This window comes from Kitasatospora sp. NPDC032121 (assembly GCF_055580145.1).
Map to the genome: position 1 here is coordinate 1 of NZ_JBVILX010000011.1, position 40,577 is coordinate 40,577.

A 40,577-nucleotide genomic window follows, 5' to 3' on the forward strand; every position below is an offset into this window, starting at 1 on the left:
AGGGGTGGAGTTGACCGGTACTAATAGGCCGAGGGCTTGTCCTCAGTTGCTCGCGTCCACTGTGTTGTTCTGAAACAACGACCCCAACCGATATGTGGTTGGTCCGGTTGATAGTTTCATAGTGTTTCGGTGGTCATAGCGTGAGGGAAACGCCCGGTTACATTCCGAACCCGGAAGCTAAGCCTCACAGCGCCGATGGTACTGCAGGGGGGACCCTGTGGGAGAGTAGGACGCCGCCGAACAATTCTTCTGAAAAGCCCCTGATCCATTCGGATCAGGGGCTTTTCGCATTTCCGGGCCAAGCCGGCGACAGACGGTCGAAAAGATCTTGGCCGACCATGTCGAGAACCCGCGCCTGGCACCGTCCCCGGGGTACGAGCGGCCCACAGTGGGGCGCACGGCTCCGAGGACCGAGGAGAAGACGATGGCCAAGTACCTGCTGCTGAAGCACTACCGGGGCGCCCCGGACGCGGTGAACTGCGTGCCGATGGACCAGTGGACGCCGGAGGAGGTCACGGCGCACATCACGTACATGCAGGACTTCGCTGACCGGCTGGAGAAGACCGGCGAGTTCGTCGACGGTCAGGCGCTCGCGCCGGAGGGGACGTGGGTCCGGTACGACGGTGAGGGGCGGCCGCCGGTCACCGACGGTCCGTTCGCCGAGACCAAGGACCTCATCGCCGGCTGGATGGTGATCGACGTGGACAGCTACGAGCGCGCCGTCGAGCTGGCCGGGGAACTGTCGGCCGCCCCCGGGGCCGGCGGCAAGCCGATCCACGAATGGCTGGAACTGCGGCCGTTCCTGGCCATGCCGCCGACCATCACGGAGTGACCGCTCCGATGGACGAGGCCCTGCTGAGGAGCCTCACCCCGAGCGTCATCGGTGTCCTCGTCCGCCGCGGAGCAGACTTCGCGGCGGCCGAGGACGCCGTGCAGGAGGCGCTGGTCGAGGCGGTGCGGCTCTGGCCCGCCGAGCAGCCGCGCGATTCCAAGGGCTGGCTGGTCACCGTGGCCTGGCGCAAGTTCCTGGACGCGACCCGGTCGGACGCCGCCCGCCGGCGTCGGGAGGACCTGGTGGACCGGGAGCCGGAGCCCGGGCCCACGGCCGCCGTGGACGACACGCTGCAGCTCTACTTCCTGTGCGCCCACCCGTCGTTGACTCCCTCCTCGGCGGTGGCGCTGACCCTGCGGGCCGTGGGAGGGCTGACCACCCGCCAGATCGCCCGGGCCTACCTGGTGCCCGAGGCGACCATGGCGCAGCGGATCAGCCGCGCGAAGCGCACCGTCTCCGGGGTCCGGTTCGATCAGCCGGGGGACGTCGCCACCGTGCTCCGGGTCCTCTACCTGGTCTTCAACGAGGGCTACTCCGGGGACGTCGACCTCGCGGCCGAGGCCATCCGGCTCACCCGGCAGCTCGCGGCGGTGATCGACCACCCCGAGGTGGCCGGACTGCTGGCCCTGATGCTGCTGCACCACGCCCGACGGGCCGGCCGGACGGCGCCCGACGGTGCGCTGGTGCCGCTGGCCGCGCAGGACCGCGGCCGGTGGGACACCGGGCTGATCGCCGAGGGCGTCGGGATCCTCCAGGCGGCGCTGGCCCGGGACCGGCTGGGCGAGTTCCAGGCCCAGGCGGCCATCGCGGCGCTGCACGCCGACGCGCCGACCGCCGAGGAGACGGACTGGGTGCAGATCGTCGAGTGGTACGACGAGCTCGTCCGGCTGACCGGGAGTCCGGTGGTGCGGCTCAACCGTGTGGTGGCGGTCGGTGAGGCGGACGGGCCGCGCGCCGGGCTGAGGGAACTCGCGGAGCTGGACGCGGCGCTGCCGAGGTACGCGGCGGTGGCGGCGTACCTCCACGAGCGCGACGGGGACCTGGCGATGGCGGCCCGCTTGTACGCGGAGGCGGCGCACAAGGCCCCCACGCTCGCCGAGCGTGACCACCTGACCCGTCAGGCCGCCCGGCTCAACACGGGCCTGAAGGAACGTCGGACGGGCTGACGGGTCTTGTCGGGGCCATCAGAGCTGACTGGCGGCCCTCAGAGCTGACCGGCGGCCCTCAGAGCCGGCCGGCGGCCTTCAGCGCGAGGTAGGTGTCGGCCAGGGCCGGGGCGATCCGGGCCGGCGGGGCGTCCAGCACGGTGACGCCGTGGCGGGTGAGGCGCTCGGCGGTGGCCCGGCGGTCGGCGCGGGTCTGCTCGGCGGCCGCCGCGCCGTACACCGCCTCCAGGGTGCCCCGCCCGGCGGCGAGGACGTCGAGCTGGGGGTCGGCGACGGAGGCGAGGACGACCTCGTGGCGCTTGGTGAGCATCGGCAGCAGCGGGCGCAGGCCGTCCTCGACGGGGGCCGCGTCGAGGCCGGTGAGCAGTACGACGAGTGAGCGGTGCGGTGCCATCTTGAGTGCGGTGGCGACCAGGGAGCGCATGTCGGTCTCGTGGAGTGCGGGTTCCAGGCCGGCCATCGCGTTGGTGAAGGCGGGCAGCACCTCGTGGGCCGAACTGCCGGCCACTGCGACGCGCTTGCGGGAGTCGTGGGCGAGCAGGTCGACCCGGTCGCCGGCCCGGGTGGCGAGGGCGGTGAGCAGCAGGGCGGCGTCGAGGGCGGCGTCCAGGCGGGGTGCGTCGCCGACCCGGCCGGCGGAGGTGCGGCCGGTGTCGAGGACGACGAGGATGTGCCGGTCGCGTTCGGGGCGCCAGGTGCGGACGGCGACGCCCCCCGCGCCGGCGGCCGTGTTCGCTGCGCGGCGGGCGCTGGCCCTCCAGTCGATGGAGCGGATGTCGTCGCCTGGCAGGTACTCGCGCAGGGAGTCGAACTCGGTGCCCTGGCCGCGGGTCAGCACCGAGGTGCGGCCGTCGAGTTCGCGCAGCCGGGCGAGCCGGGAGGGCAGGTGCTTGCGGCTGGTGAACGGGGGCAGGGCGCGGACCGTCCAGGGGACGAGGTGCGAGCCCTGGCGGCCGGCCAGGCCGAGCGGGCCGAGCGAGCGGACCGTCACCCGGTGGGCGTGGTGGTCGCCGCGGCGGGTGGGGGCGAGCACGGTGGTGATCCGGCGCCGTTCGCCGCCGGGGAGGGCCAGGGTGTGCCGGGAGGCGGTCTCGGCGGTGCCGGGGCGCCAGGCGGACGGGGCCCAGGCGTCGCGCACCAGGCCCCGGAGTGCGCGGCTGGAGGGGTTGGTGACGGTCAGTTCGACGGTGGCGGGTTCGCCGAGCCGGACGGTGGTGTCGCCGCCCCGACCGAACCGCAGGCCGCGGACGGGGGCGGCGAGCACCAGGTCGACCGCGACGGCGATCAGCACCGCCCCGGTGACCAGGCCGATCCCGGTCCAGGACGGCAGCAGCAGGCCCACGACGAGCGCGCCGAGTGCGGCGAGCAGGGCGGTTCGCCCGGTGAGGGCCATGCGGTGCGCTCCTTCGGAAGCCCGTGGGTCTGAGCCGGTGAGTCGAAAGTCCGTCGGCCGGGGGGCCGGAACGGGGGCGGTGGTGCGGTGCGGCAGGGTGTGCCGGGGTCAGCGCGGCGCGGGCGTCTGGGCGAGGACGGCCTGGATGACGGAGTCGGCGGTGACGCCCTCCATCTCGGCCTCGGCGCGCAGCGCGACCCGGTGCCGCAGGGTCGGCAGGGCGAGCGCCTTGACGTCGTCCGGGGTGACGTAGTCGCGGCCGGCCAGCCAGGCCCAGGCGCGGGAGGCGGCGAGCAGGGCGGTGGCGCCGCGCGGGGAGACGCCGATGGACAGCGACGGGGACTGCCGGGTGGCCCGGCAGAGGTCGACGATGTAGGCGAGGACCTCGGGGGAGACGGTCAGCCGGGCGATCTGCTCGCGGGCCGCGGTGAGGTGCTCGGGCCCGGCGACCGGGCGGACGCCGGCCGCGCCGAGGTCGCGCGGGTCGAAGCCGGCGGCGTGCCGGGAGAGCACCTGGAACTCCTGGTCGCGGTCGGGCAGCGGCAGGATCAGCTTGAGCAGGAAGCGGTCCAGCTGGGCCTCGGGCAGCGGGTAGGTGCCCTCGTACTCGACCGGGTTCTGGGTCGCGGCGACCAGGAACGGGACGGGCAGCGCGCGCGGTACGCCGTCCACGGTGACCTGGTGTTCCTCCATGGCCTCCAGCAGGGCGGCCTGGGTCTTCGGCGGGGTGCGGTTGATCTCGTCCGCGAGCAGCAGGTTGGTGAAGACCGGGCCGGGCTGGAAGGAGAACTCGGCGGTGCGGGCGTCGTAGACGAGCGAGCCGGTGACGTCGCCGGGCATCAGGTCGGGGGTGAACTGGACGCGCTTGGTCTCCAGGCTGAGCGCGGTGGACAGGGTGCGCACCAGCAGCGTCTTGGCGACGCCGGGGACGCCCTCCAGCAGCACGTGGCCGCCGCAGAGCAGGGCGACGACCAGGCCGGTGACGGCGGCGTCCTGGCCGACCACGGCCTTGCCGATCTCGGCGCGCAGGGCGGTCAGCGCGGCGCGCGGGTCGGTGGCGGGGGTGGCGGGTGCCGTGCCGGGGACGGAGCGCAGCTGGGCGGTTGCCTGGTCGGTCACGGGTTCCGTACCTGCCTTTCGAGGGCGTCGAGGTCGTCGGCGAGCCGCAGCAGCGCGGCGTCGTCGGTCGGGGGCGGGCCGTACAGCAGGGCCCGGACGTCCCCGGCGGGCCGGTCGGGCAGCCGGTCGGCCACGGCGACGCAGAGCGCGTCGGGGTCGGGTGCGCCGGCCCGGAGCGGGACGCCCAGGGCGGGGGCGAGGCGGTGGGCGGTGGCGCGGCGCAGCGCCTCGGCGGCGCGGCCGCGGGCCTTGGCCCGGCGGTACAGGCGGGCGCGGCCCTCGGTGGTCTCGGCGGCGCGGACCACCACGGGCAGGTTCTCGCTGACCACCGGGCCGAGCCGGCGGCCGCGCCAGAGGGCGGCGAGCACGGCGGCGACGGCGAGCTGGCGGGTGGCCCAGCCCCAGCCGCTCGGCAGGTAGTCCTCGAAGGTCCTGGTGCGGGCGCCGTCGGGGACGGGGGCGGAGTAGTCGGGCAGGTGCCAGGTGAGGCGGGGCTGCGAGCCGAGCAGGCCGAGCGCGAGGGAGGCGTCGCCGTCCTTGGCCAGTTCGCTGTTGTGCAGGAAGCTGCCGCTGCCGAGCACGATGACGTCGCGGTCGCCGTCGGCGGCCGGGAGGCTGACCAGCGGGTAGCCGTGGCCGCGCGGGTAGCAGCCCTCGCCGCGGCTGCCGCTGGTGTAGAGCATGCCGCCCTGCTGGGCGCTGCCGGCCCGGACGGCCTCGGTGAGCGAGCACTCCGCGGGGGTGGAGCGGACGGCGGCGTACGGCGGTCCGCCCGCGTCGTCGGACAGCCGGATGCCGGGGGCGAGCGTGGTGAGCGCGGCCGGGCCGGGGGCGACCAGGACCAGCCGCCGGTGCCGGGCGGCGGCGACGGCGCGCAGCTGGGCGGGGCTGAGCAGGTCGGGTTCGGGCAGGACGAGGGTGTCCTGGCCGGCCGGGGCGGTGGTCGGGTCGGTGGTGAACTCGGCCTTGAGGCCCTGGCGTTCGAGCAGGGCGAGGGCGGCGTGGGTGCCGTCGCGGTCGTACGAGCGCGGGTCCAGCGGCGGGTAGCGGCGGTCCTCGCCGAGGCTGGACACGGCGGCGGCGCCGATCAGCAGGGCGGCGAGGACGGCCAGGTACCAGCGGGAGCGGCGCCACAGGCCGCGCGCGGTGGGGGAGAGGCTGGTCGGGGCGTCGGCGGGTGTTCCGGGAACCGTGGCTTCGGGGGCGGGGGCGGGGGCGGTGCCGGTCATGCCGCTCCTCCCGGGGTCGAGGCCGGAGCCGGGGCCGGGGTCGACGCGGGGGCGGCGGCTCCGGCGGCGTCGGGGGTGAGGACCGGGCGGGTGCGCTCCAGCGTCCGGTCGAGTTCGTGCAGCAGCCGGTACGCGTCCTGGTCGGCGGCGCGCTCGCCGTACGCGATGTCGTCGAAGGTCCGGGCGGCCGCGGCCAGCGCGGCGGCGTGCTCGGGCAGTGCCCGGCCGGCCTCGGCGGCGGCCTCGTCGGCGGTGCGGCCGGGGCGGGTGTCGAGCAGGGTGCGCTCCTCCAGGGCGCGCACCAGGGCGCGCATCTGCTCGCGGACGGCCTGGGTCCAGCGTCCGGCGGCGGCGTGTGCGGCGGCGTCGGCCCGGTACTGGTCGGCGCTGCGCGGGCCGTCGGCGCCGTACACGTCCTGGACGGTGCGGGCGGCGCGGCGGGGCGCGCCGAGGCGCCACCAGAGCGCGACGCCGATCAGCACCACGACGATCAGGAAGAGGATCAGTCCGGTGGTGCCGGTGGCGCCGCCGCCGGAGATGCTGTCGAGCGCCCTGGCGATGTGGTCGTAGAACCAGTCCGTGATCCGTTTCAGGACGGACGGGTCGTGCTTGTGGTACTCCGCGTCGAGCAGCTCGTCGCGGGCGGCCTCGCGCGCCGGGTCCCGTGGCACGGTGACCGGTGCGCCGCCCGCGGCGAGGAGCCCTTCCCCCCAGTCAGGCATCCGGCTCAGCGCCTCGCCGGGCTCGGGTCGCCCGGTCCGCCCCGGCCGGTGCCGTCGTACTCGGGCAGGCCGGCCGCGCGGGCGAGCTCGATGTCCAGGGCCTCGCGGCGGATCCGCTGGTCGATGTAGACCAGCACGCCGACGGCGGCGATGAACGGGGTGGTGAAGGTGCCGGCGATGATCCCGGCGACCGCGAGCAGCAGCACCATGGCGATGCTGCGGTCGGCGCTGTCGGGCAGGCCCTGGTCGTTGAGGCTCTCGAAGCCCAGCGCCAAGCCGAGGAACTGGAACGGGACCACGACGACCATCGCGACGACGAGCGCCAGCACGTGGCCCAGCAGGTTGATGCCGAGGACCCGCCACCAGGCGCCGCGGACCAGGCGCCACGAGCGTGACAGCGCCGTCAGCACGCCCTGCTTCTCCAGCATCAGGGCGGGGGCGGCGAGGCTGAAGCGCATGTAGAGCCAGACGGCGACCGGCACGGTCAGCAGGCCGACCAGGGTGAGCAGGCCGACGATCGCGGGGGTGTCCTGGCCGGCGGCGAGGTAGCCGAGCAGCGGGGTGAAGCCGAGCAGCGCCACGCCGGGGCCGACCAGCGCGGTCAGCAGGGTCAGCCCGAGCAGCTGCAGCAGCCGGGGACGGGCGTCGTGCCAGGCCTCCCCTGCGGTCACCGACCGGCCGAGGACGGCGCGGCTGACCACGATGGTGAGCAGCGCGGTGGCGATCACGTTGAGCAGCAGTTCCAGCGGCAGGCCGGCCAGCAGCCGCAGGCTCTGGGTGGCCTCGCCGGTCTTGCCCTTGACCAGCAGGTTGACCAGGACGTTGCCGGCCTGGGCGACCACGGCGAGGCCGAGCGAGAGCGCGAGCGCGGTGCGCCAGTGCCGGCGCACGGTGGTGACGGCACCGTCCAGCAGCTCGCCGAAGCTCAGCGGGCGCAGCGGGATGACGCCGGGCTTGGGGCCGGCCGGGGCGCCCCAGCCGTACGGGCGGTGGCCGCCGGGAGGCTGCTGCCCCCACTGCTGCCCCCACTGCGGTCCGGGGGCGCCGGCCGGGCCGGTCCAGCCGGGGGTGGCCTGCGGTGGTGCCGACGGCCCGGGCACGGCGGCGGGCGCGTCGGCCGGGGGCCGGGCGTCGTCGCGGGGCGGCTCGGACGAGCTGGGCGAGGCCCAGCCCGGGGTGTCGGTCATCACTGCTCCTCGGAGGGCGTCACGGGCGCGACTGCGAACGGATCTTCCGCCCGCGCGCAGCGCCCATCGTGCCATGGGGCCGGAATTCGGCCCCATGGCGATCCGGTTGCTGATCGGCAACGGTCCTCCGGGCCCTGCCGGGTGGGGGGCCGTGGCGGGGTCGGCGAGGGGCCGCGGGCGGTCCCGGCGGGCACATTCGCCCGGTATGGCCGGAATGCACCGGTGGGGGAGTTGGCCGTTCTGGAGCATTGGCACTGCTGTGCGGCAGGTCACAATCCGGTAATGAGAAGATGGACGCATGAAGGGACGCGTCCTCGTCGTTGATGACGACTCCGCACTGGCCGAGATGCTCGGCATCGTGCTGCGTGGTGAGGGTTTTGAGCCGTTTTTCGTCGCGGATGGGGACAGGGCGCTAGCAGCGTTCCGGGAGACCAAGCCCGACCTCGTCCTGCTCGACCTGATGCTGCCCGGCCGGGACGGCATCGACGTGTGCCGACAGATCCGGGCGGAGTCCGGCATCCCGATCGTGATGCTGACCGCGAAGACCGACACGGTCGACGTCGTGGTGGGCCTGGAGTCGGGCGCCGACGACTACGTCACCAAGCCGTTCAAGCCCAAGGAGCTGGTGGCCCGGGTGCGCGCCCGGCTGCGCCGCGCCGAGGAGCCCACGCCCGAGCAGCTGACCATCGGCGACCTGGTGATCGACGTGGCCGGCCACTCGGTGAAGCGGGACGGCCGCGGCATCCCGCTGACCCCGCTGGAGTTCGACCTGCTGGTTGCGCTGGCCCGGAAGCCCTGGCAGGTGTTCACCCGCGAGGTGCTGCTGGAGCAGGTCTGGGGCTACCGCCACGCGGCGGACACCCGCCTGGTCAACGTCCACGTGCAGCGACTGCGGTCCAAGATCGAGAAGGACCCGGAGCGCCCCGAGATCGTGGTGACCGTCCGTGGCGTCGGCTACAAGGCCGGACCCAGCTGACGTGACGGACCGGGCAGACGACACCCCGTCGGGTTCCGCGACCGACGGGGCCGGGGCCGTGCGCGGTGACGTGCTGAGTTCGACCACCCGCCGCCGACGGGGCCCTTCCGCGGTGGCCGCACTGGTGAAGCGTCAGCTGCGCCGCCCCACGCACCGGGTGGCCGCGCTGTACCGCCGGTCGATCCAGCTGCGCGTGGTCGCGGTGTCCCTGCTGGCGTCCATCGCTGTCGTCGTGGTGCTGGGCGTGGTCGTGGTGGCGCAGGTGCGCAACGGCCTGCTCGGCACCAAGACGGACGCCGCCCGCGCGCAGGCCCGGATCGGCTTCCAGGTCGAGCAGAAGAAGATCGACGAGGCCAACGACCAGAAGCTGCGGGGCACCGCCGACCCGACGGTCAGTGAGGTCGGCACCTGGCTGCTGCGGCAGGTCAACGACCTGGCCGGGAGCGGGCAGACGGTCTACTCGGTGATCGCGATGGCCCCCGGCACCGGTGCCGTCGTCCCCGACACCACGGGCTTCGCGCCGCGCTACTCGGGCGACATCCAGCCCAGCAGCATCCCGGACTCCCTGCGGGCCAAGCTGCTCGCCGAGCCCAACCAGATGTTCGACCAGCCGACCCGGATCTACCGATCGCCCGGGAGCGACGTCAAGTCCGAGCCCGGGCTGGCCCTCGGCATGCAGTTCGACGGCCCGGCCGGGACGCCGTACCAGATGTTCTACGTGTTCTCCTTCGGCCAGGAGACCGACACCCTCAACCTGGTCACCGGCACCCTGGCCACCGCCGGGGTGTTCGTGGTGATCCTGATGGGCGGCATCGCCTGGGTCGTGGTGCGCCAGGTGGTCACCCCGGTCCGGATGGCCGCCGGGATCTCCGAGCGGCTCGCCGACGGGCACCTGGAAGAGCGGATGAAGGTCACCGGGACGGACGACATCGCCCGCCTCGGGGAGTCCTTCAACCGGATGGCCAACGCCCTCCAGGCGCAGATCCGCCAGCTGGAGGAGCTGTCCCGGGTGCAGCGGCGGTTCGTCTCGGACGTCTCGCACGAGCTGCGCACCCCGCTGACCACGGTCCGGATGGCCGCGGACCTCATCTACGACAGCCGCGAGGACCTGGACCCGATGGCGGCCCGCTCGGCGGAGCTGCTGCAGGGCCAGCTGGACCGCTTCGAGTCGCTGCTCGCCGACCTGCTGGAGATCAGCCGCTTCGACGCGGGCGCCGCGATCCTGGACGCCGAGCCGGTCGACCTGCGCGAGATCGTCGCCCGGGTGGTCGAGGCCGCCGATCCGCTGGCGCAGGCCAAGGGCAGCGCCGTGGTGATCCGCGGCGACGGCGAGCCGGTGCTGGCCGAGGTGGACTCCCGCCGGATCGAGCGGATCCTGCGCAACCTGGTGGTCAACGCGCTGGAACACGGCGAGGGCCGCGACGTGGTGGTCCGGCTGGGCTCGGCGGACGGCGCGGTCGCGGTCGGCGTGCGCGACTACGGCATCGGCCTCAAGCCGGGCGAGGCGTCCCGGGTGTTCCACCGCTTCTGGCGGGCCGACCCGTCCCGGGTGCGGACCACCGGCGGCACCGGCCTCGGCCTGTCGATCGCCGTCGAGGACGCCCACCTGCACGGCGGCTGGCTCCAGGCCTGGGGCGAGCCCGGTGGCGGCTCGCACTTCCGGCTCACCCTGCCGCGCACCCGCGGTGGCGAGATCACCCGGGCGCCGTTCCGGCTGGAGCCGGAGGACTCCCGCAACAACCGGGGGCTGGGTGCGCAGGGCACGCCGTACCGGCGGGCGATCAGCCCGTCCGGGGCCACGGCGTCGGCCGCCGTCGACGAGCAGGCGGAGACGCCGGAGAGCGCGGGCGGCGGCCTCGGCAGCGGGCTCGGCGGGGTGCTGAACATCGGCCCCGGGCTGGGCCGGAGCCGGATGCCCGAGGGGCCGCGTTCGGACCCCTCGGACGTGCGGACGGCCGCCGGGTACGGGGCCACCGGGGCCCAGGTCATGGTGGACCCGACGGCCGGACGGCCGTCGGTGGCGCAGCGGACGGCGGAGCCGGACGTGACGGGCGGGACGAGGGACGCGGAGGGGTCGCAGCGTGCGAGGGACGAGCAACAGGACTGAGCCGCGGCTCCTCGCGGCGGTCGGCGGGCTGCTCGGCGCCCTGGTGGCGAGCGGCTGCGCGGCGATGCCGGATTCCGGCGGCATCACCAAGGTGGAGCTGTCCCAGGGCTCGGCGGACAAGAACCTCCAGGCCCGGGTCTACCCGGTGGCGCCCGGGAAGGGCGCCAAGCCGCGCGAGCTGCTGACCGGGTTCCTGGACGCGGTGACCGCCGACGAGGGGTACGACACCGCGCGCAAGTACCTCACCGAGAGCGCCGCCGCGGAGTGGAAGCCGGAGGCGGAGCTCCGGGTGCTCTCGTCCACGACCATCCCGGACGTCCCGGACGTCACCGACGCGGACACGGTCTCGGTGTCGGTGACCGGGCAGCTGGTCGCCGGCGTCGACGAGAAGCACTCGTTCGAGCTGGTCACCGGGCAGAACAACGTCTCGTCGCCCTTCACCTTCGTCCGGAAGGACGGCGAGTGGCGGATCGACAAGCTGCCGCCCGGCGTGATCATGAACGAGACCAATTTCCGGAACAGCTTCCGGCAGGTCGAGCGGTTCTTCTACACCACGCCGGACCCGTCGGCGGCGGCCGGCGGGAACGCCGGCCAGGAGGTGCTGGTCGCCGACCCGATCTACCTGCGGCGCCGGACGGACCCGCTGACCTCGGCGGCCCAGGCGGTGGCCGACGGGCCCTCGACGTGGCTCTCGCAGGCGGTCCGGACGGCGTTCCCGAGCGGTGTCCGGGTCGAGCGGGTGACCATCGACGACAGCAAGACCGCCCACGTGCAGCTCGGCTCGACCGACCTCGGCGAGGCGACGGCCTGCCGGCGGATGGCGAACCAGCTCTTCTACACCCTCGCCGACCAGGGCAAGGGCCTCGACAAGCTGGAGCTGAAGGGGCAGCGCGGTTCCTGCACCGTCCGCCGTGGCGAGGAGCCGCTCGTCGGCCCCGGTGCCCTGGTCGGGCCGTCGTCCGCGACGCAGTACTACCAGCGTGCCGACGGCGCCCTGGTGGCGACCGACGAGGGACGCCCCGGGGACCCGGTCCGCGGCATCCTCGGCAAGCCGCAGTCGAACACCAAGCCGCCGCTCGGCGCCTTCGCGGTCAGCCGCAGCGGCACCCAGGCCGCGGCGATCAGCGAGGACGGCCACCAGGTCTACTCGCTGCCGCTGTCGGACAGCACGGTGGCCATGGGCGAGCCGGTGCTCACCTCGCCGGCCAAGGGCGGCGACAAGGAGGACGGCTTCGCCTCGCCCAGCTGGGACGGCCGCGGCGACCTCTGGGTGGTGGACCGCAACAAGCAGGGCCCCCGGGTGGTGATGGTGCGCGGCGCCAAGTCGTACACCGTGCCGGTCGAGGGCCTGCTGACCGGGCAGACCGTGCAGGGGATGAAGATCGCCTCGGACGGTGTCCGGGTCGCCCTGGTGGTCAAGACCCCGGGGGTGACCAGCCGCTCGCTGCGGTTCGGACTCGTGGTGCACGGCGGCACCCCGCAGGCGCCCACCGTGAAGATCACCGGGCTGCGCCAGGCCGCACCGACGCTCACCGACGTCGCCTCGGTGTCCTGGGCGGAGGCCGACCAGCTGGTGGTGCTCGGCAAGGAGGCCGACCGGACCCAGCAGCTGTACTACATCAGCACCGACGGCTCGCAGAGCACGGACACCCAGCTGCAGAGCGCCGAGACCATGCAGACCGTCGCGGCCTCGGAGTCCCGGGCGGACAGCCTGACCCAGACGCCGCCGGTGCTCGCGATGGGCGAGGTCAAGCAGACGGACGGGAAGCCGAGCGAGCTCAAGGCCTTCCGCCTGGTCAACCACCAGTGGCGGGAAGCCTCGCTGATCGACAAGCCCCGGTCCTTCCTCTACGCGGGCTGACGGCGCGCGCGGGCCGATGACGCGCCGCCCTGCTGACGGCGCGTCCGGGAGGGGGCGTCGGCTCGCCCGGGCAGGCCGCGGCCGCGGCGGTGGTCAGCCCGCCGGGTGCACGGTGGCCGCGACCGTGGCGCCGGCCCGGGCCGGCAGCCCGGCGTCGGCCAGTGCCCGGGCGGCCTCGGCGAGGCTGGCGCCGGTGGTCACCAGGTCGTCCACCAGCACCGGGTGACGGCCGGCCAGGCCCGTCGGCCAGGTCCGGGCGCGCGGCAGCACGGTGAGCGCGCCGTGGAGGTTGCGGCGCCGTTCGGCCGCGTTCAGCCCGGTCTGGTCGGCCACCGGCCGGGCGTGCCGCAGCAGCGGGGCGGCCCGGACGTCCAGGCCGGACCGGCGCAGCGAGCGGGCGGCCGCCCCGGCCAGCCGCAGCGTCGGATCGTGCCCGCGGGCGCGGACGGCCGAGCGCGCCGAGGGCATCGGGACCAGCAGCAGCGGAGCGGCCCCGGCCCGAGCGCCCAGGGCGGAGCGCACCGCCCGGCCGAGGGCCTCGCCCAGCGGCCCGGCCAGCCGTAGCGCGCCGCGCTCCTTGTGGGCGAGCAGCAACTGACGGACCGGGTCGGTGTACGGCGCGGCCGCGTGCGTCCAGGGCAGCGGGGTGGGGGCGGGCCGGGCGGTGGCCAGCGCGCGCCGGCAGACCGGGCAGAGCTGGGTGCGTTCGCTGCCGCAGCCGGCGCAGTCCGCGGGTAGCAGGACGTCCAGCAGCCCGGCCAGTGCGTGGCCGAACGGCCCTTGCGCGGACAGTGGACGGGCGGGGGCGGGGGACGGCGGCACGGCTGCTCCTGGCGGCGGCAGACACGGAGAGTCAGCACACAATGCGCCGTATGGGGGGCGTTGTCGAGGTATTTACCCATACTTCATCCGCCAGAGGGTAGACAGGGTGCACCAGCTTGACCGCCCGACCGCATTATCGGGTCATACCCTCCTTATCGGCTGAGGAGGCGAAAAACCCGTGTGAGGTGTTCGATAAGGCCCAGGGGGTTTCAACCGTCCCTGGTGGGGAGGAAGTGAGGTGAGGGCCAGTCGTTTCCCGCCGCTGGCGGCGGGGGGCGGGGGGCCGGCAGTGGATGGGCTGGTCCAGCTGGGTCTCAGCCCGGTCCGGTAGCACCCGGATCGGCGTCAGCACGAGGGATCGGAGTTCTGCGTGGACATCGTCGTCAAGGGCCGCAAGACCGAGGTGCCCAAGAGGTTCCGCGAGCACGTGGCCGAGAAGCTGGAGAAGGTCCAGAAGTTCGACGCCAAGGCCATCAGCCTCGACGTCGAGGTGTCCAAGGAGCACAACCCGCGGCAGGCCGACCGCTCCGATCGGGTGGAGATCACTCTCCGCAGCCGCGGCCCCGTCATCCGGGCCGAAGCCGCCGCCGCCGACCCGTACGCGGCGCTCGACCTGGCCTCGGCGAAGCTCGACGCGCAGCTGCGCAAGTCCGCGGATCGGCGTCGGGTGCACAAGGGCGGCGCGAACGGCCGCACCCCGATCAGCGTCGCCGAGGCGACCGCGGCCCTGGCCGCGCTGCCGGACACGACGGCGCCGGAGGGCGCGACGAACGGCGCCGTCCGCAAGACCATGATGGGATCCCTGGAAGTGGAGGGCGAAGGCCCGCTGGTGGTCCGGGAGAAGACGCACCCGGCCGCCCCCATGGCGCTGGACCAGGCGCTCTACGAGATGGAGCTGGTCGGCCACGACTTCTACCTCTTCGTGGAGAAGGACAGCGGCCTGCCGAGCGTGGTCTACCGCCGGCACGGTTACCACTACGGCGTCATCCACCTGCAGACCGACCTCGCGGCCGGGCCGGGTGGCGGGGCGGGCGGGGCGATCGGCGGGTCCGACGAGGAGGACTGACCGTCCGAGGAGCGATGGAGGGTGACCCCGGCGGCCGTGGCCGCCGGGGTCACCGGCGTTCGGGGGAGCGGCGGTTCGGCGTCCGGGGAGGGGCGTCGCGAACGGGGCCGCGTCCCGGGCACAGGGGTCACCCGATGCGGGGGAATCGGCATCGGAGGGTGACCGTGGCGGTGTCGGAGCGTGGAATGATTGGCGCACGACGACCCGCGAAGGGGGAGGAGCGGATGGGGGATCACTTCGGGCTGGGGCCCGGGGTCGGGCCAGGGCTGCCGCCGGGGGCGGAGGACGAGCCCGCGTACGAGCCGCACCGGGGTGAGCCGATCCGCGTGTTGGTGGTGGACGACCACGCGCTGTTCCGCCGGGGACTGGAGATCGTCCTCGCGGAGGAGCCGGACATCAAGGTCGTCGGCGAGGCGGGGGACGGCGCGGAGGCCGTGCTGAAGGCCGCCGACCTGCTGCCCGACATCATCCTCATGGACGTCCGGATGCCGCGCCGCAGCGGGATCGAGGCCTGTACGGCGATCAAGGACGTGGCACCCAGCACCAAGATCATCATGTTGACGATAAGCGACGAGGAGGCCGACCTCTACGAGGCGATCAAGGCCGGGGCCACCGGCTACCTGCTCAAGGAGATCTCCACCGACGAGGTCGCCACCGCGATCCGCGCGGTCGCCGACGGGCAGTCGCAGATCAGCCCCTCGATGGCCTCCAAGCTGCTCACCGAGTTCAAGTCGATGATCCAGCGCCGCTCCGACGACCGGGACCTGGTGCCCGCGCCCCGGCTCACCGACCGGGAGCTGGAGGTGCTCAAACTGGTGGCCACCGGCATGAACAACCGGGAGATCGCCAAGGAGCTGTTCATCAGCGAGAACACCGTGAAGAACCACGTCCGCAACATCCTGGAGAAGCTCCAGCTGCACTCCCGGATGGAGGCCGTGGTGTACGCGATGCGGGAGAAGATCCTCGAAATAGGGTGAGCCGGGCGGGACTTGGGGGTACCCCTGGCGGTCCTGGTGGTCCTAGTCCGCCAGCAGCTTCTCCAGGGCGGGGCGCAGCCGCTCGTCGTGCAGCGCCCCGACCCGCACCTCGTCGCAGCCGACCCAGGAGGCCGCCTCGCGCAGGGCCGTCGCGAGCGCCTCGAGGTGTCGGGCGCCGCTCCCGCGGCCGTCCAGCGAGACCTGCCGGGCGACCAGGGTGCGCCCCTCGCGGGCCGGGTCGACCCGGCCGACCAGCCGGCCGCCGGTCAGCAGCGGCATCGCGAAGTAGCCGTGCACCCGCTTGTGCTTGGGCGTGTAGGCCTCCAGCCGGTGCGTCATGCCGAAGATCCGCTCGGTGCGGGGGCGGTCCCAGACCAGCGAGTCGAACGGCGAGAGCAGCGTGGTGCGGTGGCGCCCGCGCGGGGCGGTGGCGAGGGCGGCCGGGTCGGCCCAGGCCGGGGCCGGGGCGCCGTCCGGGCCCCAGCCGGCCACCTCGACCGGGACGAGCCCGCAGTCGGCGAGCACCGGGTCCAACTGCTCGGCGCGCAGCCGGTGGTAGTCCAGCAGATCGGCCCGGGTGGCCACGCCGAGGGCGGCGCCGGCCTGGGCGGCCAGGGTGCGCACACACTCCTCGTCCGACCTGTCCTGGCCGAACAGGGCGTCCGGGACGGCCTGTTCGGCCAGTGCGTAGACCCGCTTCCAGCTCCGGCGCTCGGTGCAGACCACCTCGCCGAAGGCCAGCGCCCGCTCGACCGCGATCTTGGTGTCGGACCAGTCCCACCACTCGGCCGTCTTCTTGGCGCCGCCCAGCTCGGTGGAGGTCAACGGCCCCTCGGCCCGCAGCTTGTCGAGCACGGCGCGGTACGTCCCGGGCTCGACCCGGCCGCCCCAGAGGTGGCCGCGGTCGCGGTAGCGGCGGCGCCGGAAGGCGAACAGCGGCCACTCCTCGACCGGCAGGATGCAGGCCGCGTGCGACCAGTACTCGAAGGTCGTGCCGCCGCCCCAGTACGCCGCCTCGACGGCCGGGCGGCCGACCGCGCCGAGCCGGGCGTACGGCACCAGCTCGTGCGAGCGGGCCAGCACCGAGATGGTGTCCAGCTGGACGGCGCCCAGGTGCCGCAGCACCCCGCGCACCCCGCCGCGGCGGTCGGGCGCGCCCAACAGGCCCTGGGCGCGCAGGGCGATCCGGCGGGCGTCGTCCGCGCTGAGGACGGCGACGGGGGCGGGGCGGGGGGCGGCGGCGGTCATGCCGGCGAGCGTAGCCCGGGGCACTGACAGCGCGGGCCCGGATCGGGCCGAGGGGCGGGGCCGCGGGCTCAGCCCAGGTCGGAGGGCAGCAGGGAGGCGATCCAGGAGTCGTGGAAGACGCCGCGCTGCTCCGCGTACGAGCGCAGGGTGCCCTCGAAGCGGTAGCCGACCTTCTCGGCGACCGCGCGGGAGCCCCCGTTGCCGACGTAGGCCACCCACTCCAGACGGCGCAGGCCGAGCTCCCGCAGGCCGAAGCGGGAGACGGTGCGGGCGGCCTCGGTGGTGTAGCCGCGGCCGCGGAACTCCTTCACGGCCCACCAGCCGATCTCGGCGCAGCCCGGGTCCTGGGGGCGCAGGACGAGGCCCTGGGCGCCGACCAGAGCGCCGGACTCGCGCTCGAACACGCACCAGACCCGGTGCGCTCCGGTGCGCCAGCCGTCGATCGCGAGATCGCGCACGAAGAACTCCGCGTCCTCGCGCCGGTACGGCGACGGGACGACCGTCCAGCGCTGGATCTCGGGATCCTGGCAGGCGGCGAAGACCGCGTCGATGTCGGATTCCCGCGGGGCCCGCAGGACGAGCCGCTCGGTGGTGAGGGTGACAGCTTCGGTGACAGCTTCGGTACCGGTTTCTTCCATGAACGGATTATTCGACGGTGTCGGAAAGCGGGCATCCGAATATCCGGCCGGTCCCGCGGGCGGCCAACTCTCCGACCCGCCGACCGTTTTGTCCCGGTGGACGGTGCTATCTGGCCATGTGCTCGCGCGGGTGACACGGGAATACCGTGCTGACGCACCTCCCGGGGGGTTGGACTCCTCGCATACGATGGCCCGTGCGGTGGGGTGGACCCGCCGTGCAGTCGTCCAGTGCCAATACAGGCAAGGAGCCCGCTCACGTGTCCGTCTTCGACAAGATCCTGCGCGCCGGCGAGGGCAAGATCCTTCGCAAGCTGCAGCGGATTGCCGCCCAGGTCAACTCCATCGAAGAGGACTTCGTCAACCTCACCGACGCCGAGCTGCGCGCACTGACCGACGAGTACAAGCAGCGGCTCGCGGACGGTGAGAGCCTGGACGACATCCTCCCCGAGGCGTTCGCCACCGTCCGTGAGGCCGCCAAGCGCGTGCTCGGCCAGCGCCACTACGACGTCCAGCTGATGGGCGGCGCCGCCCTGCACTACGGCTACGTCGCCGAGATGCGCACCGGTGAGGGCAAGACCCTCGTCGGCACCCTGCCCGCGTACCTGAACGCGCTGACCGGCAAGGGCGTCCACCTGATCACCGTCAACGACTACCTCGCCGAGCGCGACTCGGAGTGGATGGGCCGGGTGCACCGCTTCCTGGGCCTCGAAGTCGGCGTGATCCTGGGCAGCATGACGCCCGCCGAGCGCAAGCGCCAGTACGGGATGGACATCACGTACGGCACCAACAACGAGTTCGGCTTCGACTACCTGCGCGACAACATGGCCTGGTCGCAGGACGAACTCGTCCAGCGCGGCCACAACTTCGCGGTCGTCGACGAGGTCGACTCGATCCTGATCGACGAGGCCCGCACCCCGCTGATCATCTCCGGCCCGGCGGACCAGGCGACCAAGTGGTACGCCGACTTCGCCAAGCTGGTGCTGCGCCTGAAGATCGATCGCGACTACGAGGTCGACGAGAAGAAGCGCACCGTCGGCATCCTCGAGGAGGGCGTCACCCGGGTCGAGGACTACCTGGGCATCGACAACCTCTACGAGTCGGTGAACACCCCGCTGGTCGGCTTCCTGAACAACGCCATCAAGGCGAAGGAGCTGTACAAGCGGGACAAGGACTACGTCGTGATGAACGGCGAGGTCATGATCGTCGACGAGCACACCGGCCGCATCCTGGCCGGGCGCCGCTACAACGAGGGCATGCACCAGGCGATCGAGGCCAAGGAGGGGGTGGAGGTCCAGAACGAGAACCAGACCCTGGCCACCATCACCCTGCAGAACTTCTTCCGCCTGTACGACAAGCTCGCGGGCATGACCGGTACCGGCACCACCGAGGCCGCCGAGTTCCACCAGATCTACAAGCTCGGCGTGGTGCCGATCCCGACCAACAAGACGCCGCTGCGCATCGACCAGCCCGACCTGATCTACAAGTCGGAGCCGGCCAAGTTCGCCGCCGTGGTCGAGGACATCGCCGAGAAGCACGAGAAGGGCCAGCCGGTGCTGGTCGGCACCGTGTCGGTCGAGAAGTCCGAGTACCTGTCGCAGGAGCTGCGCAAGCGCGGCATCCCGCACGAGGTGCTGAACGCCAAGCACCACGAGCGCGAGGCGCAGATCGTCGCGCAGGCCGGCCGCAAGGGCGCCGTCACCGTCGCCACCAACATGGCCGGCCGCGGCACCGACATCATGCTGGGCGGCAACGCCGACCACCTGGCCGCCGCCGAGCTGGCGCAGCGCGGGCTGACCCCGACGGACACCCCGGAGGAGTACGAGGCCGCCTTCCCGGCCGCGCTGGAGAAGGCCAAGGCCTCGGTGAAGGCCGAGCAGGAGGAGGTCAAGGAGGCCGGCGGCCTCTACGTCCTCGGCACCGAGCGGCACGAGTCCCGCCGGATCGACAACCAGCTGCGCGGCCGCTCCGGCCGTCAGGGCGACCCGGGCGAGTCCCGCTTCTACCTGTCGCTGGGCGACGACCTGATGCGCCTGTTCAAGGCCGGCATGGTCGAGCGCGTGCTCTCGATGGCGAACGTGCCCGAGGACGTGCCGATCGAGTCCAAGATGGTCACCCGCGCCATCGCCTCCGCGCAGACCCAGGTCGAGCAGCAGAACTTCGAGATCCGCAAGAACGTCCTCAAGTACGACGAGGTGCTCAACCGCCAGCGCGAGGTCATCTACGGCGAGCGCCGCCGGGTGCTGGAGGGCGAGGACCTCCAGGAGCAGGTCGGCCACTTCATGGACGACACCGTCGAGGCGTACGTCCGCGCGGCCACCGGCGAGGGCTACGAGGACGACTGGGACCTGGACAAGCTCTGGACGGCGCTCAAGCAGCTCTACCCGATCACCCTGGACCTGGACGAGCTGGAGGACGAGGCCGGCGGCCGGGCCGGGCTGAGCCCCGAGTTCCTGATCAAGTCCATCCAGGAGGACATCCAGGCGCAGTACGGCGCCCGCGAGGACCAGCTGGGCGAGGAGATCATGCGCGAGCTGGAGCGCCGGGTCGTGCTGTCGGTGCTGGACCGCCGTTGGCGCGAGCACCTCTACGAGATGGACTACCTCCAGGAGGGCATCGGCCTGCGGGCCATGGCGCAGCGCGACCCGCTGGTCGAGTACCAGCGCGAGGGCTTCGACATGTTCACCGCGATGATGGAGGGCATCAAGGAGGAGTCCGTCGGCTACCTGTTCAACCTGGAGGTCCAGGTCGAGCAGCAGGTCGAGGAGGTCCCGGTCGAGGACGCCCAGGTGGTGCTCGACAAGCTGGAGAAGGACGCCGCCCGCCCGGAGATCAAGGCCAAGGGCCTGGAGGCCCCGAAGCCGCAGCGGCTGCACTACACGGCCCCCTCGGACGAGGTCGGCGGCGGTGTCATCGAGGGCGACTTCGAGGACCTCGCGCCGGAGGACGAGGGCGACGGGCTGACCCGCGCCGAGCGCCGCAAGGCCGCCAAGTCGGCCAAGGGCCGCCGCCGCAAGGGCTGAGCCGGCCGCCGGACACCAGTCAGGACGCCACGCAGGGCGCCGTTCCCGGACCGGGACGGCGCCCTGCGCCGTTCCATACCGCCGGGGGTGCGACGGGGTGCTCACCGGGCCTCCACGGCGGTGCACTGCCACTGCCCGGCCGGGCCGCGCTGCTCCAGCCGGAAGGCGACCATGTGGTGCCGCCGGCCGAGGTCGACCCGCACGCAGGCCTCGACCGCGTCCGGGGAGGGCGAGCGGTCGTGCACCGGCCCGAGCCTGGGGCGGTCGGCGGGGCCGCCGCGGCGCAGGGCGCCGGCCCGGACCAGTGAGGCGAGCTGCCCGTAGCCGGCCAGGCTGGTGTGCCGCGCCAGCTGGCCGGAGGGCCGGGCGCCGGTGAGCACCTCGACCAGCCGGTGGGCGAAGCGGGCGGCCAGCGCGCCGGGGTCGGGCCCGGGCCCGGGCGCGCCGGTGCAGCCGGAGCGCGGGTGGCGCGGCCGGCGGCCGGCCGGGTCGCAGCCGGTGGCGCCGCGCGGTCGGCGGTGCGGGCGGGCGGTGAGCCGGGCGTCGAGGTCGGGGCCGAGGCGGGCGGTGGGCCGGGCGGTGGGCTGGGCGTTGGGCTGGGTGCTGGGATGGGCGCTGGGCTGGACGCTGGGCTGGGCGGTGCAGCGGACGGTCACGGTGGTGGCTCCTGGACTGGGTGGTGCGGGTACGGACGGGATCAGGCTGGGGGCGTCCCGCGCGCGGCGGCAACGGGTTTCCGGGCCGGTGGGGGCGGGCTTTCGAATTCACCTATCCGGGTGAGGCGGCCAGTGCGGCGACGGGGCGGACGGGCCGTCCGCGGGCGCCCGGTTGACGTCCGGGGACGGCCCGTACGGTCCTAAAGGGGACGCTCCGGCTGGGCGGACCGGGTGGCGGCACCCGGCCGCCGCATGGCGCCGTACCGGCCCGGCACACACCATCGGAGCCTGACCGGGAGCGGACGGCCGGGCTCCCACGACGAGGGGCGGCCGGTCTGGCGACACGGGTGACGCCGGCCCCGGCGGCCGCGGGCACCGCCCCGCCCGCCGCGGGGGCTCCCCGGTACGGCCTGGTGCTGGGCGGCGGCGGGATGCTCGGCGCGGCCTGGACGGTCGGCGCGCCGTGCGCCGTCGAGGAGGCCACCGGACGGCGGCCCGACGGGGCCGGCGTCCTGCTCGGCACCTCGGCGGGCGCGGTCCTCGCCGCGAGCGCCCGCCTCCGGACCGGAGGTGATCACGGGCGTCCCCGCGGCGCTTATTCTTGGGGCGCTGGACAATCTGTGCCGCTGGACGAACCCCGCTGGACGAACCGGAGAGTGCCACCGATGCGCGTGTACGTGCCCACCACCCTGACCGGCCTGGCGGCGGCGCACGAGGGCGGCGCCCTGGAGCAGTCCGCCGCGTACGCCGTGACGCCCGCGCTGCGCGAGTGGTACGTCAGCGACGACCTGGAGGAGCTGGAGTACGCGGCGCTCAACCGGGCCGCGCAGTCCTCGCTGCGGCTGCTGGCCGCCGACCCGCAGGCCCCGTGCCGCCGGGTCGTGGTGGCGCTGGACGTGGCCGACGCGTCGGTGCGGCCCTTCCCGGGTGACGAGTACCAGGACCAGGCCTCGCTCGGCCGGGTGGTGCTGGCCGGCCCGGTGCGGCTGGCCAAGGCGGCCGCGGTGCACGCCGACGTGGCCGACGACGAGGTGGTCACGGACGTCGCCGCGGCGGTGGCGGCGGTGGCCGCGGCCGACGCGGGCGACCAGGACGCCCAGTTCGCCGTGGACGGCGCCGAGGACCACGACCTGCTCTGGTACGCGACCCAGGAGATCCCCGCCCTGCTCGCGTGAGTTCCGCCCTACCGGCGTGTCGCCCGTCCGGGTTACCGTTTCACCCCGTGCGCACTCACATCGTTTGGGACTGGAACGGCACGCTCTTCCACGACATGGAGGCCGTGCTCGGGGCGAGCAACGCCGCGTTCGCGACCATCGGCATCGGGCCGATGAGCCTCCAGGAGTACCGCGAGCAGTACGAGATCCCGATCCCCCGCTTCTACGAGCGCCTGCTCGGCCGGATGCCCTCCACGGAGGAGTGGCTGCGGCTCGACGACGCGTTCCACGACAGCTACCGGGAGCTCAGCCGGGCCTGCGGGCTGACCGAGGGCGCGCGCGAGCTGCTGGACGGCTGGCGGGACGCGGGGAACAGCCAGTCGCTGCTGTCGATGTACGAGCACGAGAGGCTGGTGCCGCTGGTCGACACCTTCGGCCTGACCGGCGGGTTCCTGCGGGTGGACGGCCGCAGCGGCCCGTCCGGCGGCCAGAAGGCGGAGCACCTGACCCGGCACCTGGCCGCGCTCGGCGAGCGGGTGGACCCGGCCCGTACGGTGCTGATCGGCGACGCCGCGGACGATGCCCTGGCGGCGCTGGCCGCGGGCGCCCGCGCGGTGCTCTACACCGGCGGTTCGCACACCCGGGAGAAGCTGGAGCCGGTCGGCGTCCCGGTGGTGGACAGCCTGGCCGAGGCGGTGGAGCTGGCCGGCCGGCTCAGCGGCTGAGCGCGCGGGGCCTGCCCGCGGACGGCGGACGTGGCGGGCGCCACGTCCGCCGTCCGCGTGTCTGAGCGGGCGGATCGGGCCCCGGCTGGTCAGGCTGGTGTCACACCCGACCAGCCGCCAGGACGGAGCCGCCATGCCCATCGACGCAGTCACCGAGGTGCCGGTCCCGGTCAACGAGCCGGTGCGGGCGTACGCGCCCGGCAGCCCGGAGCGGGACCGGCTGGTGCGACGGCTGGACGAGCTGGCCGCCGAGCAGGTCCCGCTGCCGATGACCATCGGCGGCGAGCAGCGCTTCGGCGGCGGCGAGCGGATCGACGTCGTCCAGCCGCACCACCACGCCGCCAAGCTGGGCGTGCTCGGCAACGCCACCCGGGAGGACGCCCGGGCGGCGGTGGACGCGGCACTGGCCGCCGGCCGGCAGTGGCGCTCGCTCTCCTTCGACGACCGCGCGGCGGTCTTCCTGCGCGCCGCCGACCTGCTGGCCGGCCCCTGGCGGGAGACGCTCAACGCGGCCACCATGCTCGGCCAGTCCAAGACCGCGCAGCAGGCCGAGATCGACTCCGCCTGCGAGCTGATCGACTTCTGGCGGTTCAACGTCCACTTCGCCCGGCAGATCCTGGCCGACCAGCCGATCTCCTCGCCCGGAGTGTGGAACCGCACCGACCACCGCCCGCTGGAAGGTTTCGTCTACGCGATCACCCCGTTCAACTTCACCGCGATCGCCGGCAACCTGCCCACCGCCCCCGCGCTGCTGGGCAACACCGTGGTCTGGAAGCCCGCGCCGACCCAGACCCTGGCCGCCTACCACCTGATGCGGCTGCTGGAGGCGGCCGGGCTGCCGCCCGGGGTGATCAACATGGTGACCGGCGACGGCCTCCAGGTCTCCCCGGTCGCGCTGGCCGACCCGGCGTTCGCCGGACTGCACTTCACCGGTTCCACGGCCACCTTCCGGTCGCTGTGGCAGACCATCGGCGCCAACATCGGCGGCTACCGCGCCTACCCGAGGATCGTCGGCGAGACCGGCGGCAAGGACTTCCTGCTGGCCCACCGCTCGGCCGACCCGGAGATCCTCAGGACCGCGCTGATCCGCGGCGCCTTCGAGTACCAGGGCCAGAAGTGCTCGGCGCTCTCCCGCGCCTACCTGCCGCGCAGCCTCTGGCAGAGGATCAAGGACGACTTCCTGGCGGAGGTGGACGCGCTCGCGGTGGGCGACGTGACCGACCTGTCCAACTTCATGGGCGCCCTGATCGACCGCCGCGCCTTCGAGAAGAACCGGGACGCCATCGACCGGGCGAAGGCCGATCCGACGATCGAACTGGCGGCCGGAGGGCAGTACGACGACGCGATCGGCTGGTTCGTCCGGCCGACCGTGCTGGTCTCCTCCGACCACCGCGGCGAGATCTTCCGGACCGAGTACTTCGGCCCGATCCTCGCCGTCCACGTCTACGAGGACTCCCGCTGGGACGACGTGCTCCGCCGGGTCGACGCCGGCGCCCCGTACGGGCTGACCGGCTCGGTGATCGCGCAGGATCGTTACGCCATCGCCCAGGCCGTCGAGGAGCTGCGCTTCACCGCGGGGAACTTCTACATCAACGACAAGCCCACCGGGGCCGTCGTCGGCCAGCAGCCCTTCGGCGGCGGCCGGGCCTCCGGCACCAACGACAAGGCGGGCGCCGCGCAGAACCTGCTGCGCTGGACCTCGGCGAGGTCGATCAAGGAGACCTTCGTCCCTCCCACCCACCACGGCCACCCCCACATGGGCTGAGGGTGAACTTCAGGCTCCGGTTTGGACATGCTGTCCAGGACGGACGCGACTTCCTGTGGGTTTGCGCCTACCTGTCCCTGTCCACCTTCGATTGATCCGGTTAGGCTGGCTGGCGTCGTCGGGTGGCTTGCAAGGCGAATGAGTCGTCCTACCCGCTGGGCGGGCGTTTCATGCGTGCCATGAGCCCCTTTCAGTCGGATGGTGCGGCAGGATTGCGGTGACCCGTCGGTGTACATCCACACACCACCGAGTCACGCAACGGCGCGCGACAGGAGCCAAGAAGTCATGCAGACCAAGCTGGACGCAGCCAAGGCCGAACTGCTCAAGAAGGCAGCCGCAGCCGCTGAGAACAGCCAGGTGGGGGGAGCGGCGCCGGGGGAGGGTCTGAGCAACGGCGCTCTGACCGCGTACCTGCACCACTACTACCTCCACACCGCGCCGGAGGACCTGGTCGACCGCGACACGGTCGACGTGTACGGCGCGGCCGCCTCCCACTACCGCTTGGGCCTCAAGCGCCCGCAGGGCACCGCCGAGGTGCGGGTGCACACCCCCTCGGTCGAGGAGAACGGCTGGTCCTGCGGCCACACCGTGGTCGAGGTCGTCACCGACGACATGCCCTTCCTGGTCGACTCCGTCACCAACGAGCTGTCCCGCCAGGACCGCGCGATCCACATCGTGATCCACCCCCAGCTGGTCGTCCGCCGTGACATCACCGGCAAGCTGCTGGAGATCCTGGACGTCGACGCGTGCTCCCGCAGCCAGGCCGCCGGCACCGAGTGGCCCGCCGACGCGACCGTCGAGTCGTGGATGCACATCGAGATCGACCGCGAGACCGACCGCGAGGACCTGCGCTCCATCGAGGCCGACCTGCGCCGCGTGCTCGGCGACGTCCGCGAGGTCGTCGAGGACTGGGGCAAGATGCGCGAGAGCGCCCTGCGCCTGGCCGACGAGCTGGCCGAGGAGCCCCCGGCCGGCCTGCCCGAGCAGGAGGTCGGCGAGGCCTGGGAGCTGATGCGCTGGCTCGCCGACGACCACTTCACCTTCCTCGGCTACCGCGAGTACGACCTGGTCGAGCACGAGGGCGAGGAGGTCCTCAAGGCCGTCGCCGGGACCGGCCTCGGCATCCTGCGCTCCGACCCGCACAGCCACGACGACGCCCACCACGCGGTCAGCGAGGCCTTCGGCCGGCTCTCCGCGCCGGTGCGCGCCAAGGCCCACGAGAAGAAGCTGCTCGTCCTGACCAAGGCCAACAGCCGTGCCACCGTGCACCGCCCGGCCTACCTGGACTACGTCGGCGTGAAGAAGTTCAACGCCGCCGGCGAGCCGATCGGCGAGCGCCGCTTCCTCGGCCTGTTCTCCTCCGCCGCCTACACCGAGTCGGTCACCCGCATCCCGGTCGTGCGCCGCAAGGTCCAGGCGGTCCTGGAGGACTCCGGCTTCTCCAGCGAGAGCCACGACGGCCGTGACCTGCTCCAGATCATGGAGACCTTCCCGCGGGACGAGATCTTCCAGACCCCGGCCTCCGAGCTGCTCTCCATCGCGACGAGCGTGCTCTACCTCCAGGAGCGCCGCAAGCTGCGGCTCTTCCTGCGCCAGGACGAGTACGGACGCTACTTCTCGGCCTTCATCTACCTGCCGCGCGACCGCTACACCACGCGCATCCGGCTGCTGATCACCGACATCCTCAAGGAGGAGCTGAACGGCGCCACCATCGACTACACGGTGTACGCCACCGAGTCGGTGCTGACCCGTCTGCACTTCGTGGTCCGGGTCGCCCCGGGCACTGAGCTGCCGCAGCTCACCGAGACGGACATCGAGCGGATCGAGAACCGCCTGGCCGAGGCCGCCCGGTTCTGGATGGACGGCTTCCACGACCAGCTGCACACCGAGCTGGGCGAGGAGAAGGCCGCCGAGATCGGCCACAAGTACGCCAACGCCTTCCCCGACGGCTACCGCGCCGACTTCCCGCCGCGCACTGCCGTCGCCGACATCAAGCAGATCGAGTCGCTGCACGGCGAGGGCGACTTCCGCCTGAACCTGTACCAGCCGGTCGGCGCCGGCGACGACGAGCGCCGCTTCAAGATCTACCGGGTCGGCGGCCCGATCTCGCTCACCGAGGTCCTGCCGGTGCTCCAGCGCCTGGGCGTCGAGGTGCTGGACGAGCACCCGTACGCGCTGCGCCGCTCCGACGGCACCACCGCGTGGGTCTACGACTTCGGCCTGAAGCTGCGCGAGGCCACCGAGCTCACCGACGAGGCCCGCGAGCGCTTCCAGGAGACCTTCGCCGCCACCTGGACCGGCAAGGCCGAGAACGACGGCTTCAACGAGCTGGTGCTGACCGCCGGGTTGACCTGGCGCCAGGCGATGATGCTGCGCGCGTACGCCAAGTACCTGCGCCAGGCGGGCTCCACGTTCTCCCAGGACTACATGGAGGACGCGCTCCGCAACAACACCCACACCACCCGCCTGCTGGTCAACCTGTTCGAGGCCCGGCTGAGCCCGAGCCACCGTTCGGGTGCGCTGGAGCTGACCGAGGGCATCCTGGAGGAGCTGTCCGGCGCCCTCGACGAGGTCGTCTCGCTGGACGAGGACCGCATCCTGCGCTCCTTCCTGCACCTCATCAAGGCCACCCTGCGGACCAACTTCTTCCAGCGCGCCGCCTCCGGCGAGTGGCACTCCTACGTGTCGATGAAGTTCGACCCGAAGGCCATCCCGGACCTGCCGGCCCCGCGCCCGGCGTTCGAGATCTGGGTCTACTCGCCCCAGGTCGAGGGCGTCCACCTGCGCTTCGGCAAGGTCGCCCGCGGCGGCCTGCGCTGGTCCGACCGGCGCGAGGACTTCCGCACCGAGATCCTGGGCCTGGTCAAGGCGCAGATGGTCAAGAACACCGTCATCGTCCCGGTCGGCGCCAAGGGCGGCTTCGTCGCCAAGCAGCTGCCGGACCCGTCGGTCGACCGCGACGCCTGGCTGGCCGAGGGCGTCTCCTCGTACAAGACCTTCATCTCGGCGCTGCTCGACATCACCGACAACCTGGTCGGCGGCGAGGTCGTGCACCCGGCCGACGTGGTGCGCCACGACGAGGACGACACCTACCTGGTCGTCGCCGCCGACAAGGGCACCGCGACCTTCTCGGACATCGCCAACGGCGTCGCCGAGTCCTACGGCTTCTGGCTGGGCGACGCGTTCGCCTCCGGCGGATCGGCCGGCTACGACCACAAGGGCATGGGCATCACCGCCCGCGGCGCCTGGGAGTCGGTCAAGCGCAACTTCCGCGAGCTCGGCGTCGACACCCAGTCCGAGGACTTCACCGTCATCGGCATCGGCGACATGTCCGGCGACGTCTTCGGCAACGGCATGCTGCTCAGCGAGCACATCCGCCTGGTCGCCGCCTTCGACCACCGCCACATCTTCCTCGACCCGAACCCGGACGCGGCCGTCTCGTACGCCGAGCGCCGCCGTCTGTTCGACCTGCCGCGCAGCTCCTGGGACGACTACGACAAGTCGCTGATCTCGGCCGGCGGCGGGGTGTACCCCCGCACCGCGAAGTCGATCCAGCTGACCCCGCAGGTCCGGGCGGCCCTGGGCGTCGAGGCGACCAAGCTGACCCCGGCCGAGCTGATGCGGGCGGTGCTCCAGGCCCCGGTCGACCTGTTCTGGAACGGCGGCATCGGCACCTACGTCAAGGCCTCCACCGAGACCAACGCCGAGGTCGGCGACAAGTCCAACGACGCCATCCGGGTCAACGGCGAGCAGGTCCGGGCCCGGGTCATCGGCGAGGGCGGCAACCTCGGCTGCACCCAGCTCGGCCGCATCGAGTACGCGGCCACCGGTGGTCCCGAGGGCACCGGCGGCTGGATCGACACCGACGCGATCGACAACTCCGCCGGTGTGGACACCTCGGACCACGAGGTCAACATCAAGATCCTGCTCAACCAGGTCGTCGCCGAGGGCGACATGACGGTCAAGCAGCGCAACGCCCTGCTGGCCGAGATGACCGACGAGGTCGGCCACCTGGTGCTGCGCAACAACTACGCGCAGAACGTGGTGCTGGCCAACGCCGTCTCCCAGGCGCACAGCATGGTCAACGTGCACGCCCGGATGATCAACCGCTTCGAGTCGGCCGGCCAGCTGGACCGCGCGCTGGAGTTCCTGCCCACCGAGCGCCAGATCCGTGAGCGCCAGCAGAACGGCCGCGGCCTCTCGCAGCCCGAGATGTCCGTCCTGCTCGCCTACACCAAGATCATCCTGGCCGAGGAGTTGCTCGCCACCGAGCTGCCGGACGACCCGTTCTTCCGCGCCTCGCTGCACGAGTACTTCCCCAGCGCGCTGCGGGCGAGGTTCGCCGACGCGATCGACAACCACGCGCTGCGCCGCGAGATCATCACCACGCTGATCGTCAACGACACGATCAACCGCGGTGGCTGCACCTTCGCCTTCCGCCTGAAGGAGGAGACCGGCGCGACCTACGAGGAGATCGCCCGGACGCACACCGCCGCGCGGGCCGTCTTCGACCTGGAGCAGATCTGGGCCGAGATCGAGGACCTGGACAACAAGGTCCCGGCCCGGATCCAGACCAAGATGCGGCTGCACTCGCGGCGCCTGGTCGAGCGCGCCACCCGGTGGATGCTCAACAACCGCCGCCAGCCGCTCGACATCGCCGGCACCATCGAGTTCTTCCACGACCGGGTCAACCAGGTCTGGGCCTCGCTGCCCAAGCCGCTGCGCGGCGAGGACCTGGCCTGGTTCGAGTCGGTGTACGACGAGCTCGCCGCGGCCGGGGTGCCGGAGGAGCTGGCCACCCGGATCGCCGGCCTCTCCTCGGTCTTCCCGACCCTGGACATCGCCGAGGTCGCGGACCGCTCCGGCAAGGACGTCGCCGAGGTCACCGACCTCTACTACGACCTGGGCGACCGGCTGCAGATCTCGCACCTGCTCGACCGCATCATCGAGCTGCCCCGCACCGACCGCTGGTCGTCGATGGCCCGGGCCGCGATCCGCGAGGACCTCTTCGCGGCGCACGCGGCGCTGACCGCCGACATCCTGGCCTGCGGCGCCGAGGGCGCCACCCCGGAGGAGCGGTACAACGCCTGGGCCGACCTCAACGCGACCCTGCTGAACCGCGCCCGGACCACCCTCGACGACATAAGGGGTTCGGACAACTACGAGCTGTCCAGCCTCTCGGTCGCGATGCGCGTCATCCGCACCCTGCTGCGCACCGGTTCGATGCGCTGACGAACGGCTGCACCGAAGGGGCCCGCGTCCACGGACGCGGGCCCCTTCGGCATGTGCGACCCAGGAGCACGGGCGCGGCCGGAAAGGCCCGGAGCGGCCGCCGGATTCCACAGGGTGACGAACGAATCACTCTGCGCGTGAACCGGGGTGTGCGGGAGACGTGTCCCTGTGGTTAACGCGGCATCACAAACTCCACCAATTGGCGGCAGAGTTCCCAGCGGATAGTGGAATTTCGCCCCAACTGCCCTTTTTGACGTCTGTTCTGACATGGCATGAGTTGCAGTAGGCTGACTCCGCGATAGGCGTTGCCGCAGGTCTCGTGCCGGACCGCACTTCGATGTGACGTGACATCAGGTGCCTTTCGGGGAGGTTCCGGCCGCCAGTCCCATTCGCGCTTCGGGGCCCGGACCGGCTCCACGCGATGCCACCTGAAGAGAGTTTCATGACGTCATTTGTGCAGGAACCCTTTTTCTGGGTCTTCATCGTGGTGATGCTCGCAGCCGTCGGAGCGGCCCTCCAGGCACGCAGGACGAACATCGCCCTGCGACGGCAGAACGCCTCCCTGGAGGAGGCGAGCGCCGCGGCCCAGCGGCAGCGCGACGAACTCGCCGTGCTGCACGACCGCCTGCAGGGCCAGCACGCGTCCGAGCTGTCGGCCGTCCGCCGGGACGCCGAGGAGGACACCAAGGCCGTCCTCAAGGCGGCGATGCGGACGCTGCAGGGCCTGGCCGACGAGCAGCAGGTCGTCATCGACAAGGTGCAGCGGAAGTACGGCGACAGCCCGCAGATCCTCGCCGACCTGATGACGATCGACCACACCAACAGCCAGTTCGGCCGGCGCGCCCAGGGCATCGCGGTGCTCTGCGGCGGCTGGCTCGGCCGCCGCGAGAGCGTCGCCTCGGTCTACGACGTGGTCCGCAGCGCCCAGGGCCGGATCCGGCACTTCGACCGGGTGCGGATCCACTCCCGGGTCAGCGTCTCGCTCGCCAGCAAGGTCGTCGAGCCGGTCGCCGTCGTGCTGTCCGAGCTGCTCGCCAACGCGACCAACTACTCCGCCCCGGACACCCCGGTGGAGGTCAGCGTCCAGGCCGTCCCCACCGGCGTCTGCCTGATCATCGACGACGCCGGCCTCGGCATGGGCCAGGAGGAGAAGGACCGCGCCTCGCTGCTCCTGAACCCGGGCGCGCCGATCAGCCTCACCAGCCTGGGCAACCCCCCGAAGTTCGGCTTCGCCGTCTCCGGCATGCTGGCCGCCCGCTACGGCTTCCGCGTCTCCGTCGACTCGGTCTCCCCGTACGGCGGCGTGCGGGCCGTGGTGCTGCTGCCGGCCGAGCTGCTCAGCAGCGAGGTCGCGGCCCCGCCCTTCGCCGAGCACACCGACTACCAGGCCGCGCCGGTGGAGCAGCCCGCGCAGGCCTGGGCGCAGGCCCCCGGCCAGCGGCTCGTGTCGCTGTCCGAGCCGACGGCTCCGCTGGCCCCGGTGCCGGCGCCGCACGCGGCGACGGCCGGACCGGAGACCACCGCGGACGGCCTGCTGCCCCGGCGCCGCCGCCAGCGCCCGGTGTCGGTCGTCCCCACCCCGCAGGACCCGGGCAGGCCGGAGGAGCTGCGGAGCACCGGCCAGCACACGCCGTCCCGCCTCGGCGCGTTCCAGCGCGGCACGCTGTCCGGGCGTAACACCATGACCACGGAAGGAACCGAGATCCAGTGAGCCGTGATCTTTCCTGGGTGCTCAACGACGTACTCCAGGTACCCGGCGCCCGGCACGCCATCCTCGTCTCCGCCGACGGCCTCCTGCTCGAGCGCTCCAGCGAGATCGGCCGTGACGAGGCGGAGACCAACGCCGCCGCGATGAGCTCGATGCAGTCGCTGAGCCGCGCGGTCGCCCCGTTCGTCGGCGGTGGCGGCGGGGTCTGGCGCCAGACCCTGCTGGAGTACGACCACGGCTGGATCTTCCTGATCGCGGCCGGCAGCGGCGCGTACCTGGCCGCCTCCACCGCCCCCGACGTCGACATGGAGGCGATGTCCTTCCGGATGCAGCAGCAGGTGGGCGCACTCGGACGGGCGATGTCGGCGGCGCCGCGCCAGAGCACGTACAGCGGCTCATGACGGTCGGCGGCGAGGAACAGAGGGTCACGGGCGGGTTCATCCGCTCCTACGTCATCACGGGCGGGCGCGAGTTACCGAACGCGGACGACCTGTCTCTGATCACCCTGGTCACCGTCGGGCCCGGGCAGGACCTCCCCGGCCTGCCGAGCCCGGAGACCCGGGCGATCTGGGAGCTGTGCTCCGGCGGCTACCTCTCGGTGGCCGAGGTCGCGGCCCGGCTGGAGCTGCCGGTCGGGGTCGTGAGGCTGTTGCTGACGGACCTGATCCGTGAGGGACGGCTGCTGCGCCGGTCGGCCCCGCCCCCGGCCCAGGCCCCGGACCCGAGACTTCTAGAGAAGGTACTGCATGGACTTCAACGCCGGTTCGCCTGAGGACATCTACGTCCCCGGCGCGGTGACGACCGCTGTCAAGATCCTGGTCGTCGGGCACTTCGCGGTCGGCAAGACGACGCTCATCGGGGCCCTGTCGGAGATCGCTCCGCTGAGCACCGAGGAGAGCATGACCCAGGCGTCCGTCAGCGTCGACGACCTCCGCGGCGCACCGGACAAGAAGACCACGACCGTCGCCCTGGACTTCGGCCGGCTGACGCTCGGCGACGACCTCGTGCTGTACCTGTTCGGCACGCCGGGGCAGCAGCGGTTCATGCAGCTCTGGGAGGACATGGCGCGGGGGGCGCTGGGAGCGCTGCTGCTGGCCGACCCGACCCGCCTCGCGGACACCTTCCCCGTCATCGACCTGATCGAGCAGTACGGCCTGGAGTACGCGGTGGCCGTCAACAGCTTCGACCGGCAGAGCGAGTACACCGAGGACCAGCTGCGCGAGGCGCTCGACCTGCTGCCGCACACCCCGGTGGTGTTCTGCGACGCACGGGACCAGCGCTCCTCGGCCAACGCGCTGCTGACGCTCGTCCGGCACCTGCTCGACCGGGCCTCCTGACCTCCCCCACGCCTCCCCCTCCCCCCTCCCGGGTCCGCACCCGCCCGGGGCCACCTCCAAGGAACGACCCATGGAATCTCTGCAGCGACCCGTCCCGCAGTCGCCTCCGCCGGGCTGCCCGATGCACGCCGGCGTGAGCACGCCGCTCTACGGGGAGATGTTCTCGGCCGACCCCGGCGCGGTCTACGACCGGCTGCGCGCCAACGGTCCGGCCGCGCCGGTGGAGTTGGCGCCGGGGGTGGACGCCACCCTGGTCACCTCGCACGAGGCCGCGCTGCGGGTGCTGCAGAACCCGGGGATGTTCGCCCGGGACTCGCGGCGCTGGGCGGCGCTGAACGAGGGCCGGGTGCCGATGGACAGCCCCGTCCTGCCGATGATGTTCTACCGGCCCAACTGCCTCTTCACGGACGGCGCCGAGCACCTGCGGCTGCGCAAGGCCGTCACCGAGAGCCTGGAGCGGCTCAACGACAGCCGGCTCAACCGGCACGTCGAGCGGATCGCCGGCTACCTGATCGACCAGTTCAGTCCGTTGGGCCGGGCCGACCTGCTCAACGACTACGCCAAGCTGCTGCCGCTGCTGCTGTTCAACCAGCTGTTCGGCTGCCCGGCCGACATCGGTGACCGGCTGACCCGCAGCATGTCCGCGCTCTTCGACGGCCTCGACGTCATCCAGGCCAACGAGGAGCTGAACTCCTGCCTGATGGACCTGGTCGCGCTGAAGCGCCGCCAGCCCGGCGACGACATCACCTCCTGGCTCGTCCAGCACCCGGCCGGCCTGCGGGACGAGGAGCTCAAGGACCAGCTGGTCATGCTGATGGGCGCCGGCGTCGAGCCCGAGCGCAACCTGATAGGCAACGCGCTGCTCCTGCTGCTGTCCGGCGAGGGCGGCTCCGGGCTGCGCATCGAGGACGCCCTCGACGACGTGCTGTGGAACAACCCGCCGATCGCCAACTACGCGACGCACTACCCGATGCAGGACCTCAACCTGGGCGGCGTCCCGATGGACGCCGGCAGCCCGGTGGTGATCAGCTTCGCCGCCGCCAACAGCGACCCGGCGCTGACCGACGCGCGGCTGACCCTCAGCAAGGGGGCCCACCTGGCCTGGGGTGCGGGACCGCACGCCTGCCCGGCCAAGTCCCCGGCCCAGCTGATCGCCCTGAGCGCCATCGAGTGCCTGCTCAACGCGCTCCCGGACGTCACGCTCGCGGTGCCGGCGGAGGACGTGGAGTGGCGCCCGGGCCCGTTCCAGCGCGGCCTGGTCTCGCTCCCGGTGCGGTTCAGCCCGGTGGCCGCCCGCACCGTGGGGACGGCCCCGGCCGCGGACACCGTCCCGGCCCCGGCGCCGGTCGGCCTTGAGCAGGCGCAGGCGTACCCGCAGGCCGGGGCCGTCACGCCGGCCAGGGCTCCGCAGAAGAAGGGCTGGTGGAGCTCCTTCCTGGACGTCTTCCGGCTCTGAGACGTCCCTGGGGTTCGGTGAGGGGTTCCGGCACCGCGGCCAGGGGTTCCGGCGCGCCCGCGCGGGGCCCCGGCCCGTCGCGCCGCCGGAAGTCGTCCGGTCACCGCGGGGTGAACGGTGTGTGACGACGGTGCGGTACGTGACAGGGGCAACACGGATCGACGCTTGAGCGCGCTGTTGCTGGGTAGTACGCCGCCGTACTGCCCGCCCGCGTGTTGAAGGAGCCCGTGTGACCGCCATGTTGGAAGCCCGCCCCGCGGAGTGGGAGCGTGCTGACGGAAGGGCCGACCGACGCGCCGCCGTCCCGCTGCTGCGCAGGCTGCGGTCGGCCGAGGGGCTCGCCGACCCGAGCCCGGTCTACGACGAGCTGCGGGCGCTCGGTGACCTCGTCCCTGCGCCCTGGGGCGGCTACCTGGTCACCGGCTACGAGGCGTGCGACCAGGTCCTGCGCGGCAGGACCTGGCTCGTCCCCGACTTCGCCTGGCAGGAGCGGCAGACCGGGACGGAGCGCTGGGAGGCCGTCGCCACCCGGGAGATGAGCCGGACGCTCTCCCGGCTCAACGCCCCCGAGCACACCCGGCAGCGGCGCAGCCTCGGCAGCCTCTTCGACCGGAACACCCTGCGGGCCATGGCGGCGGACATCGAGGACGACGCGGCCGGGCTGCTCGACCGCCTGGCCGAGCGAATACGGACCGACGGCGAGGCGGACTTCGCCTCCGTGGTCAGCGAGCAGCTGCCGATCGGCACAATCGGGCGCTGGCTGGACATCGCGCCGGCGGACTACCCGCACATCCTGACGATGACCCACAACCAGGTGCACGCCCAGGAACTGCTGCCCACCAAGAGCCAGCTGGCGATCTCCGAGCAGGCCACCATGGAGCTGCGCGAGTACTTCACCCGGCTCGTCCGGGAGCGCCGCGAGAAGGACGGCGACGACGTGATCGCCGGCTGGATCCGCACCTGGGACGCGCTGGAGTCCGACCGTGAGGCCACCGACCGGATGGTCTACCAGCTCACCATGTTCGTCACCATCGCCTCGCTGGAGACCACGGCGACGCTGCTCTCCTCGCTGGTGTGGCAGCTGCTGCGCACGCCCGGCCGGTGGGAGTGGCTGCGGGCGAACCCGGAACACATCGACGAGGTGATCGACGAGGCGCTGCGCTACGACCCGCCGATCCGCGTCAACAGCCGCGTCGCGGGCGAGGACACCGAACTGGCCGGGGTGTTCCTCCCCAAGGACACCATGGTCCACGTGATGTACGGCGCGGCCAACCGCGATCCGCGCCGCAACCCGGACCCGCACACCTTCGACCCGCTGCGCCGGGGCACCCACCTCACCTTCGGCGGCGGCGCCCACTACTGCCTCGGCGCGGGCCTGGCCCGGCTGGAGGCGCGGGCCCTGCTCGGACAGCTGCTGGAGCGCTTCCCGACGCTGCGGGCGGTGAGCCCGCCCGAGCACGCGCCCCGGATGGTGTTCCACCGGGTGACGTCCCTGAGAGTCGCCGCGTGAACGTCTCCCCGCAGGCTCCCCGGTACCCCTCGTACGCGATGCAGCCCTCGTACGTCCCGCAGCCTCCGGCGGCGACCGCCTGGTACGCCCGGCCCGAGCCGGCCCCCGAGCCCTTCGTCGCGCCCGAGCCCGTGGTCGCTTCTGTGGCCGCGCCCGAGCCGGCGCCACCGGCCCGTACGGTCCGTTCCGAGCTCCGGGGCGCGGTGCTCCACGTCGAGCTGGACAGCCCGGAGACGGGCAACGCCGTCACCTCGGCCATGCTGGACGAGCTCCTCGCCGTCCTCGCCGCACCCGACCCGGCCGTGCGGGTGATCGTGCTGTCCGCGGCCGGCCGGGACTTCTGCCTCGGCGGCGACCGCGACGAGCTCTTCGCCGGCCTGGACGAGGACCCGACCGGCGGCCGGATACGCAGCTACGGGGACCGGGCCCGCCGGGTCTGCGAGGCCCTCACCAACAGCCCCGCCGTCACCGTCGCCCGGGTGCAGGGCCGGGCGACCGGCGCCGGCTTCGCCCTCGCGCTCGCCTGCGACCTGCGGGTCGGCGCCGACAACGCCGTCTTCCGGCTGCCCGAGCTGGCCCTGGGGCTTCCCGTCGCCTGGGGCGGGCTGCTGCCCCGCCTGCTGCACGAGGTCGGCGCGGCCCGGGTCCGCGAGATCATCCTCACCGGCCGCCCGGTCGGCGCGGTGGAGGCGCGGGAGCTCGCCATCCTGCAGCGCGTCGTCGCCGAGCCGGAGCTGGACGAGGCAGTGGCCGAGTGGGCCCGTCCCATCACGCGCCGCCCCGAGGCCGCCCTGCGGGTCACCAAGACGCTGCTCGCCTCGCACGCCTCGGCCACCCGGATGGCCGACGCCTCGGTCCTGGACTCCGAGCTGATGGCCTCGGTCATCGCCGCCGCCCACTACACCCGCAGTCTCGGCGCCCGGCCTCCGGTCGGCTGACCGGTCGTCGGACGAAAGGGAGGGCGGGCCCGCGTCACCGGCGCGGGTTCACCCTCCCTTTCGGTAACCCATTGTGAATTCTTCCCGGATGTTCGCTACTGTGTGCGAGCAACGAAGGGGAGGATCGTGGTGGGGAAGACGCGCAACACCCGTGCGGCGATAGCGGTTCTGACGATGGCTCTGGTCGCGGCCGGGGTGGCGGCCTGCGAGGGCGACAAGGGCGGCGCCGCGGCGGCGAGCACACCGCCGCAGCCGTTCGGCGCCGGCGGCTACCGGGGACTGCAACTGTCGATGACCAAGGAGGAGGCGCTCGCCTCCGGGGCCCTGGAGAGCGCGCCGGTCTCCGTGCTCAACGGCTGCACCGACTACGCGTACAAGGGCGGCCCGGCTCCGGACCAGGCCCGGATGGCGACCGAGGCGGACGTCCACGCGAAGGCCGACAAGGCGCTGGCCAGGATCGACGAGATCAGGGCGAAGCGGAAGACGATACCGCCGCTGGCGCCGGGGGCCTCGCTGAAGGAGATGCAGGAGCACAGCGCCCGCCTCCAGGAGCAGCTCCAGCAGGACGCCGCCGACCAGGCGGAGATCACCGCGCTCGACAAGGACCTGGACCTCGTCGGGCCCGCCCGCAAGGCCCGGGACGAGGCGTTCCGGGCCACCGGCCGGGTCAACTTCGGCACCAAGGGCCTGCGCCAGCTGGTCGCCCCCGCGGAGGCGAGGACGGCCGAGGGCGTCGGCGCCGGCTCGACGGAGGAGCAGCTCAAGCAGGCCTACGCGGGCAAGGAGCTGAAGCCGGCCGAGGGCGGCACCTACGAACTCCCGGCCGAGAGCGGCAACGGCGGCCCGGACTGGTTCTACGAGTTCACCGTGGCCGAGGGCAAGGTCGTCGCCCTCGCCCTGGTCAAGCACGGCACCTACTGCTCCTGAGAGCCGGCCGGGGTTCCCGGCCGGTTCGGCGGCCCGTCGGGAACCGGGCGGGGCCTGCGGACAGGTGGGGGTGTGGAACTGTCACAGCGGGCGCGATTGAGGAGCGGGGACCAGTGGGCCTTCGGGGAGCTGTTCGATGAGACGGCGGACGACCTGTACCGGTACGCGGCGCGGGTGCTGGGGGACCGGGCGGCGGCGGAGGACGTCGTCCAGCTGACGTTCCTCGAAGCGTGGCGGCTGCGCGGCAAGCTGCGGGAGGACGACGGGCCGGTGCGGCCCTGGCTGTTCGGGATAGCCGCCCACGTGCTGCGCAACACGACCCGGGCCGCCCGGCGGCACCGGGCGGCGCTGGCGCGGATGCCCGACCGGGGCGTCCTGCCGGACTTCGCCGAGGAGTTGGCCGGACGGCTCGACGATGACGCCCGGCTCGCCGCCGTCCGGCGGGTGCTGGGCGGGCTGCGGACGGCCGAGCGCGAGGCGTTCGGCCTCTGCGTCCTGGCGGGCCTGGACTACGCGAGCGCGGCCGAGGCACTCGGGGTGCCGATCGGCACGGTGCGCTCCCGGCTCTCGCGCGCCCGTACCAAGCTGCGCGCGCTGACGGACGAGGAGCTCCGGAGCGGGCGGGAACTCCCGCCGGGCACCGGACAGGTACGGGGTGGCCGCAGCGGAGCGGCCGGGTCGACGACTCCTGGGAGGACCCGATGAACCCGATGAACGAGGACGAACTGCTGCCGACGCCCACGGGACCGGGGCTCTCCGCCGACCGCCGGCGGCAGCTGCGGGGGCACCTGATGAGCGAGTTCGCGCGCGGGTCGGTGACCACGCCCCGGCGGATCCGGCTCGGCTGGGTGGCGCTGCCGGCCCTGGCGGGCGGCCTGGCGCTGGGCCTGGTGCTGGGCGGCGTTCCGGCGGAGCGTGGCGCCGACCCGATCCGGCCGGTCGCGGCCGTCGTCCTGGACCGCGCGGCGAAGGCCGCCGAGCAGCAGCCCGCCCCGGCCGCGCGCGGGGACCAGTTCGTCTACGTGAAGAGCCTGGACGAGTGGGCGAAGTCGGAGGGCGAGGCACCGCGGACCCGGGAGGACTGGCTGTCCGTCGACGGCAGCAAGCGGAACCTGCTGCTCATCGACGGGCACCTGCCGAACCCCGGAGGAAGCGGCGAGCACGGGGAGGCCGAACCCGTGCCGTACGCCGGGAAATTCGGCAGCTACGCCTACGTCGCCGCCCTGCCGACCGACCCGGACGCGCTGCTGGCCAAGATCCACGCGGATACCGCGGGCCTCGGGCCCGGCCCCGACGAGGAGGCGTTCAGGACCGTCGGCGACCTCCTGCGCCTGCAGATCGCCCCACCCGCCGTCAGCGCCGCGCTCTACCGGGCGGCGGCGAAGATCCCCGGCGTCACGGTGATCGACGAGGTGACCGATGCCGTCGGTCGCCCCGGCGTCGCGGTCGCGCGCCGGGACGGCGGCGGGAAGGTCGAGTCCCAGTGGATCTTCGACCGCGTCGACTACACCTTCCTCGGCGAGCGAACCGTGGCTCTCACCGACGGTGCGACCTTCAAGAAGGGCGACATCACGGGCCAGATGGCCGTCCTCGCCCGCGCCGTCATCGACCAGCCCGGCACCCGTCCGTAACGGTCTCAGGCCGGCTGAGGCCGCCCACGCAGCGCCGCGCGCGCCCGGGCCACGCCCCTCGGGGTGGCCCGGGCCCCGCTGCCCACGGCGACGGTTCTCGTGCCGAGGCCCGCGCAGGCGCGGCAGATGCCCGGCCGGGGCACCGGGTCGTGGCAGCGGCCGCACTCGGCGTAGGGGGCGGGCGGGGCTTCGGGGCGTTCCGGTGGCAGCTTGCGCCGCAGGCGGTCCCGGAGGATCGCCGCCGGGCAGTGCATCGGCTGCGGCAGCCCGGGGATCAGGGCCTGGGCCAAGTCGGCCTCGTCGCAGCCCCGTTCCAGCCATTGCGCGACGAGCGGCGCCAGCGCCTGCGCCTCGGCCTCGCCGAGGCGCAGGCGCGGCTCGGGCCTGATCACCCGGAACAGGGTGGCCACGGCTGCTCGCGTCCGTTCATCCGGGAGGGTGGGTTCTTGTCCCGGTTTCTTTACGGGAGGGGTGACAGTGCCGCCGGTGCCCCCTCCGCCGGAAGCCGGGCGGGGGACAACCGGTGTGGACTGCGGGGTGTCGTAGACGTGGGCCTCGGACCGGACGGTGCCGTCGGCCCTCCGGACCTTGTCGACCCGGTAGTACCCGGCGTCCTTGAGTTCCTTGAGCGCCCGCCGGACCGCGCCCCGCCCCTGCGGACTGCTGTCCGCCATCTGCCGCCCGTCCTCCCGCCACCCGTCGGGCCGGGAGAGCAGGTCGGCGAGGAGGCCGCGGGCGGTGTAGCTGAGCCGACGGTCCTGCAACAGGCCGTTGGGAAGCACGGTGAACGCGCGCGTATGAACGCTACGATGAATCTGCATCTGGAGTTGCTCGCTCCTGGTGCCCGACCCCGGGGTGTCTCACCACCGCCGGGGTCTCCTATGTTCTGTTGATGATGCGGAAAGTAGCACATCGGTTACGTGGAGTGCGAACCGTTTGTGAATTCCCGGCTGCCCGCCGCAGGTCAGGCACGTTCGAGGAGCCTGCGCACGGACTGCCCCAACCTCCGTAGCAAATATGCCGACTTCCTGCGCAGCGAGGGGGTTTCGAGATCAGCTGCTCTGGCGGGCCCCGCCCCCCCCTGCCGGGGGCCCCCAAACCCCTTTTCCGGCGGGGCCGCGTGTGTTGCCACAAGAACGCCCACCCTCTGGACCAATCCCCGTAGCCCTTTTTTT

Annotated in this window: 32 protein-coding genes and 1 rRNA gene; 23 read left to right on the forward strand and 10 right to left on the reverse strand. The window is 72.9% G+C overall.

Going from position 1 to position 40,577, the window contains the following annotated elements; genetic code table 11:
- Positions 1–125 precede the first annotated feature (125 nt).
- The 3 genes from rrf to ACZ5OX_RS25035 all read left to right on the forward strand — a co-directional run bounded on the left by rrf (position 126) and on the right by ACZ5OX_RS25035 (position 1,998).
- Positions 126–242: ribosomal RNA gene (gene rrf, locus ACZ5OX_RS25025) — 5S ribosomal RNA — on the forward strand.
- A gap of 182 nt (positions 243–424) precedes the next feature.
- Positions 425–832: a YciI family protein gene (locus tag ACZ5OX_RS25030; protein WP_359908576.1), complete on the forward strand. Its 408-nt coding sequence runs from the start codon at positions 425–427 to the stop codon at positions 830–832.
- A gap of 8 nt (positions 833–840) precedes the next feature.
- Entirely contained in the window at positions 841–1,998 is a 1,158-nt protein-coding gene (locus ACZ5OX_RS25035) for an RNA polymerase sigma factor (protein ID WP_465633433.1), read from the forward strand.
- 58 nt (positions 1,999–2,056) lie between these two features.
- Here the strand turns inward: ACZ5OX_RS25035 and ACZ5OX_RS25040 are convergent, their stop codons facing one another.
- The 5 genes from ACZ5OX_RS25040 to ACZ5OX_RS25060 form a co-directional block, all read right to left on the reverse strand.
- The gene (locus tag ACZ5OX_RS25040; RefSeq protein WP_465633142.1) at positions 2,057–3,391 is read right to left on the reverse strand and encodes a DUF58 domain-containing protein; all 1,335 of its coding nucleotides are present in this window, start codon (positions 3,389–3,391) and stop codon (positions 2,057–2,059) included.
- Between the two features lie 108 nt (positions 3,392–3,499).
- Positions 3,500–4,510, reverse strand: a complete 1,011-nt coding sequence (locus tag ACZ5OX_RS25045; RefSeq protein WP_449793031.1) for an AAA family ATPase — start codon at positions 4,508–4,510, stop codon at positions 3,500–3,502.
- A complete protein-coding gene (locus ACZ5OX_RS25050) occupies positions 4,507–5,739 on the reverse strand; it encodes a DUF4350 domain-containing protein (RefSeq protein WP_465633145.1) in 1,233 nt (410 codons plus the stop codon). Before ACZ5OX_RS25050 ends, ACZ5OX_RS25045 begins: the two co-directional genes overlap by 4 nt.
- Positions 5,736–6,461, reverse strand: a complete 726-nt coding sequence (locus ACZ5OX_RS25055; protein WP_465633147.1) for a DUF4129 domain-containing protein — start codon at positions 6,459–6,461, stop codon at positions 5,736–5,738. Before ACZ5OX_RS25055 ends, ACZ5OX_RS25050 begins: the two co-directional genes overlap by 4 nt.
- A 5-nt stretch (positions 6,462–6,466) precedes the next feature.
- Positions 6,467–7,648 carry a DUF7847 domain-containing protein gene (locus ACZ5OX_RS25060; RefSeq protein ID WP_465633149.1) on the reverse strand — a complete coding sequence of 394 codons (1,182 nt, stop codon included), beginning with the start codon at positions 7,646–7,648 and terminating at the stop codon, positions 6,467–6,469.
- A gap of 298 nt (positions 7,649–7,946) precedes the next feature.
- Here ACZ5OX_RS25060 and mtrA point away from each other — a divergent pair, with 298 nt between their 5' ends.
- From mtrA to ACZ5OX_RS25075, 3 genes are read left to right on the forward strand one after another with little or no spacing between them, the layout of a single operon-like run.
- Entirely contained in the window at positions 7,947–8,624 is a 678-nt protein-coding gene (gene mtrA, locus ACZ5OX_RS25065) for an MtrAB system response regulator MtrA (protein WP_030247322.1), read from the forward strand.
- A 1-nt stretch (position 8,625) separates the two neighbouring features.
- A complete protein-coding gene (gene mtrB / locus ACZ5OX_RS25070) occupies positions 8,626–10,731 on the forward strand; it encodes an MtrAB system histidine kinase MtrB (RefSeq protein WP_465633151.1) in 2,106 nt (701 codons plus the stop codon).
- The gene (locus tag ACZ5OX_RS25075) at positions 10,706–12,592 is read left to right on the forward strand and encodes an LpqB family beta-propeller domain-containing protein (RefSeq protein ID WP_465633153.1); all 1,887 of its coding nucleotides are present in this window, start codon (positions 10,706–10,708) and stop codon (positions 12,590–12,592) included. The genes mtrB and ACZ5OX_RS25075 overlap by 26 nt, the downstream gene beginning before the upstream one ends.
- Positions 12,593–12,685: 93 nt before the next feature.
- On the opposite strand, the gene ACZ5OX_RS25080 is transcribed toward ACZ5OX_RS25075, so the two are convergent.
- Entirely contained in the window at positions 12,686–13,414 is a 729-nt protein-coding gene (locus ACZ5OX_RS25080; protein WP_465633155.1) for a ComF family protein, read from the reverse strand.
- Positions 13,415–13,784: 370 nt separating this feature from the next.
- Here ACZ5OX_RS25080 and hpf point away from each other — a divergent pair, with 370 nt between their 5' ends.
- Together hpf and ACZ5OX_RS25090 are read left to right on the forward strand one after the other, a co-directional pair.
- Entirely contained in the window at positions 13,785–14,480 is a 696-nt protein-coding gene (hpf, locus tag ACZ5OX_RS25085) for a ribosome hibernation-promoting factor, HPF/YfiA family (protein ID WP_465633157.1), read from the forward strand.
- A gap of 224 nt (positions 14,481–14,704) precedes the next feature.
- A complete protein-coding gene (locus tag ACZ5OX_RS25090) occupies positions 14,705–15,457 on the forward strand; it encodes a response regulator (protein ID WP_449793038.1) in 753 nt (250 codons plus the stop codon).
- A 42-nt stretch (positions 15,458–15,499) separates the two neighbouring features.
- Here ACZ5OX_RS25090 and ACZ5OX_RS25095 read toward each other — a convergent pair whose 3' ends face one another.
- Together ACZ5OX_RS25095 and ACZ5OX_RS25100 are read right to left on the reverse strand one after the other, a co-directional pair.
- Positions 15,500–16,705, reverse strand: coding sequence for a winged helix-turn-helix domain-containing protein (locus ACZ5OX_RS25095; RefSeq protein WP_465633160.1), 1,206 nt, complete (start codon positions 16,703–16,705; stop codon positions 15,500–15,502).
- A gap of 68 nt (positions 16,706–16,773) precedes the next feature.
- On the reverse strand, positions 16,774–17,343 hold the full coding sequence (locus ACZ5OX_RS25100; protein ID WP_465633161.1) for a GNAT family N-acetyltransferase: 570 nt from the start codon (positions 17,341–17,343) through the stop codon (positions 16,774–16,776).
- 257 nt (positions 17,344–17,600) lie between these two features.
- Between ACZ5OX_RS25100 and secA the strand changes: the two genes are divergently transcribed.
- Positions 17,601–20,363 carry a preprotein translocase subunit SecA gene (gene secA / locus ACZ5OX_RS25105; protein WP_465633162.1) on the forward strand — a complete coding sequence of 921 codons (2,763 nt, stop codon included), beginning with the start codon at positions 17,601–17,603 and terminating at the stop codon, positions 20,361–20,363.
- Positions 20,364–20,464: 101 nt separating this feature from the next.
- Here the strand turns inward: secA and ACZ5OX_RS25110 are convergent, their stop codons facing one another.
- Positions 20,465–21,019 (reverse strand): Rv3235 family protein, encoded by a 555-nt coding sequence (locus ACZ5OX_RS25110; RefSeq protein ID WP_465633164.1) that lies wholly within the window; start codon positions 21,017–21,019, stop codon positions 20,465–20,467.
- A gap of 665 nt (positions 21,020–21,684) precedes the next feature.
- Between ACZ5OX_RS25110 and ACZ5OX_RS25115 the strand changes: the two genes are divergently transcribed.
- The 14 genes from ACZ5OX_RS25115 (at position 21,685) to ACZ5OX_RS25180 (ending at position 39,402) form a co-directional block, all read left to right on the forward strand.
- Positions 21,685–22,194, forward strand: a complete 510-nt coding sequence (locus tag ACZ5OX_RS25115) for a DUF6912 family protein (protein ID WP_465633166.1) — start codon at positions 21,685–21,687, stop codon at positions 22,192–22,194.
- 47 nt (positions 22,195–22,241) lie between these two features.
- Positions 22,242–22,898, forward strand: a complete 657-nt coding sequence (locus ACZ5OX_RS25120; RefSeq protein ID WP_449793043.1) for an HAD family hydrolase — start codon at positions 22,242–22,244, stop codon at positions 22,896–22,898.
- A gap of 139 nt (positions 22,899–23,037) precedes the next feature.
- Positions 23,038–24,663 (forward strand): L-glutamate gamma-semialdehyde dehydrogenase, encoded by a 1,626-nt coding sequence (gene pruA / locus ACZ5OX_RS25125; RefSeq protein ID WP_392881349.1) that lies wholly within the window; start codon positions 23,038–23,040, stop codon positions 24,661–24,663.
- Positions 24,664–24,948: 285 nt separating this feature from the next.
- The gene (locus ACZ5OX_RS25130) at positions 24,949–29,895 is read left to right on the forward strand and encodes an NAD-glutamate dehydrogenase (protein WP_465633168.1); all 4,947 of its coding nucleotides are present in this window, start codon (positions 24,949–24,951) and stop codon (positions 29,893–29,895) included.
- 442 nt (positions 29,896–30,337) lie between these two features.
- Positions 30,338–31,606 carry a histidine kinase gene (locus tag ACZ5OX_RS25135; RefSeq protein WP_465633170.1) on the forward strand — a complete coding sequence of 423 codons (1,269 nt, stop codon included), beginning with the start codon at positions 30,338–30,340 and terminating at the stop codon, positions 31,604–31,606.
- Positions 31,603–32,004 (forward strand): roadblock/LC7 domain-containing protein, encoded by a 402-nt coding sequence (locus tag ACZ5OX_RS25140; RefSeq protein WP_392880879.1) that lies wholly within the window; start codon positions 31,603–31,605, stop codon positions 32,002–32,004. Before ACZ5OX_RS25135 ends, ACZ5OX_RS25140 begins: the two co-directional genes overlap by 4 nt.
- Positions 32,001–32,375 (forward strand): DUF742 domain-containing protein, encoded by a 375-nt coding sequence (locus ACZ5OX_RS25145; protein ID WP_449793046.1) that lies wholly within the window; start codon positions 32,001–32,003, stop codon positions 32,373–32,375. Before ACZ5OX_RS25140 ends, ACZ5OX_RS25145 begins: the two co-directional genes overlap by 4 nt.
- Complete coding sequence (locus tag ACZ5OX_RS25150) at positions 32,350–32,940, forward strand: GTP-binding protein (RefSeq protein ID WP_402407016.1); 591 nt, start codon at positions 32,350–32,352, stop codon at positions 32,938–32,940. The genes ACZ5OX_RS25145 and ACZ5OX_RS25150 overlap by 26 nt, the downstream gene beginning before the upstream one ends.
- Positions 32,941–33,010: 70 nt before the next feature.
- Positions 33,011–34,396 carry a cytochrome P450 family protein gene (locus ACZ5OX_RS25155; RefSeq protein ID WP_465633172.1) on the forward strand — a complete coding sequence of 462 codons (1,386 nt, stop codon included), beginning with the start codon at positions 33,011–33,013 and terminating at the stop codon, positions 34,394–34,396.
- 238 nt (positions 34,397–34,634) lie between these two features.
- Complete coding sequence (locus ACZ5OX_RS25160) at positions 34,635–35,906, forward strand: cytochrome P450 (protein ID WP_449793056.1); 1,272 nt, start codon at positions 34,635–34,637, stop codon at positions 35,904–35,906.
- On the forward strand, positions 35,903–36,844 hold the full coding sequence (locus ACZ5OX_RS25165; protein ID WP_465633173.1) for an enoyl-CoA hydratase/isomerase family protein: 942 nt from the start codon (positions 35,903–35,905) through the stop codon (positions 36,842–36,844). The genes ACZ5OX_RS25160 and ACZ5OX_RS25165 overlap by 4 nt, the downstream gene beginning before the upstream one ends.
- Before the next feature lie 126 nt (positions 36,845–36,970).
- Positions 36,971–37,771 carry a hypothetical protein gene (locus ACZ5OX_RS25170; RefSeq protein ID WP_465633175.1) on the forward strand — a complete coding sequence of 267 codons (801 nt, stop codon included), beginning with the start codon at positions 36,971–36,973 and terminating at the stop codon, positions 37,769–37,771.
- Positions 37,772–37,843: 72 nt separating this feature from the next.
- Positions 37,844–38,476: an RNA polymerase sigma factor gene (locus ACZ5OX_RS25175; protein ID WP_465633176.1), complete on the forward strand. Its 633-nt coding sequence runs from the start codon at positions 37,844–37,846 to the stop codon at positions 38,474–38,476.
- On the forward strand, positions 38,473–39,402 hold the full coding sequence (locus ACZ5OX_RS25180; protein WP_465633178.1) for a CU044_5270 family protein: 930 nt from the start codon (positions 38,473–38,475) through the stop codon (positions 39,400–39,402). The genes ACZ5OX_RS25175 and ACZ5OX_RS25180 overlap by 4 nt, the downstream gene beginning before the upstream one ends.
- A 5-nt stretch (positions 39,403–39,407) precedes the next feature.
- Here the strand turns inward: ACZ5OX_RS25180 and ACZ5OX_RS25185 are convergent, their stop codons facing one another.
- Positions 39,408–40,223 carry a hypothetical protein gene (locus ACZ5OX_RS25185; protein WP_465633180.1) on the reverse strand — a complete coding sequence of 272 codons (816 nt, stop codon included), beginning with the start codon at positions 40,221–40,223 and terminating at the stop codon, positions 39,408–39,410.
- Between the last annotated feature and the right edge of the window lie 354 nt (positions 40,224–40,577).

Bases quoted from the DNA above. Each gene is read 5' to 3' on its own strand.
- ACZ5OX_RS25055 (WP_465633147.1), bottom strand. From the start codon at position 6,461: ATGCCTGACTGGGGGGAAGGGCTCCTCGCCGCGGGCGGCGCACCGGTC.
- ACZ5OX_RS25060 (WP_465633149.1), bottom strand. From the start codon at position 7,648: ATGACCGACACCCCGGGCTGGGCCTCGCCCAGCTCGTCCGAGCCGCCC.
- ACZ5OX_RS25030 (WP_359908576.1), top strand. From the start codon at position 425: ATGGCCAAGTACCTGCTGCTGAAGCACTACCGGGGCGCCCCGGACGCG.
- ACZ5OX_RS25180 (WP_465633178.1), top strand. From the start codon at position 38,473: ATGAACCCGATGAACGAGGACGAACTGCTGCCGACGCCCACGGGACCG.
- ACZ5OX_RS25095 (WP_465633160.1), bottom strand. From the start codon at position 16,705: ATGACCGCCGCCGCCCCCCGCCCCGCCCCCGTCGCCGTCCTCAGCGCG.
- ACZ5OX_RS25160 (WP_449793056.1), top strand. From the start codon at position 34,635: ATGTTGGAAGCCCGCCCCGCGGAGTGGGAGCGTGCTGACGGAAGGGCC.
- ACZ5OX_RS25115 (WP_465633166.1), top strand. From the start codon at position 21,685: ATGCGCGTGTACGTGCCCACCACCCTGACCGGCCTGGCGGCGGCGCAC.
- ACZ5OX_RS25050 (WP_465633145.1), bottom strand. From the start codon at position 5,739: ATGACCGGCACCGCCCCCGCCCCCGCCCCCGAAGCCACGGTTCCCGGA.
- ACZ5OX_RS25150 (WP_402407016.1), top strand. From the start codon at position 32,350: ATGGACTTCAACGCCGGTTCGCCTGAGGACATCTACGTCCCCGGCGCG.
- ACZ5OX_RS25040 (WP_465633142.1), bottom strand. From the start codon at position 3,391: ATGGCCCTCACCGGGCGAACCGCCCTGCTCGCCGCACTCGGCGCGCTC.
- ACZ5OX_RS25135 (WP_465633170.1), top strand. From the start codon at position 30,338: ATGACGTCATTTGTGCAGGAACCCTTTTTCTGGGTCTTCATCGTGGTG.
- ACZ5OX_RS25035 (WP_465633433.1), top strand. From the start codon at position 841: ATGGACGAGGCCCTGCTGAGGAGCCTCACCCCGAGCGTCATCGGTGTC.
- ACZ5OX_RS25155 (WP_465633172.1), top strand. From the start codon at position 33,011: ATGGAATCTCTGCAGCGACCCGTCCCGCAGTCGCCTCCGCCGGGCTGC.
- ACZ5OX_RS25100 (WP_465633161.1), bottom strand. From the start codon at position 17,343: ATGGAAGAAACCGGTACCGAAGCTGTCACCGAAGCTGTCACCCTCACC.
- ACZ5OX_RS25145 (WP_449793046.1), top strand. From the start codon at position 32,001: ATGACGGTCGGCGGCGAGGAACAGAGGGTCACGGGCGGGTTCATCCGC.
- ACZ5OX_RS25090 (WP_449793038.1), top strand. From the start codon at position 14,705: ATGGGGGATCACTTCGGGCTGGGGCCCGGGGTCGGGCCAGGGCTGCCG.
- ACZ5OX_RS25185 (WP_465633180.1), bottom strand. From the start codon at position 40,223: ATGCAGATTCATCGTAGCGTTCATACGCGCGCGTTCACCGTGCTTCCC.
- ACZ5OX_RS25130 (WP_465633168.1), top strand. From the start codon at position 24,949: ATGCAGACCAAGCTGGACGCAGCCAAGGCCGAACTGCTCAAGAAGGCA.
- mtrA (WP_030247322.1), top strand. From the start codon at position 7,947: ATGAAGGGACGCGTCCTCGTCGTTGATGACGACTCCGCACTGGCCGAG.